The organism is Pedobacter sp. D749, assembly GCF_019317285.1.
Classification (GTDB): Bacteria; Bacteroidota; Bacteroidia; order Sphingobacteriales; family Sphingobacteriaceae; genus Pedobacter.
Genome location: NZ_CP079218.1, coordinates 3748635 through 3806305 on the forward strand (window position 1 = coordinate 3748635; position 57671 = coordinate 3806305).

45 protein-coding genes and 1 tRNA gene (2 of these 46 cut by a window edge) are annotated in these 57671 nt (G+C 39.2%); 24 read left to right on the forward strand and 22 right to left on the reverse strand.

Annotated features, from left to right (window positions below):
- The 12 genes from KYH19_RS15050 to KYH19_RS15105 all read right to left on the reverse strand — a co-directional run.
- Positions 1–480: the 5' end (the start) of a glycoside hydrolase family 9 protein gene (locus tag KYH19_RS15050; RefSeq protein ID WP_219075705.1), read on the reverse strand. Its footprint begins 1281 nt before the window's first position; only the first 480 of its 1761 coding nucleotides appear in the window; its start codon is at positions 478–480; its stop codon lies off the left edge, out of view.
- 13 nt (positions 481–493) lie between these two features.
- A complete protein-coding gene (locus KYH19_RS15055) occupies positions 494–1042 on the reverse strand; it encodes a carbohydrate binding domain-containing protein (RefSeq protein WP_219075706.1) in 549 nt (182 codons plus the stop codon).
- A 190-nt stretch (positions 1043–1232) separates the two neighbouring features.
- A complete protein-coding gene (locus tag KYH19_RS15060) occupies positions 1233–2345 on the reverse strand; it encodes an IPT/TIG domain-containing protein (protein ID WP_219075707.1) in 1113 nt (370 codons plus the stop codon).
- A gap of 6 nt (positions 2346–2351) precedes the next feature.
- The gene (locus KYH19_RS15065; RefSeq protein ID WP_219075708.1) at positions 2352–3929 is read right to left on the reverse strand and encodes a RagB/SusD family nutrient uptake outer membrane protein; all 1578 of its coding nucleotides are present in this window, start codon (positions 3927–3929) and stop codon (positions 2352–2354) included.
- Between the two features lie 23 nt (positions 3930–3952).
- Positions 3953–7426 (reverse strand): TonB-dependent receptor, encoded by a 3474-nt coding sequence (locus tag KYH19_RS15070; RefSeq protein WP_255562437.1) that lies wholly within the window; start codon positions 7424–7426, stop codon positions 3953–3955.
- A 202-nt stretch (positions 7427–7628) separates the two neighbouring features.
- Positions 7629–8792 carry a FecR family protein gene (locus KYH19_RS15075; protein WP_219075709.1) on the reverse strand — a complete coding sequence of 388 codons (1164 nt, stop codon included), beginning with the start codon at positions 8790–8792 and terminating at the stop codon, positions 7629–7631.
- 115 nt (positions 8793–8907) lie between these two features.
- Positions 8908–9492 (reverse strand): RNA polymerase sigma-70 factor, encoded by a 585-nt coding sequence (locus KYH19_RS15080; RefSeq protein WP_165902687.1) that lies wholly within the window; start codon positions 9490–9492, stop codon positions 8908–8910.
- A 439-nt stretch (positions 9493–9931) separates the two neighbouring features.
- Positions 9932–11104, reverse strand: coding sequence for a CehA/McbA family metallohydrolase (locus KYH19_RS15085; protein ID WP_219075710.1), 1173 nt, complete (start codon positions 11102–11104; stop codon positions 9932–9934).
- A gap of 503 nt (positions 11105–11607) precedes the next feature.
- A complete protein-coding gene (locus KYH19_RS15090; protein WP_219075711.1) occupies positions 11608–13011 on the reverse strand; it encodes an alkaline phosphatase in 1404 nt (467 codons plus the stop codon).
- Positions 13012–13019: 8 nt separating this feature from the next.
- Positions 13020–14084 (reverse strand): phosphatidylinositol-specific phospholipase C1-like protein, encoded by a 1065-nt coding sequence (locus tag KYH19_RS15095; RefSeq protein WP_219075712.1) that lies wholly within the window; start codon positions 14082–14084, stop codon positions 13020–13022.
- A gap of 10 nt (positions 14085–14094) precedes the next feature.
- Entirely contained in the window at positions 14095–15684 is a 1590-nt protein-coding gene (locus KYH19_RS15100) for a RagB/SusD family nutrient uptake outer membrane protein (protein WP_255562438.1), read from the reverse strand.
- 11 nt (positions 15685–15695) lie between these two features.
- Positions 15696–18683 carry a TonB-dependent receptor gene (locus KYH19_RS15105; protein WP_219075713.1) on the reverse strand — a complete coding sequence of 996 codons (2988 nt, stop codon included), beginning with the start codon at positions 18681–18683 and terminating at the stop codon, positions 15696–15698.
- 927 nt (positions 18684–19610) lie between these two features.
- Between KYH19_RS15105 and KYH19_RS15110 the strand changes: the two genes are divergently transcribed.
- The 7 genes from KYH19_RS15110 to KYH19_RS15140 all read left to right on the forward strand — a co-directional run bounded on the left by KYH19_RS15110 (position 19611) and on the right by KYH19_RS15140 (position 26445).
- A complete protein-coding gene (locus KYH19_RS15110) occupies positions 19611–20345 on the forward strand; it encodes an OB-fold nucleic acid binding domain-containing protein (protein WP_219075714.1) in 735 nt (244 codons plus the stop codon).
- Between the two features lie 19 nt (positions 20346–20364).
- On the forward strand, positions 20365–20910 hold the full coding sequence (locus tag KYH19_RS15115) for a hypothetical protein (RefSeq protein WP_219075715.1): 546 nt from the start codon (positions 20365–20367) through the stop codon (positions 20908–20910).
- 34 nt (positions 20911–20944) lie between these two features.
- Complete coding sequence (locus KYH19_RS15120; RefSeq protein ID WP_219075716.1) at positions 20945–21673, forward strand: hypothetical protein; 729 nt, start codon at positions 20945–20947, stop codon at positions 21671–21673.
- Positions 21670–22353: a response regulator transcription factor gene (locus KYH19_RS15125; protein WP_121283675.1), complete on the forward strand. Its 684-nt coding sequence runs from the start codon at positions 21670–21672 to the stop codon at positions 22351–22353. Before KYH19_RS15120 ends, KYH19_RS15125 begins: the two co-directional genes overlap by 4 nt.
- The gene (locus tag KYH19_RS15130) at positions 22354–23688 is read left to right on the forward strand and encodes a HAMP domain-containing sensor histidine kinase (protein ID WP_219075717.1); all 1335 of its coding nucleotides are present in this window, start codon (positions 22354–22356) and stop codon (positions 23686–23688) included.
- 163 nt (positions 23689–23851) lie between these two features.
- The gene (locus KYH19_RS15135) at positions 23852–25069 is read left to right on the forward strand and encodes an MFS transporter (protein ID WP_219075718.1); all 1218 of its coding nucleotides are present in this window, start codon (positions 23852–23854) and stop codon (positions 25067–25069) included.
- Positions 25070–25200: 131 nt separating this feature from the next.
- Positions 25201–26445 (forward strand): arsenic transporter, encoded by a 1245-nt coding sequence (locus tag KYH19_RS15140; RefSeq protein ID WP_219075719.1) that lies wholly within the window; start codon positions 25201–25203, stop codon positions 26443–26445.
- Positions 26446–26573: 128 nt separating this feature from the next.
- Here KYH19_RS15140 and KYH19_RS15145 read toward each other — a convergent pair whose 3' ends face one another.
- The 7 genes from KYH19_RS15145 to KYH19_RS15175 all read right to left on the reverse strand — a co-directional run bounded on the left by KYH19_RS15145 (position 26574) and on the right by KYH19_RS15175 (position 38368).
- Entirely contained in the window at positions 26574–27722 is a 1149-nt protein-coding gene (locus tag KYH19_RS15145) for an AhpC/TSA family protein (RefSeq protein WP_219075720.1), read from the reverse strand.
- 10 nt (positions 27723–27732) lie between these two features.
- A complete protein-coding gene (locus tag KYH19_RS15150) occupies positions 27733–29364 on the reverse strand; it encodes a S41 family peptidase (RefSeq protein ID WP_219075721.1) in 1632 nt (543 codons plus the stop codon).
- A gap of 4 nt (positions 29365–29368) precedes the next feature.
- A complete protein-coding gene (locus KYH19_RS15155; RefSeq protein ID WP_219075722.1) occupies positions 29369–31366 on the reverse strand; it encodes a TlpA disulfide reductase family protein in 1998 nt (665 codons plus the stop codon).
- Between the two features lie 11 nt (positions 31367–31377).
- The gene (locus KYH19_RS15160; protein WP_219075723.1) at positions 31378–32748 is read right to left on the reverse strand and encodes a RagB/SusD family nutrient uptake outer membrane protein; all 1371 of its coding nucleotides are present in this window, start codon (positions 32746–32748) and stop codon (positions 31378–31380) included.
- A 5-nt stretch (positions 32749–32753) separates the two neighbouring features.
- Positions 32754–36362: a SusC/RagA family TonB-linked outer membrane protein gene (locus KYH19_RS15165; protein WP_219075724.1), complete on the reverse strand. Its 3609-nt coding sequence runs from the start codon at positions 36360–36362 to the stop codon at positions 32754–32756.
- Positions 36363–36502: 140 nt separating this feature from the next.
- Positions 36503–37687: a FecR family protein gene (locus tag KYH19_RS15170; RefSeq protein ID WP_132400378.1), complete on the reverse strand. Its 1185-nt coding sequence runs from the start codon at positions 37685–37687 to the stop codon at positions 36503–36505.
- 102 nt (positions 37688–37789) lie between these two features.
- Positions 37790–38368 carry an RNA polymerase sigma factor gene (locus KYH19_RS15175; protein ID WP_219075725.1) on the reverse strand — a complete coding sequence of 193 codons (579 nt, stop codon included), beginning with the start codon at positions 38366–38368 and terminating at the stop codon, positions 37790–37792.
- Between the two features lie 380 nt (positions 38369–38748).
- On the opposite strand from KYH19_RS15175, the gene KYH19_RS15180 reads away from it, so the two are divergent.
- Positions 38749–39123, forward strand: coding sequence for a chorismate mutase (locus KYH19_RS15180; RefSeq protein ID WP_219075726.1), 375 nt, complete (start codon positions 38749–38751; stop codon positions 39121–39123).
- A 413-nt stretch (positions 39124–39536) separates the two neighbouring features.
- On the opposite strand, the gene KYH19_RS15185 is transcribed toward KYH19_RS15180, so the two are convergent.
- The 3 genes from KYH19_RS15185 to KYH19_RS15195 all read right to left on the reverse strand — a co-directional run bounded on the left by KYH19_RS15185 (position 39537) and on the right by KYH19_RS15195 (position 41186).
- Positions 39537–39610 (reverse strand) — tRNA-Arg (locus KYH19_RS15185).
- A 98-nt stretch (positions 39611–39708) separates the two neighbouring features.
- Complete coding sequence (locus tag KYH19_RS15190; protein ID WP_219075727.1) at positions 39709–40173, reverse strand: redoxin domain-containing protein; 465 nt, start codon at positions 40171–40173, stop codon at positions 39709–39711.
- A gap of 104 nt (positions 40174–40277) precedes the next feature.
- Entirely contained in the window at positions 40278–41186 is a 909-nt protein-coding gene (locus KYH19_RS15195) for an SDR family oxidoreductase (protein WP_219075728.1), read from the reverse strand.
- 161 nt (positions 41187–41347) lie between these two features.
- Between KYH19_RS15195 and atpD the strand changes: the two genes are divergently transcribed.
- The 16 genes from atpD to leuB all read left to right on the forward strand — a co-directional run.
- On the forward strand, positions 41348–42850 hold the full coding sequence (gene atpD / locus KYH19_RS15200) for a F0F1 ATP synthase subunit beta (RefSeq protein ID WP_116251722.1): 1503 nt from the start codon (positions 41348–41350) through the stop codon (positions 42848–42850).
- A gap of 85 nt (positions 42851–42935) precedes the next feature.
- Positions 42936–43181, forward strand: coding sequence for an ATP synthase F1 subunit epsilon (gene atpC / locus KYH19_RS15205; RefSeq protein WP_025145830.1), 246 nt, complete (start codon positions 42936–42938; stop codon positions 43179–43181).
- Positions 43182–44020: 839 nt separating this feature from the next.
- The gene (gene ilvE, locus KYH19_RS15210; RefSeq protein WP_132403745.1) at positions 44021–44911 is read left to right on the forward strand and encodes a branched-chain-amino-acid transaminase; all 891 of its coding nucleotides are present in this window, start codon (positions 44021–44023) and stop codon (positions 44909–44911) included.
- Between the two features lie 117 nt (positions 44912–45028).
- A complete protein-coding gene (locus KYH19_RS15215) occupies positions 45029–45607 on the forward strand; it encodes an O-methyltransferase (RefSeq protein ID WP_219075729.1) in 579 nt (192 codons plus the stop codon).
- Between the two features lie 233 nt (positions 45608–45840).
- The gene (gene ilvD / locus KYH19_RS15220) at positions 45841–47523 is read left to right on the forward strand and encodes a dihydroxy-acid dehydratase (RefSeq protein ID WP_219075730.1); all 1683 of its coding nucleotides are present in this window, start codon (positions 45841–45843) and stop codon (positions 47521–47523) included.
- 46 nt (positions 47524–47569) lie between these two features.
- Positions 47570–48160, forward strand: a complete 591-nt coding sequence (locus tag KYH19_RS15225; RefSeq protein WP_219075731.1) for an ORF6N domain-containing protein — start codon at positions 47570–47572, stop codon at positions 48158–48160.
- Positions 48161–48181: 21 nt separating this feature from the next.
- Positions 48182–49933 (forward strand): biosynthetic-type acetolactate synthase large subunit, encoded by a 1752-nt coding sequence (ilvB, locus tag KYH19_RS15230; protein WP_219075732.1) that lies wholly within the window; start codon positions 48182–48184, stop codon positions 49931–49933.
- A gap of 130 nt (positions 49934–50063) precedes the next feature.
- A complete protein-coding gene (gene ilvN / locus KYH19_RS15235; RefSeq protein ID WP_121283696.1) occupies positions 50064–50702 on the forward strand; it encodes an acetolactate synthase small subunit in 639 nt (212 codons plus the stop codon).
- 97 nt (positions 50703–50799) lie between these two features.
- Positions 50800–51198, forward strand: a complete 399-nt coding sequence (locus KYH19_RS15240) for a glyoxalase superfamily protein (RefSeq protein ID WP_219075733.1) — start codon at positions 50800–50802, stop codon at positions 51196–51198.
- Complete coding sequence (locus tag KYH19_RS15245) at positions 51195–51656, forward strand: DinB family protein (protein ID WP_219075734.1); 462 nt, start codon at positions 51195–51197, stop codon at positions 51654–51656. Before KYH19_RS15240 ends, KYH19_RS15245 begins: the two co-directional genes overlap by 4 nt.
- A gap of 123 nt (positions 51657–51779) precedes the next feature.
- Entirely contained in the window at positions 51780–53261 is a 1482-nt protein-coding gene (gene ilvC, locus KYH19_RS15250) for a ketol-acid reductoisomerase (RefSeq protein WP_219075735.1), read from the forward strand.
- A 60-nt stretch (positions 53262–53321) separates the two neighbouring features.
- Positions 53322–54728, forward strand: a complete 1407-nt coding sequence (leuC, locus tag KYH19_RS15255; RefSeq protein WP_219075736.1) for a 3-isopropylmalate dehydratase large subunit — start codon at positions 53322–53324, stop codon at positions 54726–54728.
- Between the two features lie 32 nt (positions 54729–54760).
- Positions 54761–55114, forward strand: coding sequence for an antibiotic biosynthesis monooxygenase (locus KYH19_RS15260; protein ID WP_219075737.1), 354 nt, complete (start codon positions 54761–54763; stop codon positions 55112–55114).
- Between the two features lie 120 nt (positions 55115–55234).
- Positions 55235–55819, forward strand: a complete 585-nt coding sequence (gene leuD / locus KYH19_RS15265) for a 3-isopropylmalate dehydratase small subunit (RefSeq protein WP_219075738.1) — start codon at positions 55235–55237, stop codon at positions 55817–55819.
- Positions 55819–57282 (forward strand): ATP-binding cassette domain-containing protein, encoded by a 1464-nt coding sequence (locus KYH19_RS15270; RefSeq protein ID WP_219075739.1) that lies wholly within the window; start codon positions 55819–55821, stop codon positions 57280–57282. The genes leuD and KYH19_RS15270 overlap by 1 nt, the downstream gene beginning before the upstream one ends.
- A gap of 141 nt (positions 57283–57423) precedes the next feature.
- A protein-coding gene (leuB, locus tag KYH19_RS15275) for a 3-isopropylmalate dehydrogenase (RefSeq protein WP_219075740.1) crosses the window boundary here: on the forward strand, positions 57424–57671 show its 5' portion. 844 nt of this gene lie beyond the right edge of the window; only the first 248 of its 1092 coding nucleotides appear in the window; its start codon is at positions 57424–57426; its stop codon lies beyond the right edge, outside the window.

The window sequence follows — 57671 nt, forward strand, 5'->3', positions numbered from 1 at the left end:
CGAGGGATGAATATAGACCGCCGTATCCGGATGCCCGGCAACACGATTCCACTTTCCGGCATAGCTCACATCCAATGCAGATGAGGCACGCTGATAATAAAATGCTTTTAATGCAGCCACAGCAAGATCGTGGTGCACACCATCTGCAATCTTAAAAACAGGAGAGTCAGAAACTCCGGGAATACGGATTATATATTGGCCAGGTTGATTGAGGGTACTAAAATCTGCTATTCTGGTTTTAATTTTAGAGTAGCCAGTCGCCTTTGGTTCAGATAACACACCTGTGTACACGGGTTTTCGGTCTGGCATAGATAACAATTCGAAACTATTCCCTGAAACTGCCTGGAGTACAACCGCACTTTTTTCCAGCTTCGGATAATAACCAGACTGGTTTAGAACAATCTCCGGGAGCCCTGTTTGTTGAGCAGTAGCCGCTGTTGTAACCAGCAATAACAATATTAAAAACCGCCTGTATACCATGCCATTTATCATACTACAAATATTTTTCAAACTCAGATTGCGTAATCGCTTTCAGACTTACCTCATCGATGAACATGGTGCCAGTGACATAACCCAGCGCGAACAACAATTTTATTTGCGTAACACCTGGCGGAATAATATATGCTTTTTCATATAACTTCCAATCCTGGTCGCCTGTAACTGAAGCAATATTGATTCCTTCCCCTATTTTAGCATCCTGTTTGTTAAGGGTTTCGAAAAGAAATAATGCCCCATTCCAGGATTTTGTTCCGGTACTTACTGCATCTACTTTAATCTTCGCGCTCATGAGTATATACTGGGTATTTTTAGGCAAAGAAACAACCTGATGCATACCGGTCCATTTAGAAGAGTCTGAAGAAAATATAGCACTACTCATTTTCCCAGAGCTATACATGTAAGGAGTTACCTTTGCCGAATAATCAACCCACCCATCTAACTCATTTTCGAAGCCACCATTAACCACCAGGTTTTTTTGTGCAAAAGCATGTGTACTGGCTACCAGCATCATTATGCCGACAACAATATATTTTATCACTTTCATTAATGTCTTTATTTTAATCATAAATCTAAAAAAGGCTGCATCATAAATACTGGATTGTCATCCTGAGCTTGTCGAAGGACCTGTTTTAAATATCTTACAAGGCGTTTCGACAGGCTCAACGTGACAAATCCGATTAGAATTACGTTCTATAATACAACCTCATTAAATTGAAATATTTCCTATAATTAAATTAGTAAACACCAATATCATCCAGGTAAATCGTTTCCGGTGCATTGGCACTCAATTCCTGAAACCCGATCCAACTTAGACTTGCAGGTTTGCCGGGATGACTGGCATTCTGGAAACGATCCAATGGAACCACATAATTTGTCCACTTGCCGGCATGCAGTACAACACTTACGTTACGGTTGTCAAAATCATCTAATGCAACCTTTACCACTTTACCTTCAGTACCCGCTGTGCCATAAATAGAAAACTTAACATAGGTTTTATCACTTAGGTCAACTGCATTATTACTGCCTACTGCATATCCTGCGTAATTTCCGGTATAGCTAAGTTTGATTGAATGGGTGCCACGTTTTACCATCTCCGTACTATTCACATCTGCGTTAGCACCTCCGAAATTGAAATCGTAACCAGCTGTTATTCCATCATCGTAAAATAAATGGCTAAATCCAAATGGCAGTAATATTGGAACCACAACGCCATCGTATGAAACGTATGGACCAGTACCTGTACCTCCCGGAGTAGTAACACTTACTGCACCCAGCGCACCCGTTGGAACAGTTACCTTAAGTTCAGTGCTACTTGAAGAGATTACCTTAGCTTCTGTTGTACCGAACTTAACGCTTGATACCTGATCAAAACGCAAGCCGGTAATGGTAATTACATCGCCGGGATTACCGGCAAACTGACTCAAATCACTAATCGCCGGAGCAGGTTGTTTAATGCTAAAATTAAAGGAAGTGGTACCGAAAGAATTGCTTAGTGTTAATTTTCCTGTTTGATTGATCCAGGTAGCGGTTGCTGGGATCGTCACCACAATGCTGTTATCACTAAAAAGAGCGGTATTAAGATCGGCTGAAGCCCCATTGAATTCTACTTTGTTGGTCGATTTCAAATTTACCCCTTCTATAACATAAGTAACACCAACATCGCCGGAAGTAACTGTTGAATCCAGCGGAGTAACTTTACTATCTCCCGGCCTTACTAACGTACGAATCCTTGTAATGCTTGGTGCGCCCTCTCCTTCTTTGTCTTTTTTGCACGAGGTTGCAAAGATCAGCATGCAGAAGACGCCAATCAGATAAAGGGCTATAGTATTTTTATATAACGTTTTCATAATAGCTTATTTAAAATTGTAAGGCACCGGAGCCAATAGTAATTTAGGATTTAGAATGGTTTCTGTTGTAGGATATGGCAAACGGAAATTTGCATCAGTTGGGGTATACTTTTGCCCCCAGATTACAACGGGTGTGGTATTGCTGTAAATTCCTCTTTCCTGATTGGCAATAATTGCAATTGCTTTAGGATGCGAGGTAACATTAAAACCATCTAACCGGCCCAAATCAAACCAATAATCAGCCTCAAATACAAATTCCATACGACGTTCCTGATAAATATCCTGGATAGTAATGGAGGTTTTAGGAATGAGTCCGGCTCTTTTTCTGATTTTGTTAAAAGGTATCAATGCCGCATCATCAGCAGTACGATCGGCACCTGCAAGAACTGCCTCTGCTTCGATTAACAATACATCAGCATAACGCATCAGGTAAGTATTATTGCCTGCCGAAAATGATGCACCTTTACCGCCATTATCTGCAGGTGTTCCTACTACATATTTTTTAATGAAAGCTGGCATGCCTTGAGCTACCGCTCCGGCAGGTAAAGTGTAGCCACCTTTGGCCTGGTTAATTTCAGGATAAACATCTCCCTGTGTCATTACCGTTGGCTTTTTCCTTAAATCGCCTGCCTCGAAAGCGGTAAGCAAATCGATAGAAGGCGTAACGCTTCCGTAACCGTCTCCTGTACCCGTAATTTCAGAGTTATATGCAAGAAAAGATTGTAGTGCATTACCATGGCCATACGAAGATCCACCCAACCATTGAATAGCGGCAATACTCTCTTCGTTATTATTATTGGCAGTCTTAAACAAGTCGGCGTAAGTTTTGCCGGAAATATCTATTCCATACAATTTAAATTCGCCACTGTTAATCACCTGTTCTGCTTTTATCCGGGCATTCGAATAATCACGCATGTATAAATAAACCTTAGATAATAATGCAGACGCTGATCCGCTGGATACTTTACCCTGAGAAACAGAACCTGTTCTGATCATTTTATCACAATTATCTTCAGCAAACTTGAGATCATTTATAATGAACTTATAAACATCAGTTACCGGATTGGTGTTAATCTGATAATTGCTTACATGATCCAGGCTATTTTCGATAATCGGCACATTTCCCCATGTTCTTACCAAATAAAAATAGGCTATAGCCCGCATAAATCTAGCTTCGCCAATTGCATTATTCACTATTGGTGCCGGCACACTGGCTGGTACTTTTGCTTTCAGGTTATTAATCAAGGCATTAGACTGGGCAACTACACTGTATAGAGAATTCCAGGCAGATGCCAATTGGGTATTATCTCCTGTTACAGAAAAATTTCCAAAATTGATAACATCCGGAGAATAAGTGTGTGCATTGCCACTTAATAATTCAGAAATACACCAGGAAGCTTTGGCATTCCAATCAAACCACGGAGAGTTGTACAAGGCAATGGTACTGGCCTGAACCTGTTCGGTGTTTTGATAAAAATTATCAGCACTAAGTGCATCTTGTGGAGGAATATTAAAAAAGTCTTTTTTACAGCCAGTGCTAACAATGGCCATAAAAATAAAGCTGTATATTAAATATGATTTCATTTTGTTTAAATAATTGTAGGTCACTAAAATTGTGCATTTATTCCAAAAGTGATGGTCCTGGCAATTGGATATCTTCCCAGGTCGATATTATTTAAAATGGCACTCTGATTCATCGCTCCGATTTCCGGATCGTAGCCCTTATATTTTGTAAATGTGTAAAGGTTTTGTACACTTGAGTAAACTTTTAAATTAGAGAATTTAAATTTTCTAATCCACGAAGCAGGTACCCTATAACCAAGACTCACGTTCTGGATGCGTAAAAAAGATCCACTTTCCACATAACGGTCAGATACAAACAGGTTGGGATTATCAATACCGATTTTAGGTGCAGGAATATTAGAATCCGGATTTTGTGGTGACCAGAAATTACTATATGCTGCATATTGGTTTTGATATACAGCCGCCAGGTTACCCATGGTATTGTTTAACAAATTCATAATTTTTGAACCGTAAGATCCGTTCAGGAATAAGGTAAAATCAAAAGCTTTATAACTAAAAGTATTGGTAATGCCATACGTGAATTTAGGATTTGGATTTCCGATCGCTGTACGGTCTTTCTCATTGATTACGCCATCGCCATTTACATCTTCATATTGCACATCGCCCAGCCATGTGCTACTACTGTTATTGGCAATAGTACGCCCGAATTGTACCGGAGCGGATTGAAGTTGCGCTGCTGTTTTAAATATTCCCTTTACTTTATAACCATAAAATTCACCTACAGATCCGCCCACTACTGTACGGGTAACCGGAGATTGCAGATAAGCATTGGTTACTGTTCCGAAGAGTTCGGTAAGGCCATTACCAAGCTCTTTAACCTCATTATTATAATGCGAAAGAACTACACTTGTATTCCACTTAAAATTTGTCTTATCAATATTGTGCGAGTTAATACTCAAATCAAAGCCTACGTTTTCAATCTTTCCAAGATTTACATACGGTGGGTTAATACCTCCTAAATAATCAGGACCACCGACTAAATAGGCAGGAAGGGTAAGCTGAAACAAGAAGTCTTTTGATGTTTTCTTATAAACATCTATACTCGTACTGATCTTACCGTTTAAAAAGCGCATATCCACTCCAGCATTGTATTGGATAGAGGTTTGCCATTTCAATAATTTGTTATCAATCCGTCCGGCTAGAAAACCAGTACCTAAACCTGTTTGTGAAGATCTTAACAAAGAACTGTATAAATAATTGGGAACATCCTGGTTGCCCACCTGTCCGTAACCCAAACGGATCTTAAGCCCACTTACGACCTTATTAATCCCCTGCATAAATGGTTCTTCAGACAATTTCCATGAAGCAGCAAATGATGGGAAATAACCTGACTGAGAACCTTCGGCAAACTTAGAAGTCTTGTCTCTCCTGATTGTAGAAGTAAGGTTATATCTCGAGTTATAGGTATAAATGGCACGCGCATAGATTGATTCCTGGCGTTGCGTACCAATATATTCATCATTGGTAGCCGTTATGGCCTGACCTAAATTCAACGATTGCACGTCGTTACTATAAAACCCCTGGCGCGTTCCCTCAATCCCTCTCCAGTTTGACTGTTGAACCTCGTAACCCAGAATTGCACTAATGTTATGCTTTTGACCAAAAGTCTGGTTATAATTAAAATATTCTTTCCAGATCAAAAAGGTACTTTGCTGATACCTTTCCTTCAAAGATGCAGTAGGATTAGTAAAACGGCCCCATGAATAGCTTGGCGTAAAAACATTATTATCGGAGAAATTAAAATCACCTCCAAGTTCTGATCTCAGCGATAATGATTTGATAAACTTAATTTCATTATAAATATTGGTATTAATGTTACTTCTGTTCAATTTATTTTTGATTTGCTGAGCCTGGGCCACCGGATTTAATGCAGCAGCGGCAGCAAGTGGGTCAAATACAGAAGGACCAGTATACGAACCATCAAGGTTAGTTACAGCTAAATCAGGAGCCTGCAGTAAAGCATTGTAAATAACCCCGTTATTATCACTGGTCACTACATTTTCTGCAGACCGGCTTCCGGTTAAGGTAATTCCAAGTTTAAACCATTCCTTCACCTGGGCATCAGCATTTATCCGAAGACTGTAGCGGCGAAAATCAGAACCGATAACTGTACCATCCTGTCCAAGGTATCCACCAGAAATGTAGTAGTTTAACCCTTCTTTACCGCCAGAAACAGCTACCTGATGACTCTGCTGTGGTGCAGTTGTAAATATTTCCTTTTGCCAGTTGGTACCCTCTCCCAATACTGAAGGATCTGCAAACTCAACTCTTCTTCCGGTACCGTAAATATCACCCAGTGAGTTTTGAAGTGCTGCATACTGGCGAAGATTCATTACATCCAGATACCTTGCCACACGCTGGAAACCGTAATAACCATCATAATTTATCGAAGAATTACCATTCCTACCCCTTTTAGTAGTGATGATAATTACCCCGTTCGAAGCCCGGTTTCCGTATATTGCTGTTGCAGATGCATCTTTTAGTACATCAATCGACTCAATGTCATTTGGATTAATCAATGACAACGGACTTACGGTAGTCTGCGAATTGGCATTAGAAGATGAAGCCTGTAAAGGAGATCTTCCGCTGGTACTCTGATTGCCTGCATCGCCTGAAATTGGCACACCATCTATCACATATAAAGGCTCATTACTACCGCTTAAAGAGGTTACTCCACGTACGCGTACAGATGTATTGCTACCGGGTGCACCAGAGTTTTGCGTAATGGTAAGTCCTGAAGCCCTGCCTTGCAGCATCTGATCGATACTGACTTGAGGCACATTGGCAATATCGGCAGCTTTTACAGACGAAATAGATCCATTAAGATCTGTACGTTTTTGATCTCCGTAACCAATTACCACTACATCAGAAAGTGATGTAGTCTGTGCCTTAAGTACCACATTCAGTACGCGATTATTGCCCGGACTAATCTCCCGGGGTTCCATCCCAACAAAAGAAAACACGAGGGTGGTTGATCCGGCAGGCAGCGAAATCTTGTATTTACCATTAATATCTGTCATGGTTGATTGTTTGGTACCCTTCACATTAACGGCTACCCCTGGAAGCGTTACTCCCTTTTCATCACTCACAGTACCAGAAACCTCTATATCCCGAACGGAGATAGTTGTAAATGGCGAATAGGTATTCTTTTTAAGAATAATTGTTTTTTTGATGATTTTGAAATCGAGGTTGGTATTTTTCAAAACTACGCCCATTACCTGCTCAATAGGCATGTCGGTTACGTTAAGGTTTATTTTATACTTATCGTCTATATCAGCACGTCTGAAAAGCAAGTGGTAACCACTCTGTTTTTCTATTTGCTTTAAGATGGAAATAATGTCAGAATTATTCTGTTTAAGCGTTAGATTCTGACTGAAGCTGCTAGCACTAACCTGCATAAGGGTAAGCGTAAAAAAAAGCACTACGAGTCTCATTGTTAACAAGATTTGGTAAGAATCACGGCGCAATACCTGCCTGATCCTAAAAAATAAATTCATATCTTTATGGAGTTTTGGTTAAATTATAATGTTGTCTAAATCGGATTGTAAGTAACCTTTACAATAACCGGATGTGCTGCGAACACTATCCGGTTTTTTCTTAAAAAGCACGGTTACGCCTTTACATTATACAGTGTTGTAGTAGTTTCTCATGTTTGAATGTTTATTTGGTTAAAATTTATTTTCTGCCGATTAAATCTCTTTAATCGATTATAGTTAGCACACGTCCGTTCAATTCATATTTTAATCCTGTGAATTGAAGCATATTTAACAACTCTGAAAGTTCTACATCTTTAGATATTGTTCCCGTATAAGATATTTTGGAAGGTGTTCCTCTAAATACAACCTGAATATCATACCATCGAACCAACTGCCTGGCAATTTCTTTGATCTCCATATCCTTAAAGATGAAAAGATCGTTTCTCCAGGCCATTACAGCTTCCAGATCGCAATTGTTATTCACGTTTATGCCAAAGGGATTTACCAGGGCTTGTTGTCCGGGCTTCAAAAGCTGTGAAAATTTACCAGATGATAAATGGATGCTGCCTTCAATTAACGTTGTTTTCTGCCCGGCCTCATCGTCATAAGCCATTACGTTAAAATGAGTACCCAGTACCCTAATTTCTGTTCCACCCGATTGTACCTTAAACGGTTGTTTGGGATTCTTAGCTACTTCGAAATATACTTCGCCTGTCATCTGTACAACCCTTTCAGCGCCAGTAAAAGCAGTTGGGAACCGTAAGCTTGATTTCGCGTTTAACCAAGCTTTACTTCCATCAGGCAAAACCACACTATATTTCCCACCAAGCGGCGTAGCAATCTTATTAAAGCTTATTTTTGAAGATGCAGATCCGGTATGCATTTTATAGCTGAGTTCGCCTTCAGCTGTTTTTACAACACTAACATTTTGCTGGTCGGCCAGTGCACCTATTTTGGCTTCTGTTAATACCACTGACGATCCATCGCCTAATGTCAGAACCGCCCTATTGCCACCTGGTTTTATATGAATGGATTGATGTAATTTTGCAGTTTGATTTTGCAGGTGCAGCTGCGAATTATATCTCCAGGTCAGCACCGCACCCAGAACCACCACAAGTGATGCTGCCGCCCAAAACACTGTGCTTATACGTATTGATTTTTTAGGAACTGATATGATCTTTTGCTGACTTTTAGCTTCGATATTGAACAAAATGCGTTCAAAAATTTTATCTTCCACGAACTTACGCTGGTCATCAGAAAGGCCTGCAAGATCTTCAGGTACCTCATCCATACTATCAAACCATTGATCTACTTCTTTTATCTCACTAACACTACAATCACCAGAAAGATATTTTTTAAGTAGGGAAACGGCTATTGATCTGCCCATGTTGATACGTAGTTATATTTGGTTCGTTAATAGTATAGTCGGATGACCTGCCCCTAGCCCCCAAAAAAAAATGAAAAAAATTTAAAATGCATCCCGGATGTACGGGCGACTGTATTTAACGGAGTAACCAGGCAAAACCAGAAGCAATCAAAATCACCTTATAATGTACCCTAAAGTGCTTTAACGCATTGGTAATATGATTTTCTACCGTCTTTTCAGACAACCCCAGTAATTCGGCAATTTCCTTATTAGATTTATGCTCCTTCCTGCTGAGTTCAAATACCTTTCTGCATTTTGCAGGTAACTTAGAAATCACTCCGTTAATTCCGTTTTCCAACTCTTTTATAAATATGGTTTCTTCAGTGGTATTCGTAGCCTCCTGATAACTAAATGAAAGCAGTTCGAGGTAATTGTTCCGGGTAGCCTCCTTAGCCAGATAATCAATAATTGAATAGCGGATAGCGGAATGGAGATAAGCCTTTAAAGACCCTTTGATATTTATTTTTTTCCGATTGATCCAGAATGTTGTGAAGAAATTCTGGATAATCTCTTCTGCAGCTTCTTTAGACCTTAATCTTTTATTGGTAATTAAATATAAATCATACCAATACTTAGTATAAATTTTCTTGAAAGCAACCACTTCGTTCTCCCTCAACATTACGATCAGTTCTTCATCAGTATGATTATGTTGGTTGCTCATAGCCAGTAAAATTATAAAAAAAATTGAATCCAAAACTACGAACATAAAGCCAGACCTGGCGATATATTAAAATGCTGATATTTATAGCATTTTGCTTTGATGATTCTAAAAATCTAATCTATAATTCTGATTATAAAAAAAATGGAGGCTGTGTTATAAATATAGAATTGCAATCCTGAGGGATAATTAATTGCTTAAAATGACAGATTTTTTAGCGAATTATAGGCTGAGAGGAATCGTCATTCCCAACTTGATTGGGAATCGTAATGCAAGCGCTTTAAGATTCCCGCCTGCGCGAGAACGACGGCCGTACTGATAGATTCTGCCCATGGTAGAGCTTGTCGAAGGACCTGTTTTAAATGCCTTAAAAGGCGTTTCGACAGGCTCAATGTGACAAATTCCAAGTGAATTACAATTTATGATACAGTCCTGGCTATAATTAAAATTTAGGATCAAAATTAAAGTAAATCGGATTGGATAGCGCCACCATTTTTTCGCTTAACCCGGCAGACTTTGGTACTTGTGGGTAATCAGTATTTTTACCTTCTACTGTAACACGGTAATAGGTGCGGCCCTTTAAATCTGGTGTATCGGTAAATTGAAAAGCAGGAACTTCACCGCTAACATGAAAGCTGTTCAGCTTTGCTCCATTCTTGATTACGGTAACAGTATATTGCTCTTTGGGTAATTTATTGCCAATCAATTGCACCTGAAACTTTATTGGTTTACCCTTTGAAATTGCATTATCGCCCATCATCATTTCAAACTTACCATTACATTTATAATCAGCATAAAACTCAACTCTTGGCGCGAAAGGATTGGAACTTACAGCAGCTTTTCCATGATCTAAAGCATCTATAATTGCGGTAAGGCTACGTTGTTTTGCAAAAACCCAGGTTGTTGGTGTACCTACATAATTAAATTCCGCCTGATATGTATTTGCACTAGGTTTTTCAGCTGTGGTAGGCACGCCATGATGGGTATCGCTTCCACCTCGGCCTGTCATCATCCTGCCCGAAGAAAGCATGTCATCCCAAATCATTATTGCGTTGGCATTCTTCGGCCAAACAGCCGAATTCCAAACCTCGATAGATTTAACCAAATCGTAAGAAAAGCCAAAATTATCTTTTCCACTAGGATGATTTGCCGACAAATGGATCCCTAATGATTTCTTCACTTTTTCAATATTGACGTCCCGGGCATCCCTGATATCATACAATCTCTTATGGTCATAGGGCTTATCAGAAAATACATTTCCATGCCCCCTGGTTGTTGTCCATTCGGCGCCATAAAGCAAAAGCAGCGAATCTGATTTAAATTCCGGATCGGCCCAGGTATGGTGCGCAACATCGCCATTAACATGATTATCATGGTCGGTTATGGCTAAATAATCCATACCAACTGACTTTGAAAAATTAATAATCTTCGCAATCGAATTGTTAGATGATTCTGTACTGTGCCTCGAATGCACATGCAAATCGCCCTTTAACCAAACTCCGGATCTGTTTATTATTGCCGGAGGATTAGCAGTTTCCTGTGCCTGGAGATAGCCAGCATTGAGTATTAAAATAAGGCAAATTAAAAAACGAAAATATTTTGATTGAATAGTCATAATCTGGTTTAAAGATAGAACTAAAAAAGAGGCTGTATCATAAATCAACTGGTTTTAGTTTTGCCACATTAAGCTGAGCCTGTGCTGAGTTTGCCGAAGCATCGAAACGCTTTAAACATTTTTTTAAAGTCCTTCGACAGGCTACCATTGACGTTATTTTACAAATTATTATTAATCAACGCTTAATTACTTTAGTATTTCGCCCAGCTATGCCATAGCACGATATCCCCGTTCTACTTAAATCCGGCCTAACAAATTTTTCGGGCTGCACTGTCCAAGCCAACCTACTAGCTTTTAAAGAAAAATTTTCAGCCGGCAGTTTTTGTTTCTTTTTGATGCCAAAAAGAAAGAGCCCTTCGGCGGCGGCGAGCCGAGGCAAGACCGCGCCGTAGGATAAGAGAAAATAATTATACGTCACTCATATTGATTTTAACAATAATTAACCCTCAGGATGACATTTCGCATTTAGGAGACAGCCTCCTGATTATTTGTTTGCCGTTTGATTAAGCTTTTACTAAAAATGCTTCAGGCATTTCTGCAGCTTTAAGCATGAAATTATGCAGCTCGTAATTTTTAACAAAAGGTTTTAAATTTTCAGATCCCGGACCAAACATCGTCAACTCCACATAATCTCCGGTATGGTTCATTCCCGCCCATTGTACATCAGTATATTTACCTAAAATTTTGCCGTACTCGTAAAACGGCAGGTTCGATTCGTTGTAAAGCTGTCCCGGAACAATATCCTTAAAGTGCACCAATAAAGATTTTACATCTTCTGATTTCATTTCAAAACCTTGATTTTCTTTTATCAAATCAATTATTTTCTGTTCGCTAAATGATTGATTAAGCTGCGCCAAAAGCCAGGTATTACTGCGTTTGAAGTTTTGAAGGCTATCGAACTTTTTGTTGGCTTCATCAGCATAAAATAAACCAGGGTTCGAATTCCCATGATCTGTGGTGATGATCACCAATGTTTCACCATCTTTTTCGGCAAATTCTATTGCTTTTCCAACAGCTTCATCAAAAGCAAGCTGATCGAAAATTAAACCGCTCAAATCGTTAGAATGTGCAGCCCAATCTACTTTACCACCTTCAACCTGTAATGCAAAACCATCTTTATGGTCTTTCATCAATTCGATTGCTTTCATGGTCATCTCTGCCAGTGTTGGCGTCGATTTTATGAGTTCCTGGTCGTGCAAACGGTCGACCTCGTAAGGCATGCCATCTTCTGCAAACAAGCCCAATACAGGTTTTGATTTATCCAGGGCTAACATTTCCGTTCTGTTTTCTGCAACTTTGTAGCCCTGCGTTAAATATTTCGGAATCAGGTTCCCACCTGCCCTTTTTTCCCCGAAATATTTATGCCCACCACCCATCATCACATCGAATTTCAGGCCTAAATACATTTCTGCAATAATATCCTGACCGCCGCGGTTATCAATATTTACACAAAAACCTGCAGGAGTTGCATGCGTAATCGGTACAGTGGTTACACAACCTACCTTTTTACCTTTTTCTTTAAACTTTTGAAGAATCGGCTGGGGTTTTTCCCCTTTCATGCCAACGTTTAGTGATCCGTTTCTAACACGCATGCCTCCACCCCATGATGAACTTGCCGCAGCAGAATCGGTAACCAAAGAACTCGCGGAAGCGGTATCCATCAGCGCTCTTACGGCCTTATTATCTCTATAAAGCCCCAGCCACTTGCTGCTTCTGCCAAATATGCGATTGGAATAGATATCAGCCATATTCAACGTTCCGATACTCATCCCATCACTCACCATCATAATGATGTTTTTCGCCTTTTTACGCCCAACTACCGGCGAAGCTATTACATCTTTCATACCCACAAAAGGCAAACCCAAACCGGTTAATAAGCCTCCTTTTAATAACGATCTTCTGTTCATATCTGTTCCTACTTTTTAAATAAAGGGTTCGCTCTAAAGTATTTTCCATCGGCAAAACTGATGGCATAATCTGATTTAAAATGCGTGCTCTTTTTGTAATAATCTGTTGTAATAATCTGAGCGCCAGATTTACAGGCAGCTTCGAAATCGCTCCAATCGTTTTTTCTGGCTTGCTTGGCATCCGAATCTGCCCTGGTTCTGATGAGGTAGCCTTTTTTTACCAATTCAGGAATTTGCTCATCTTTAGGATTATTTCGAATCATAAAGCCCGCCTCAGGCGTTCCCGGTTCTGCATTTGCAAATAATACACGGCCTTTAAGTGAAGGATGACCTTGAATGTAGGTAGCGCGTTTTCTGTCTTTTGCATCCAGAACGAAAAGGAATTTACCTTTTGCCTGGCTAAGTTTCGGCCAGTTCTTGGCCAGTACAGCCTCTTCCAAAGTTTTATACTTGCCTCTCACCTCATCCGGACTTAAAATATGCTCTTTCCCTAAATTTTGAATAATCACAGCATCCAGTTCATCAAAAGTTTTACTTGTAAAAACTTCAGGCTGCGTAAATCCTTTACGCTTTATCGAGTCATCTTTAGCTTCTAAAGTGATAAAAACCGGTGTGTGGTTTGGATTAGCATCTGACCATTTCTTTAATTGCTGTAATGCATCTACAAAAGTTAATGCCGACGACCTGAAATCTAAATCCGGAACATGAAACACCTTAAATCCGGGTTTATTCATTTCCCCGTCTTTATCGAATGCAGGTTGTCCCTTTACCTCTTCAAAACCTCTGGGATTGGCGTATTTACCACCTTTCTCATCAGCATAAACATCAATTTCGAGATTTCTTAAACCCATATCCAATTGCTCGGGCATAGGGATATGTTCATAATCCAGACTGTTGGCAGCTGCCGAATCCTGTAATTTTATAACGTTGAACAGCGCAGGATTAATGGCTTGCTTATAACTATTGTGCGAGCCGATAACCTGTATTTGATTGATTGGCAAATCATCCTTTTTAGTGATTAAAGCAATTGCGGGTAGCACCAGCAATAAACCAAAACAGGTAATCAGTCTCATATTTTTAATTTTAGTATCCAGGGTTCTGTTTTAAATTTGCATTCAGCTTCAGCTCATTTGCCGGGATCGGATAGATTCTTCTGGTAAGATCCTTATTCATTTTTAAAACATCATTTGGCAAAGGGTATTCTGTTTCAAATTGTCCGAAACGGATCAGATCGTTTCTTCTCCAGGCCTCCCAGCTAAATTCACGTGCGCGTTCATCAAGTAAAGTACTCAAAGTAACCGTTGTTGCGCTTTCTGCACCGGCACGGCTTCTTATTTTATTAATTAAAACTAAAGGCGTTTGTAACTCACTGTTAACGGTAGTTGCTGTTGCCCCTCTTAATATGGCTTCGGCTTTCATTAACATTACATCGGCAAGACGTAAAACCGGCATATCGTTTCCGTTTAACCTGGTGGCTTGAATGGCATTTGGATCTGGCCAGTATTTTACTGAACGGACACCTTTTGCCTGATCAGCAACCGTATTACCTAAATCCATTGGTTTGCCTGGTTTTAAAATAAGGTCAGGGGTAATCTCAATTTGCGTTGTTGTTCCTGCAACATAAACAGGTTTGGTTAAATCAGGTTTACGGTTGGCATCAGGTGCATATTGCTTACCAATTAACCAGAAGCTGTTGCGAATATCGTTTGTCAAATTGAAGCGGTTATAATATTCAGGTGTGGTACTCATCGAAATACTGAAACCAACATTTATTCCGTAAGACGCTGCTAAAGCAGGGTAAAAACCAAACCTTGTAATCTGATTACCAGGGATTTGCTGATCATAAGGAATTGCAAAAATGGTTTCGTTAATCTGCGGGCCGTTGTTTACATCGAAAATATCGCTATATTTTGCATCCAGACTATAATTGCTGTTTTTCAAAATGTTATCGGCCATGGTAACGGCGTCTGTATATCTTGGTTTACCGGTATAAACTTCAGCGTTTAAATACATTTTTTCTAATAAGGCATAAACCATTGCCTGTGTTGGTCTTCCATAAACCAAAACCCGGTTAGTGTTATCCTTTACCGGTAATTGAGCAACTACAGCTAAAAGTTCTTTTTCTATGAATTCGAATACTTTTTCACGGGTTTGATTTCCAGGAGGCGTACTCACCGGAAAGGTATCTATAATAGGTACATTTCCATATAAATCCATCATAAAGTAATAATACAAGGCCCTCATTGCTTTTATTTCAGCTATGCTTTTAGCTTTTGAAGCATCAGATGCAACTGATTCGGTCGTAAGATTAATTAAGCGGTTACAATTGTTAATACCGCCAAAGCCCCACTGCCAGATATCTCTAACATTTGGATGATCAATAGTCCAGGTATGGTAATGCAACTGGCGGTACTGGCCACCATCATCAAAATTTCCATCACGTGCAGGCAGGATAGCCGCATCGGTAGAAAGTTCCTGCATTCTCCAATAAGGCACGCCGTACTGTGATGATAAGTTAGAATACATGGTGCCAAAAAGTGCCGTATAATCTGCAGTGGTATAGGGAAAATTTTCCTTAACGTATTGCGATTCTACATCGACATCTAGCTTGCTGCATGATTCGAAAACCATTAAACAGGCAAGAATATTAAACAGGATGATAAACTTTTTCATTTTCTTATTTTTTAGAATGATGCACTTACACCAAAACTATAGGTTCTTGTTTTTGGATAATAATTGTTATTGTCTATGCCCGGCGTTACACCACCCATATTAATCTCAGGATCAATACCGCTATAGTTTGTAATTACGAAAAGATTATTCGCGGTAGCATAAAGTCTGATGGCTTTAATTGATTGTGTTTTTGGTCTAATGGTGTAACCGATTGTTGCATTGTCTAAGCGCAGGTAAGAACCACTTTCCACAAAACGATCAGAAATCAGGTATGCATTCGCATCGTTGAAAGATTCGCCTAATGTAAATCTTGGAATATTTTGCAGCTTGGCATCAGCCGGATTGTTTAATGATGCCATTGTTGCATTTAAGATTTTATTCCCCAATACCCCACGAACAAGGAAATTCAAATCCCAATTTTTATAGTTGAAGGTATTTGCCCAGCCGTAAATTAATTTTGGTTGTGCATCGCCTGCAATTTTAGCATCTGTTGTTAAGGGTTGTGTAGCAATGGTTTGTCCGGCGGCATTAACATAGGTACTTACACCAGCCGCATTTTTACCCGCATAATTCCATAAATTGAAGGTACCCAGTGCATAACCTGGCTGAATCAGCTGACTGTAATTTCCTGACTGGCCTTTGCCACCCAACTGAGCCGTTTGAATGAATGAGATCTTATAGAAATCATCTGATAAGGTTTCCACAACGTTTTTATTGTGAGCGATATTTGGAGAGGTTGTCCATTTGAAGTTATCTGTTTTAACCGCAATTGCGTTTAAAGAGAACTCTACACCTGTATTTTTGATTTTACCAACGTTTGCCGTAATAGTTGGCAGGAAAAACTGCGTGGTTGAAACCTGATAATCTCCATAAATTAAATCAGAAGTTTTCTTCACATAAAAATCAACTGAACCTGTAATTCTATCTTTAAATAAGCCGAAATCTAAACCAATATTGGTGGTTGCTGTACTTTCCCATTTCAAATCCGGATTTGGATTTCTTACCGGCCCAATTGCATTGCTGATATTGCCATTATTTAAGAACTTACTATTTCCGGCAGGCGTACCATAAATCAGTAGTGCAGAAAAGGCATCAAAACCTAAACTATTACCCGAAACTCCATAACCTGCACGTAGTTTTAAATCACTCACTACCGGAACAGCTTTCATAAAATCCTCGCCAATAATTCTCCATCCGGCAGATACCGCAGGGAATAAACCACGGCGATTATTTATCCCAATAGCAGAAGAACCATCCTGTCTTAAAGAGGCCTGTAATAAATATTTTTCGTTGTAATTGTATTGCGCCCTTCCATAATAGGAAATAAATCTTATGGTAGAAATAGGAGCGTTATTAAAAATTATCTGAGAAAGTGCGGTTGGATTGGAAAGAAATAGATTATTGTAGCTTAAATTATCATTTGAGAAATTTTGTGTGGTTACACCAAATCCATCGTTGGTTCTGTCTTCCTGCCATGAATAACCTGCAAGTAATTTCAAACTGTGTTTGCCAAAGGTTTTATCGTAATTGAAATACCCTTCCAATACCTCACTTTTGTTTAAAATATCAATTTTCTGTGCTTGTCCGTTAACGCCTCTGGCTAATCCCGATTGGCTGTTCAGGTAAGTGCTGTAATTATTCTGATCCCTTTGCGAAGAAGCACTGGCTGTGAACTTCAGGCCATCAAGAATATTCACCTGCGCCATTCCATTAATCAATGTTTTATTATTCAGGTTGTTGATAACATTATTATCTACAATTGATAAAGGATTTCTCGTTCCGCTTCCGGTACGGTTATAGTTTTCTTTGTAAGTACCATCAGTGTTAAAAGGACTAACCGTTGGTAAATAGAACAGCATATTTGGTAATGCCTGAGATTGATAAATATCCGAGCTTTTTGAATTGCTATTGGTAACCGTTAAGCCAAGTTTTAACCTGTCGTTAAAAAATTTCTGGTTGATATATGCCCTTACAATAGTTCGTTTTAAAGAAGTATTTTTTAATATTCCTTTATTATCCAGGTAGTTTACGCTTGCTCCGTAATCTGATGCCTGACCAGAACCGCCGAAAGAAACATTATGATTCTGTGAAAAACCTGTTCTCTCCAATAACGATTGCCAATTTGTATCAGAACCATCGTCATCAATCGGGTTTAAAGTCTGTTTATTATCGGCGAGGTACTGCCTTAACTCCGGCGCGGATAGCATATCATATTTCTTGGAAACCTTTTCTACCGCAGCATAACCATTGTATGAAAGGCGTGCCTGTCCATTTTTAGATCTTTTTGTGGTCACCATAATTACACCATTTGATGCCCGCGAACCATAAATTGCCGTTGAGGATGCATCCTTTAAGATATCTATACTTTCAATATCGGCAGGGGCCAATAAATCAATTGATGCTCCCGGAACACCATCGATAACATAAAAAGGCTCTTGTGCTGCACCTTCTCTAAATGAAGAAGGTCCACGAAGGGTAATTGATGGCTTAGCATTTGGATCGCCACTTTTGGTTACATTTAAACCGGCAACCTTTCCTTGAAGTAACTGGGCGGGATTTACCATTACGCCCTGATTAAACTCTTCAGACTTAATGGAGGTTACTGAACCGGTTACATCTTTTTTATTCGCTGTACCATAACCGATTACCACAACATCTTTCAATGTCTGATTGTCTGGCATAAGCGTTACGTTAATCCGCATTTGATTGTCAACAGGCACTTCCTTTGATATGCTACCCAACATGGAAAAAACTAAAACGTTTGATGATTTTACCGATATAGTATAGTTTCCATCAGGATTTGTAGAAGTTCCGCCTGTTGAACCTTTTATTCTTACTGTTACACCAGGAATCGGCTGGTTTGTTTCATCAACAACTCTACCGCTGATGCTCCGGGTATTTTGCGCCATTACGTTTATGGAGAAAAGCATTAGCATAATTAATAAACCCTGCAGCCTGCGTACTTCAGTAAAGTAAATCAGTTTGTAAATTTTTTTCATGAATGATATTTTATAGTTTGTTTGCATTAGCCAGAACGGCAACTCATTTGGCCAAAACCCAATGACTAATTTGCTACAAAGATGAGCTTGGTTGGTTAGGAATTTATGATGTAAAAAATACTGAATTGTTAAATTCAGGAAGGAAAAGCATTGGAATGTTAAGAAAACAGCCATCAAACTTCATGTTAAACTTTTTAATTTAACATGAAGTTTAACAATCATTTGCAAAACAAAATATTGAGGTCATTTTGATTAAGATTATTCGTGTTGTCAGATGTTTCCATCTGACAACGATACAGTTCTTCCGAAGTTTGGGTTCCTAAAGAACTTAACGTTTTGGGTCTACTATTAAGCCCTGAAATAAATTACCTTCGGTGAGCTCGCTTAAGGCTCGGTTTACTCATAGTTTTCCGCTTCGCTACAGCTACAATTGACGTTATTTAACAAATCGTTATTAATCAGAATTTTAATTGCTTTCGTATTTCCACCCAGCTAGGCCATAGCACGGTATCCCCGTTCTACTTAAATCCGGCCTAACAAATTTTTCGGGCTGCACTGTTTTAGCCGTACAACTGGCTTCAAAAGAAAACGGCGAAGCCCTCATGAATGCAGTTGAAAGTTATAAACAACAAATGAATAAATTTTCAGCCGGCATTTTTTGTTACTTTTTGATGCCAAAAAGAAAGAGCCCTTCGGCGGCGGCGAGCCGAGGCAAGACCGCGCCTTAGGGCAAAAGAAATCAATTAAACGTCACTCATATTGATTTTTATAAAATAAGTTACCCCTCAGGACAACGATCGCATTTTAAAACTGTGAGGATAATCAAACAATCAAATGAATTAAATTTAATTCGCTTTTCATACCCTCTTCAGATCGCAAGCGTAGTTTTGAATCATAAAATTATTGAAAATCAAAAAAAGAGAGCATATGAAAAGTCAAATCAAAAAAACAGCAATAACTGCTTGTTTCGCGCTGATGAGTATAGTAACACTAGCGCAGGTACGCCCAAATGATACCCCTCCTGCACCACCGGCCGGAGGCCCTGGAGAAATGCTTCCTCGCCCTGAACGAAACAGAGGCGGTTTGGAAGGCGGTGCTTTAAAAGTTTTAACTTCGCTGAACGGAAAGGTTATTGCCTACCAAACGAATGACAGGTATATCTATAATAGTTTCACCTTGCAAAATGGCAATCAGGTAATCACGGTCAGATTTCCTGAACAACTAGGTAAACAATTGATGAGTGTAGCAGCTAAGGGTAAATCGGTAACTGTAAAAGGCTTTACAGATAATGGACCAGATGGTGTAAATGTATTCCAAATGGCAAGTTTGCTGGTTGATGGAACGCAAATAGTAGATACCCCGCCAACTGTACCTATTGTTCCGGTTAATGCACAGCCTGGAACCTTTACAGGAAAAATCAGTGATTTTAAGCGTGACCAGGGAGGTGCAATCCGCGGGCTTAATCTCGATAATAAGATCCAGATAGATTTACCTCCACCTGCAATTGAACAGTTACAGTCTTTACTAAAAGCTGGAGATAAAGTAAAGGTAACCGGCATTAAAGACACACCACCATCAGGTGTAGCGTTAGAAAGCGGTGCCCCAACCATCATTCACCCGGAAACCATTGAGATCAATGGACAGACTTATTTGTTGAGATAATCTGGTTAGATCCTTTCGTGTGGACACATCTTTAGGTTTGGGTTTTTTATACGTTTTGCTAGCTTGCTTTAATAAATTTACAGGTTTTACCGAAGAACGCCGTCAATCCCAAGGGCAGGAGAATCAAAAAAACAGGAGTAGTTCATTACAATTTGCACAAACAAACCTGAAACGCAGTGGTTTTGTGTTCGTAATCACTGAATTAAAACTCAAAATAGCATTGAATACAAAACAAAGTGCCGCTGTTTTTTTGATGTGCGTGAGATTGTGTAAAAGGCCCATTGCTGGATTGACAAGCGCTTTGGGTACTTTGGCGCTCCAAAGTACCATGCCACCGCGGCATAGAGCGGAAAAAATCAACATTTATTTCCAAAGTATAGTTTTTAAGATATCAAAGCTTTCTATCAGCATGACGATCGACCTAGGCAACGACGCTAAAAACAAATGTAAACTAAAAGATATGTGTCCACACGATAGGGTTAGATTGGGAGAGCTACTTCGCTCTCCCAATCTTAAATTAATTGTTGACGCGTATGAACTAATTGGCTGCTTCGCTGTTAACTGATAAAATATAATGGTATTTTGCAGATTGTATGAAAATGGAGCAAGATAATGACGTAGAGCCATTAACGATGAAAAATTACCGCCCCCTGCTGGTCGTGATCATTATTTTACTATTGGTTATTATCTGGTTATTAATAAAACCTCCTGTGCCTTTATTACCGAAAGCTCCAATACAACTTGACAGGCCACCGATGGAACGCCTGCAAAAACAACGGATAATTACCGGAATCGTTACCAGATATAAAAACAATCCTCATTTAGATATCAATGCATTGGAACTGAAAACCGAAAAGGCTGGTTCAATCACTATTGATTTTCGACCACATACAGCAGCATGGGTAACCAGGATTGGTACCATTGGAGAATTGGTTACGGTAACTTATGGTTTAAACCCGAGCGATGAAGTAGTTGGTTACCAATTAATAGCCATTAAGAATAATAGAACGGGCATTAGTCAGACTCTCGGGGATTTACCCCCGCCTCCGGATGTTCCAAATCAGCAAACAGAAAAATTTAAACTGGAGAAACCTGTTTTGATCACAGATCAATATGGTGGTATTGTGGCCCTGAGAAAGAATAACCTTTTATTTCACTTTAAGCCGGGGCTGGTAGATGATATCGCACACCTCATCAAAGAAAGCGACATATTTCATCTTGTAGCGGTGAGGCGTCAGGATGACCAGGGCTTTATTAATATAAATCATGATAAAGTATACATTGTGCTTAGCATTACGATAGATAACAAAACATTCCTGGTAAGATGAAAATATTATTAATAGAAGATGAGTTAAAGTTAGCAGGATTTATTGCTGACGCCCTTACGCAGGCCGGTCACATCTGTGATCAGGTTGCCGATGGTAATAAAGGCTTGGAAACGGCTATGGTTGGCAATTATGATCTTATCTTATTGGATATGATGTTACCCACACTTAATGGGTTGGAAGTTTTAAAAAACCTGCGCAGTTTTAATAACCAAACGCAGGTGATTATAATAAGTGCATTAAACGATACAGAGCACGTGATAAACGGGCTTGACCATGGCGCTATTGATTACCTTAAAAAGCCATTTGAGCTTGATGAATTGTTAGCCAGGGTACGTTCTGTACAACGCCGGTCTTTAGCACAGGGTTCCCTCAAATTACAGGTTTCGGATCTCAAGGTAGACCTGCTGACAAGAGAAGTTAGCCGGGCTGGTAAACCAGTGATACTGAGTAATCGTGAATTTGCCTTACTGGAGTTCCTGCTCGCCAATCAGAACAACGTAGTAACAAAATCACAGATTCTCGAAAAAGTATGGGACATAAACTTCGATCCCGGCAGCAATGTAATAGAAGTACACCTTTACCAGCTTCGAAAAAAAATGGATAGAGGTTATGATGAAGAATTGATCCACACGGTTGTTGGGCGGGGTTATGTACTGAAAGGCGACGTAAAACAAGGCTAAATGACAGGAAAGCTTCAGTTCGGTATCAAATTAAAAATAACGGCAGCATTCAGCCTGATCTTTATTTTGTTGAGTTTCTCCTTCAACCTCTACTGTTACCGGAAGATCAGGATGCTGATGATATCCGATAATGATGCCTATTTAATAGCCAGGGCCCAAACACTTTTGGATAAAACCGAAGTATTACCGGCAATTATTCCTTTGCCTGATAACAATACCTCAATTCGGGTATTATACCATTCAGCAGGAAAGCCCATAACAGTTTTTCAGTCGCCGGGGATCATTAAAAATATCCGCACACCTACAAAGACGGGCGTAACCGATACCCTGGGAATGAGGGTTGCCTACGTAATCAGCAGTAATGAAGATAACCCCGCCGAATTGATGCTCGTACGCAGTGCAGACCAATTAAATAATAATTTACAATACCTGCTCTTACTGCTTTTTGCCTGTAGCCTGTTGAGTGTTTTGCTTGCAGGTTTGATCGCCTATATTTTATCGTTTTATTTATTACAGCCGGTGCAACGTATCATTAAAGCCGCAAAGCTTATCAATGCGCATAAACTCAGGGATGTAATTCCGGTTAAGAAAACGAATGATGAATTGCAGGAATTAACGGAAACCATAAATATGATGTTAGTGAGGATCGATGAATCGTTACAGCAGCAGCAAAACTTTTTTGCCTCGGCCTCACATGAATTAAAGACACCGCTGGCCATTATGCGCGCCGAAATAGAAGTCCAGCTATCTAAGCCGGTATTGGCGCCGGAGCTATCAAACCTGATGAAAAGTCAGCTTGCTGAAATTAACAGGCTGCAACAGGTGGTACAGGAATTCTTACTGGTAAGTCAGTTAAAAAGTAGTGGTATTACCTTACATAAGCAACAAATTGATCTTTCATTGGTTATACTCCGGTTATTTCACAGGTTCCAACCATTTCTGCAACAAAAAGGATTAAACTCAACGATTGACTTTGATAAAGATGCAGAGACATTTTTGATAACTGCCGATGATGATAAACTGAATATCTTACTGATGAACCTCATAGAAAATGCAGTTAAATATGCTGCTCCAGATACCACCATCCACTGTTCTGTTCAGCGATCCACATTGAAAGATCATATCGCCATAAGCTTTAAAAATACGATTAACGAAGAAAGTTTCCCCACTGAAAATCTCCAAAATGCCTTCCATAGAGAGGCTATAGACTCAAACGGTGCAGGCATTGGCCTTTGGCTGGTTAAAGAGATCACGCAATTACATCATGGAAATTTCCACATGGAAAGCAGCAACTTTTCATTTGAAGCAATAGTAGACTTGCCAATCAGCGCATAGCGGTCAGTATTGATCTAAAACGTCATCTCGCACCACTTTTTAATATGAAGAAAAATTAATCCCATCAAAAAATAGCATAACAATCTGATTTACAATTAATTAATATAAATTATTCCTATTAAGTGTTTAAACATAATAATGCTCAAGATGTTAAGGAAATTATATGAGCAAACAAGTAGCAACAGGTGTAACAGATAAGAGGGTAATCTGGCCATTACAATCTCTTAATTTTTTCATGGCTGACCTCCAGGCTGGAATCGGGCCATTTTTAGGAATATTCCTTTTAGCACATGGCTGGAAAAGCGGACTGATTGGTTCAGTCATGACCATTGGCGGAGTTGCCGGAATGATCATGACTATTCCGGCTGGTGCATTAATCGATGCCACCAAAAGGAAGCGATTTTATGTAGTTATATCAGCGATCTTCACCATATTGGCCTCGGCGATAATCTTATTCACCCAGGAGTTTTGGCTGGTTAGCATTTCGCAGGTGGCAACAGCTATTGCCGGATCGGCTATCGGTCCGGCTATAATCGGAATCACACTGGGCATAGTCAAGCAAAAAGGCTTTAACAAGCAAAACGGGTATAACCAGGCATTTAATCATGCAGGCAATGTGGTCGGTTCTGCGCTTTCTGGTTACCTGGGTTATAAATTCGGCATAACTGCAATATTTCTTCTGGCTGCTTTTTTTGGCGTACTATCCATTATTTCAGTGTTATTGATTCCGGCCAAATCCATTGACGATCATGTGGCAAGAGGCATGAAAGAGGGGGATAAAAATGAGAAAGCGAGTGGATTTAAAGTATTATTTCAGTGTAAATCATTATTAGTACTTGCAGGTGCATTGGCATTTTTTCATTTGGGGAACGGCGCTATGCTGCCACTTTATGGCCTTGCCGCTGCCGCTAATGGCCAGGGTAATGCTTCCATGTTTGTGGCCATGACGATTATTATCGCGCAACTGGTCATGATCGGCACCTCATTATTAGCCATGAAGATGGCAGATAAAAAAGGCTACTGGTTGGTATTATTCATCTCTTTCCTATCGTTACCTATCCGTGGTTTATTTGCCGCTTATATGCACAGTCACATAGGAATCTATCCCGTACAAATTTTAGACGGAATTGGAGCCGGCCTGCAAAGTGTTGCAGTTCCCGGATTGGTTGCTCATATATTGAATGGCACGGGACGCGTAAATATCGGACAGGGTGCTGTGATGACAGTACAGGGACTAGGTGCTTCATTTAGCCCGGCAATTGGAGGCTGGATAGCTCAGGGAATAGGTTATAGTACTACTTTTATGATCCTTGGTGCGTTCGCCATCGGTTCCATCCTGTTGTGGATCATATTTGCAAAAACAATCAAGGATGCTTGCTAATCTATATTAATTCTCATTAGAATAATATAGTAATAAATGACTCGGCACCTAGCCAAAAAAAATGGAATTATAGATACGCACCTGGCCCTAACCGTAATGCAAAACCAATATCTTTAGCGCTATAAAAAAATATGACTAACATCTTAATCTGGATCATTTCCTTCCTGGCAATAGCAGGTGTGATCATCAGGCCTTTTAAAGTTACAGAAGCGGTGTATGCCATAAGTGGCGCTGCCTTATTATTATTATTTCAGCTGATTAGCCCCTCTGATGCCTTTTATGGGGTAGCAAAAGGTTTAGATGTTTATTTATTCCTGACGGGCATGATGTTGTTGGCAGAAACAGCCCGGGAGGAAAAACTGTTCGATTGGCTGGCTGCTCATGCCACTTTAAGGGCTAATGGATCTTCAGGAAAGTTGTTTTTGCTGATCTACCTTGTTGGTGTTATTGTAACCACATTTCTTTCCAATGATGCGACAGCAGTTGTGCTAACGCCAGCCGTGGCCGCTGCAGTTAAAGCAGCTAAAGTAGAAAAACCACTGCCTTATTTATTGATCTGTGCTTTTATTGCTAATGCAGCTTCTTTTATGCTTCCCATTTCAAATCCTGCAAATCTGGTCATTTATGGCAAACACATGCCATCCTTAATGCATTGGCTAAGTTTGTTCCTTATCCCCTCTATATGCGCCATTACCGTTACTTATTTTATGCTCCGATTTTCTCAGCGCGACTGTTTTAAACAGAAAATCAGAACTGACATTAGTTTGCCTGAATTAAGCCCTGGCGGTAAAACAGCTTTAATTGGAATCTGTGGAACAGCAGCTGTTTTACTGGCTGCTTCGGCCTGGAATATTCAACTTGGATTGCCTACATTGATCACCGGCATCACCACCAGCGCAATTGTATTGGCCAGAGCAAGAAAAAACCCGGTCAATGTTATTAAGGGGATATCCTGGGCAGTACTTCCGTTGGTGGCAGGTTTATTTGTAGTAGTAGAAGCCTTAAATAAAACCGGGATGACCCAACATTTAAGTGCAATGTTAAATGATGCGATAGCACGATCTGAGACGGCAGCTGTGTGGATTAGTGGTACCGTGACCGCCGTAGCCTGCAATTTAATGAATAATTTGCCGGCCGGTTTAATTGCAGGAAATGTGCTGCAAAGTACACATACACCAGATATGGTTAAAAGCGCGGTACTGATTGGCATAGACCTCGGCCCCAACCTCTCCATAACAGGCTCATTGGCTACTATACTATGGCTGGTGGCTTTAAGACGGGAGGGGCAAGCAGTAAGTGCCTGGACATTTTTAAAATTAGGAAGCGTAATCATGACTGCAGCGTTGATAGTTGCCATACTATCCTTATGGATTTGATCTGGTTAGGTATCTTGCTACGGCATTACTAATCCTGTAGTCAATTGATATGCCCACAGTAAATGATACAAAAAATGCAGGCGACATCCATCAACCTGCATTAGTCATCATTAACCTATCAAGATGTTTTACTTAGCGCGTCCGTCAAATATTTCTTTGATTTTCGCTTCTAAGGCTGCACCTCTAAGCTCTTTAGCGATAATTTTACCGCTTGGATCGATTAAAAAATTCATTGGGATAGCTTTAACATCATATTTAGCCGCGGCATCGTTTTCCCATCCTTTTAAATCTGCAACCTGTTTCCAGGTCAGTTTATCGTCAGCGATGGCTTTAAGCCATTTTGCTTTATCAGCAGCCTTATCCATTGATACGCCTAAGATTTCGAATCCTTTTGATTTATATTGTTCATAAACCTTCACAAGGTTTGGATTTTCTCTCCGGCATGGTGCACACCATGATGCCCAGAAGTCGACCAGCACATATTTACCTTTGTAATCAGAAAGTTTAACCATTTTACCGTCTACATCAGGTTGAGAGAAATCCTGCGCGTCTACGCCTTCCTGTGTTTTTTTAAAGTGAGCAATACGCTCAGCTACTTGCTTTCCAAAAAAAGAAGACTTCAGTTCAGGAGAAATATTGGCGAAGATTTTTTCCATCTCTATGGCATCGAAACCCGGACCTAAGGTTGAATTAAGCGCCATCAAGGCCATATACTTATTCGGATTTTGCTTCACATAATTAATTTTGGCATCAAAAATCTCTTTCTCTATCACTTTCGCTCTTTTTTCCAGATCCATGATATAGGTTTTATCCTGTTTTTTAGCTTCTGGCTGATCAGCAAATTCTTTTTCCAGACCTTTCAGTTTTCCATAAATAGGAGCTAAAAGGGCATCCACTCTGTTGCTTTCATCAGTTAAAGTAGAACCTTTGATTGTAGCGGTTTTAATGGAATCTTTTCCGGTAATGGTGATATTCTCGTTTCCTAGAATGATTGCCATGCCATCAATTTTAATGCGTCGTCCGGGTGTATCGATGGATTTGTCGTGTTTCAGGCGAAGCGTAGCCTCCATTGGTGAAGGAACTGAACCTTTAAATGTGAAAGCCCCGTTAACCAGTTCTACTGAATCTAGTTTTTCCTTCCCTTCCAGTTTAGTTAAGAGAAAGGCTTTTGCAGGTTTGCCCAGTTTGCCGATCTGGCCTTTGATCACATAGCCTGTTTGTGCAGAGGCAACAAAAGCACTTATCACTAATGTTGCTGCCAATAATGTTTTTTTCATGGTTTATAGATTATTTTTTCGTGATTTTGGTTGGAGCGGTTGTATTTTTAGAAGGTTTACCTTCCAGGAATTGATTATAATTTTTTTGGTTATTCAGGATATCCAATGCTGTACTAAAAGCGGTACTCGCTTCATTTCGAACGCGAAGTGCATAACCTTTACCTAAATAGAGCATATCGGCCATTTCTGCCTTTAATTCTACAGCAATAGTTTTTCTCGCTACCTTATCCGTTACCGGTGGCAGTTTAAGACCCTGCTTAATCGCGCTGGTCATGATCTGATCAATCATTTGCTCATCTATGTTGAAGGAATGATCAAAAGCATCAAAGTCCGCATATTTATCGGTTAAGTTTTTTCGGTTTTGTTGTACATAATTGAAAGCCGCCTGGGTTACCCGTCCGCTGTTCATCAATTTATTTAACCATGCGCTGTACAGTGCCGTATCGATTGGTATGAACTTATCTGGCATAATCCCACCACCACCATAAACCGTTCTTTTATTCAGGAGGGTGGTATGTTTTAAAGAATCCGGAAAGTTCACATGTCCTCCTTCTGTAAGTTCACCAGAAGCCATACGCCGGTTAAAATCTTCAAAGTAATCCGTTTTACCTTTTGCATAGGGTTTCTGAATCGATCTGCCAGATGGCGTGTAGTAACGTGCTGCTGTCAATTTGATTACTGAACCATCGCTCAATTCAAGGCCTTTTTGCATGATGCCTTTACCAAAACTTCTTCTGCCAATGACCACAGCCCTGTCCCAATCCTGTAGAGCACCTGTTAATATTTCGCTTGACGAAGCCGTTGACTCATCAATCAAGACCACCAGATCGCCTGTCATAAACTGACCAAAACCACCAGTCATATAATTATCTTTTACACCGGAGTTGGTTACCGAATAGAAAACCAGTTTCTCCTTCGGAAGGAATTCGTCAGCTACGCCGATAGCAGCTTCAACAAGTCCGCCTCCATTAGATTGTAAATCCAGGATTAATTTGGTCATGCCTAAAGCCTTTAATTTCTTTAATGCTGCATCCATTTCCCTTCTGGTTGACTGGCTGAAAATAGCTAACGAAATGTAGCCTACATTTTTGCTTACCATGTAACTGGTATTGATGGAAAGATCAGCGATCAGTTCCCTCATCACATTAAATTCGAGCGGTGCGGTTTGCGACTTCCGCATAATGCCTAACTTAACGGCCTTCCCTTTTTCGCCCCGCAGCAGTCGCATCACATCCTGGTTTCTTAAACCTTTACCAAAAATAGAGGCTCCGTCAACCGTACTAATCCGGTCGCCTACCTGCAAACCTGCTCTTGCTGCCGGCCCATCAGGATTAATACCCGTTATAAAGGTACTATCAGCCACCATCGCAAATGAGATCCCGATACCGGCAAAACTACCAGTCATTTGCTCATTCATGGCTTCAATTTCTTCGCGGCTAATGTAACTTGAATGCGGATCGAGGCTGCTTAACATCGCTTTAATGGCCGCATCAACAACCTGCTCATCATTTACCGGATCTACATAATTATCCTGAATAAGTTTAAGTGCATCCTGCAATTTTATTTTCGGATTCATTTGTGCATGGGCATTATAGCTAATCAATAGCACAAGTATGCTCCATAATATTTTCGCTCTCTTCATTTTATTATTTCTCTGCTCTTAATATTTCAATCGCGGTAGATAATTCATCGCTTAACTGACTCGGACTACCGGAATATCCTTCTGAGCTGTAGCGCACTACGCCATTTTTAACTATGATTTTGCGTGGAATAGATGACTGTTTAAACAGTGGTAAAAGGCTCTTAAATACCTGATCTTGCGCCCCTGTTGAACTAATAGCATCATGCAAAAGGTTGAAACGAAAGCCCTGACTTTTTACGTAGTTCACAGATTTAGCTTTGTAATCGCCAGCTTGCATCGTGCCGATCATGTAAATGCCAATTTGTGGGTCTTTAGCATAGTGGTCAACCAGAAGTTGCATCCCAGGGAAAGCTTCAATGCATGGTCTGCACCAGGTTGCCCAGAAGTCGATGACCACAATCTGGTCGGCCCAATCTTTAGAATTAACCATTTTGCCGTCGGCATTTTCTAAACTAAATGGCGTGAGCGGATAATTAACCATGTTCGACATTACATGTGCCCTCATTTCATTTTTCTTGTCAGATGGCGTTAAACCAGCAAGATACTGCTCATAGCCTTTTTCCTGGCCTTGGTGTTCGCTTTTATATACTTCCTTTAATTTGGCAAACATTTCAGGAGTAACCGCATTGGCTGCTACGCTGTTTTCAAGAAAGGGTTTAATGGCCTGGTCATCTTTCAGTTCGCTCAATACACGAAGATGCATGGCATTCATATCGGCGTTACCATAAGTGCCCTCTTTAGATAGGTACTGAAAAAAGTTTTTTGCTGCGGCGAAATCTTTTTGGTTGACGGCTAACGCAACATGAGTAAATAAACGATCATCCATTTGCTTATCGGCGTTTCCCTGTGCTTTTACCGCATCCCTACCGAAGTCAGTTAGATAAGACTGATCATGCTGGCGTTCCAAAAGGTAAGGAATAATCTTTTTGCTTAACTCATAAAGTAATTTATAATCGGCTTTACCTGACATGGACATTTGATTTCGCGTTATATTCCAGCGGTAGATTTCGTTGGCAGTTTTAAAATCAATATCCTTAAAGAGTCCTAAAAATTTTTCATTTTGCCCGTCTTCAAAATACTGTGTTGCCAAATTTCTGTATATTGTATAGTAAACAAATCCCTGGCTGTCCGGTGATTTATTCCATTCCATATATGGAAAAGCCTTCAGAAAATCTTCAGCACCTGTTTCGAAATCCTTTCCGTATTTTCCCTCTGTATATTTTCTGAAGGCTAAAAACCTGGCTGTGCTGCTTTTAGGATAATCTTTGAAAATAATTGATTCTACTGTAGCTGAACCACTTTTATTTTTTAACTTTTCGTAATAGCGTTGTGCCTGCGCCAAAAACTGCTCATCAAGTTTTTCATTTTTCAGCTCGCTCTTTAACAGGTTATCAGCCATTACGCTGAACTCAGGAGCAGGCATGGTGAGCTGCTTAAGGTCAAGATAATTGAACAAAAGTGTTCTTGGTATACGCTTAGAAAGCTTTTCTTCCTTTTGCAGCAAAGAATCTATCGTCTTTTGATCTTTGGAAGGACTAACAAAGCTGTTCATTGTCCAATCGCCGGTTGCACCTGCTTTGAAACTGGCCTCTGCCAGGTAGCTACCCGGAACTATTTTTCCCTTAGTATCCACAACCTGGTGATAATAACCTTTACCATTCTGATTGTCGATCGCTTCAGGATTCTGAAGGTCATCACCCTGATAAAATTTTAAAGCGATTAATACCGCATGATCCGGAAGCTGATAACTCCCAGTCCACATGTCGTTCTTTTTCGCTAACTGAACCGGAACAGTGCTCCATTTGCTACCGCTGTATACTGCCGCGAGTGCTTTAGGCCCGTCACTAAATTCGAGATCGCCACCTTTAGGCTGGTATTGAAAGCTGATTTTCTGGTTTTGCTTTAATATTTCGGGCTGCCAGGTTACCGTTTGTGCAGCTAACTGCTGCCCGAAAAACGGGCAAAGCAGTAGCATACATTTTCTAAAAAAATGTTTTTTCATGGATTGATTTTTTATCTAGGATTTTGTTGCAATTCGGGGTTCAAAAGAATGTATTTATCTCCAATAGGATATAAGTAAAGGTTGCTGTTGGGTTGTAAAGTATAATTAACACCTTTGAAACTGCGATTTTTTGTTACGGCGAAATCGTTGTCAAGATTCAGACGTTTCTGGTCAAACCAGCGCATACCTGTTCCAAAAAACTCCCGTCTTTTCTCTTCAACAACTATACGCAGTGCATCACTGGCACTTGCCGCTGTTAACGGAACATAATTGGCCGTTGTAAAGCGCTTAATTCTCAAATTATTGACCAAACTCATCGCATCTGCAGTTTTTCCGCCCCTGGCCAGACATTCTGCTTTAATTAGCATCATCTCAGGCACAGTAGGTCCGTTACTGAGAACAAACTCATTGATCATGTATTTGGTAGATGCCCTTCCCGTAAAAGAAGCGCTAAACTGGCGTGGAAACCGACTCCCCAAATCTGAGAATAACTTGTAGCGTAAATCTGTTGTTCCCAAAGAAGTCAATAAATCACTACTTAGGGAAGTAGCAGGGTAAGCAACATTTGCGATTTTAGAAAAAATAATTTCCGGATTTAATAGTCTAACTGGAATAGTTCCAGACGCATTTTCGTAGGTTTTTAAGTCGAGTAAGCCACTTTGCAAGGCCAGGGCGCTATCCGCATATAAGGCTGCATTGCTAAAATCGCGCATATTTAAATAGGTCTTGGCGAATATGGCATAGCCTGATACTTTCGCCGGGCGTACATTATACTCTGCAACCGAAGGCAAACGACTTATTGATGTTCTTAAATCACCTAATATCTGTTTATAAACATCCTCAACAGATGCTCTGTTGAGTTTAGTAAATAAATTTGGTGTGGTTAGCAGTGGAACGCCCAGGTCTGTTGATGCAGTGGCCGCATTATATTGCTTGCCGTACATATTCACCAGCACCAGATAAGTATAAGCCCGGTGTACCAAAGCCTCTGCATAAATCCGCTGCTTCTCCGCTTCCGTTCCATTCTGAGAAGTCAGAACGCCGTCCAAAACCTGGTTGCATACATAAATAGTTTTATATAGTTTATCCCAATCGGCGTCGCTTTGGCTATCGGAGGTATATTTTGGCGCCCAGGTGTACACATTGCCCAAAATATCCCCAAGTGTATTTTGCCTGGTCGCATCAGTGATCTCTATGTCATCACCTGACAAAATCGGATAAGAATAAGTTCCTTCCAGAACAGCATTATTGTTCATGGTATTCCTAAAGTCCGAAGTATATTTTAGTGTCCTGGTTGAAAGCGGATCAATCTCCACATATTTTCTGCAGCTTGCCAAAGTAATTGCTAAGGCAAACAATATAATTGAATATCTATTTTTCATGTTGATTATAGCGTTGCGTTAATTCCAAAAACATAACTTGGCGTAGGTGTTGTACTACCAAAATTCCCTGTATTGATAAATTCAGGATCGATACCGTCCTTGTTTGCGCGCCAAACAATTCCCAGGTTTCGCACGTTTGCCGATAGTGACAAAGATTTCACAAAGTTGCGGGGCAGGAAGCGCTGCGGAACGATATAAGAAAGAGAAACCTGTTGTAAGCGGATGTTATCTGCATTTCGAACCAATGCATCTGAAAAACGGTAGCGGTTAATGCTGTTAAAGTTCACGCCTGTTATCCCGGGGATAACATCGGGATTTGCTTCATCACCTGGTTTTCTCCAGCGATTAGCCAGTTCTCCCTGTCTGCCTAAAACGCCATTATAGGCAAAATCTGTACTTGTTGGATAATTGGTTACGGCATTTTTTAAGAAAACATGGCCAAAATAACCTACAAATCTTACACCTAACTCTAACTGACCATAGCTGAAGTTGTGATTGAAACCTGCCGTATAAGGTGCATACCGTCTGCCCGCATAAACTAAATCATCTTTCGTAAATGCATTGGTAAGGTTGGTTGTATTGCTGATGATGTTGTTATTGCGATCATAGATCTGAGATTGCCCTTTGTTGTCAAGCCCTGCAAAACGATAAACATAGGTCGCCCCCAAAGGCATGCCCTCAATCGTTGCCGGTGTTCCTGCTATACTACTTGCGTTATTGGCAAATCGTTGATCATTAACCTTATTGGTATTATAACCAAAATTCAATATGGATTTCCAACTGAACTTTCCAGCCCTGATAATTTCACCGTTTAAAGTAAATTCATAACCACCGCCACTTAACGTTCCACTATTGAAAGAGAGACTCGACCATCCGTAAGTTGGGTTGAAGGCAAAGGGTGCTAAAATACCTCTTGTTCTTTTGCCATACACATCAAAGGTTCCATTTAATCTGCCTTTAAAAAATCCAAAATCAATTCCCAGGTTGACCATTTTTGTGGTTTCCCAACCCAGATCAGAATTAGCCGGATTATCGATATTGGCTATCGGCTGGCTGGTTCTGGGATCACTCCCTGTTATGCTTATCAGCGGCACATTTGTACCAGCCTGAGGCGCTACACCAGCTGTACCTAAAGTTGCACGAAAGCTAAGTGTATTCAGCCATTCTGTATGCTGTAAAAATTCTTCTTTGTTTGCATTCCACCTCAAACCAACCGACCAAAACGGTATGGCTCTTTTGCGCCTGTCAAGCCCCAATGCCGTGGCATCGTCAAACCTTAAACTACCAGTAACAAAATATTTTTCCTGATAGCTGTATGAGGCGTTACCGTAATAAGATAAATACCTTCTACGAGCACTAGGCAGGCCACTTAAATTCACACCAAAGGATTGAGTATAGCCATACATGGTTGGGTACTGTTGGGTAGGGTTAATGGTTGCAATTGTACGGGTGTCCGCATCAAATCCATATCTGGTTTCAGAAGTATTTTCTGAGAAAGTTTCCCGGAGTTCAGTTCCGGCAATAATATTAAACTGATGCTTACCACCAATATTAAAGTCAGAATTTAACTGACCTCTGATTGTATTTTCTGATGACGTACTACCATAGGTAATGTAGCGCCCGCCGTAATTAACCGTATTTGATGCGCGACCATTGTTATTAAGTACAGTATAGGTATTTACGAGTATCCTGCCTGCATAACTATTTAAATCGTCAAGTGTGTACAAGCTACCAAACTGGCGTTGATTGATTATCGAAACGTCTGCATTTAACCATTTAGCAATCTTTCCGTTAAGTCCGGCACTCAATCTTAATACATTATTTTTTGTAATTGAATTTGAATAATTTAACTCATCTAATGTATTGTAAGTAAATGGCAAATAACCCTGGCCAACCATTTTATTTGCTAAAGCATCGGGAATGATAATATTTCTGCCGATACTATTACCATTTGCATCCTGCAATAAATCATAAGGGCGTAATGCTGTAGTGCTTACTGATAGCGCATTTGTCGCAGCTGCATTGTATTGCGATTTAGAGTACTGATAATTAATTAAAGTCCTCAGGGTTATTTTTTTGTTAAAAAGATCGGTTGAGGTATTCGCATTTACAAAAGCATTTTCACCATAATTGCTTTTAAAAACCGGTACATCTTTAGTATAGTTTCCTGATATGTAGTAGGTACTCGATTCCGATCCCCCTGAATAAGAAAGATTGTACTGATGGTTAACTGCATTTTGCAATAATTTATCTTCAATCTGTTTCATACCATCTCTTGATGCAATTTCGGCCAATGCGGCATCGCGCTGTGCCACAGTCGCTGTACCCCGTTTAACCCTGAACATCCATTCCGTTGCTTCACTATTGTTGGGGGTGTAGATGGCATTGCTTGGATCTACAGAAGCAGGGTCTACAAGTAGCCCTTTATCTACCATCTCTTGCTCTAAATCAATGTATTGCGCGCTGGTCATCCAATGTAAATCGGCAATGGATGGATTTTTTGAAATACCGAAAACATAACCAACGTTCAATGAAGGGGCAATTTTTTTTCCTTTCTTAGTTTCAATTACAATTACACCATTTGCTGCTCTTGAACCCCATATAGATGAAGCTGAAGCATCTTTAAGGAAAGTAATCTGCTCAATATCTGCCATATTGATGTTGCTGATAATTGAATTACCAAAAGTATTGCCGGCCACCTGTTTGGTTAGGGTTGCGAGATCACTGGAATTCATTAAAGGAAATCCGTCCACTACAATAAGCGGGAGGCCACTACCACCTGCATAATTATTTACGCCGCGAATCTGAACGGCGTTGCCTTTGATATCGAACTTCACGCCCGCTACCTGCCCTTCCAGTCGTTCCAGAATGTTTACAGCGGGATTAGCAGCAAGTTCTTTACCGGTGATAACCGCATAAGCACCTGCGGCACGCTCCTTGCTTATTTTCTGATATCCGTTTGAAACCACGGATACTTCTTCCAGGGCAGCTGTAGACTGTCTGAGTGTGATATAATAAGTAATCGTTTTCCGGTCAACGAAAATCTCCTCGCCCCTAAAGCCCAGATAACTGATTTGCAGAACATAACCATTGGCAGGCACATCATTAATTACTAAGTCTCCGTTTTTGTCGGTAGTGTACATCTTATTGATTGTTTTGTTGTACACATTGGCTCCTGGAAGCGGCCTGCCTGAAGAATCCCTTACCGAAACCTTTACATCAATGGCCTTTACAATATCAACCAGCTTATCAGTTACACTTTTTTCTTTAATTACAATAGTTTTACCATCCAGCGAAAAAGAAAGGGCCTGGTTATTTAATGATTTTTGAATAGCCTCGAATACACTAACCTGATTTACATTGATGGAAACAGGTTTAGCATCCAGAATAATATTGAGGTCATAAATAATGTCGTAACCACTCTGTTTACGTATCTCTTTCAGCACGCGTTCCAATGGCGCATTTTTTTCAACAATGGAAACTTTTTGTGCCATTGTTGATGCACTGATTTGCATCAACGTTAAAAGAAGAATCGCAGCAGTTAGTCGCATAACGAGTAGCAGTTTTCGGAACTGCCGGTTAAGCAATCCGAGTGAAGTAAAATTTTTATACATTTGTTTGTTTGGTTATTGCATTCGGCCCGGGCTTCGAAATCAGGACCTTATGCGATTATTAGTTGATTAATTATTGTCGACTACCAATTATCCAGGGGTGCCGCCAAGCACTTCTGGTTTTTTTTGGAATCGTTTTTAATTTATTTAGAAACGATTACCCTCCTTCCTTCAAGTTTAAAGTGTACTTTTCCTGTTAACTGAATATGGTTGAGCACTTCTGAAATATTTGTGCCTCTCGACATCCAACCGCCCAGCATTAAATTTTCTGGTGCAGTTCCTTCATAAACTATTTCTACATCATACCATCGAGCTACCTTTCTCATAGCGCTGCGTAAATCTTCTCTAAATACAAACGCTCCATTTTTCCAGGCAACTGCCATTTCAGTATCTGCCTCTTGTACCTGTATGTTTTGATTACTCAGCCTTGCCAGTTGACCCGGTTTGAGCAATGTAGTTTTATTATCATTTAAAGCAACGCTTACGCTTCCTTTAAGTAAAGTAGTTTTAATAAAAGGCTCATCCGCATAGGCATTGATATTGAAATGCGTTCCCAACACCTGCACCTTTTCTGATTGAGCATTGTTTTTAATCACTGATACCGAGAAAGGCACTCTCCCTTTAGTTCCCTCTATATGCGCAACTTCAAAATATCCTTCGCCAGTTAAGATTACGTTTCTTCCACTTGCCGCAAAAGCTGTCGGATATTTCAAAGATGATCCTGAATTTAACCAAACTTTTGACCCATCAGGCAAGATAATAGTATATTGTCCGCCAATAGGTGTAGTAATGGTATTAAACCCAACACTTTTACCTTTTGTATTTAAAGCCTTGTAAACCAAAGTTCCCTCTGAGGATTTTGTAATTTCAATTCCAGCTTCGGTTGCAATTTTTCCAACAGCATCCTTATTTAAATCAATTACCCTACCATTAGATAGAGTTAATATTGCCTTATCAGTACCAGCAGGCAGGTCATATTTTTTTGCAATAACAAACCGATCATGAGTGGTACTGTTATTCTTAAGCATCAGGTAACCTATTCCAGCGATCAATAATATGCTTGCGGCAATTCCTATTGAAATTATTCTTTTATATGAACGGTTTAACTTTTGAACCTTAGGCAATTCCGGTGCTGTTTGTGAAACATCGGAAAGAATTTTGGCCCAGATTTTGGCTTGTAACTTTTCATATTCTATTGGTGGTGGATCAACAGATTTATTTTCTTCAGCTTTTAACAAATACCAGGTTTCAAGCCGGGCATTTTGTTTTGCTGTAAGTTTATTATCAAGATAGTCTCTGATAAATCCACTTATAGTTTGTTTGTTCATGTTTATTACAGGTAGTATATATAGTATGACAGCTAGCTCAAGGCAATGTTGTATCCAATATTAAAAAAAAGTTACTTTTTTATTAATTTATTGAAAATAGCGCTATAATGAGATAAAGAAAGAGGGTAAATGACTACCAAATTTGGTCCGCAATGTAGAAATAGCTTTGTTCATTTGCGTTTTAACAGTAAGCTCAGAAATATCCATAATGCCCGCAATTTCTTTATAGGAAAGATTTTGTTTTCGTTTTAGCTCGAAAACCTCGCGCATTCGTGGAGGCAGTTTTTCAATTTCCTCTTCAATTAGTTTGGTTAAAATGCGTTCTCTAATGAGATGATCGGTGATTTCCTGCGCCTGATCCAAAAATTGACCTAGATCGGTTAAATAAGCATGATGCACTTGATTTTTACTAAAAAAATTCAAAATTGCATTTCTGGTGGAAACATAAAGATATGCCCCAATTGAAGTATCAGCTGGCAATTGAGGTGCTTTCTGCCATAACTTCGTAAATACCTCCTGAACTACATCTTCACTCTCGTTCCCTTCTTTGAGCATCCGCAGAGCATGTTTGTACAATAATGGCCAGTATCTGTTATAAATTTCTGAAAAAGCCCTGTTATCCCGATCTATTAATAGCGAGAGTAACTTGTCGTCATCATACGTAGCATAGTCCTGGTCCATTGATGAGTAAAAATAGAACTAATTTATTGTAAACAGAAATGGGTAAAAGCACACCAATAACAATATGATAATGATTAGGATATAATCTTTGTTTCTAATTGAATATTGCTCAGCATGAATAGTTCAATTTGCTCAACGTTAATTATTCGCCTTATCCATTGAAATATTTAATAGAGCCTAGATCTTTTAATCTGGAAATAAATAATGTACTGAGGAATATACTATTGATATAGGCGGCTTCACAAATGAAAATCATTGTTAACATTAAATCATTGTAAACCCATTCTTTATTTAATATTAAAATACATCATTAATCAGCTTTCTATAAATAATAATGAAACTTTTAATATCAATTACGTTTCAATTGACGTTAATGGGTTATGAAACTTCAAAAATTTTTACTCGTTACCTTACTCATCATTGGTAGCGACCGCCTGTTTGCACAATCAACTTCTCCATCCTCTACCATGAACCCATTGGAAAGTAATAGAAAGAAAATAGATTCCTTAGATCAGCAACTCATTGAATTATTGGGGCAGCGCGAACTTGTAGTGAAAGAAATAGGAATTTATAAAGCAAAGAACCACATCCCGCCCCTACAGGCCGCACGTTTTCAGCAGGTGCTGGATAAAAATATAGCAGCGGGTAAAAAGCATGATTTATCGCCGGATTTTGTAACTGAAGTTTTCAATGCTATTCACAAAGAAAGTTTAAGAAAAGAAGAGGAAATAAAATCAGGCCATTCCGGACAATAACTCATTCAGCTTCATGATATTCAATAAAATGATTTTATTGAATATCATGGTTTGTTCCTCAGTAAATCCCGGTTAATCCATCCTACATTCAGACACTACCGCAGATGGTTTAACGCTTACAAAGAGCAAAATTGATGTATGGGGAACCGCTGTTCTTAGGTCTGGAAATACTTCTAATGAGATTCAATATCCTAAATCGACGAATGGAGCTTCTTCCAGACGTTAAGTACAATAAATTGGACACCCTGGAAAGAGAGAGTTATAGATCTGTTCGACTCAAAGCTCTACTATGAAATGTCATTTATCCAACACCTGTAACACTAAATTTTTAATTATTTAATCAATTGAAAATGAGTTGTTTATAAAACAAATATAGACAAAAAAAGGGAGAATTGAAAAATTCTCCCTTTTAGTGCACTTGTAGGGATTCGAACCCCAAACCTTCTCATCCGTAGTGAGATGCTCTATCCAATTGAGCTACAAATGCGTTTCCGTATCGTTAACGGACTGCAAAGGTATAATTTGATATTTTAATTTCCAATTAAATTTTAAAAAATCTTAAAATAATTCTTTGCAGAATTTGCTTTATGCTGCTAACACATCATTAATTGCTTTAAAATCAGGCAAATCCTTTGCATTTCCCAAAACTTCAGCATAAGCAATTTTTCCTTCTTCATCGATCACAAAAGCTGCTCTTTTAGAAACACCTCTTAATCCGAAGACAAATTCATCGTAAAACGCACCATACGCTGCCGATACTTCTTTGTTAAAATCAGACAATAATGGAAACTGGTAACTTTGTACTTCTTTAAATTTAGCCAAAGAGAAAGGAGAATCAACAGATATGCCAATTACCTGTGCATCTATTCCTTCATAATAACTGAAATTATCGCGCATGGTACACAACTGCTCGGTACACGTTCCGGTAAAAGCCATTGGAAAAAAGTGAATAATTACTTTTTTGCCTTTAAAGCCTGAAAGAGAAATCTCTGTTAAATCAGAACTGTATAATTTAAAATCAGGGGCGATATCGCCAACTTGTAATGCCATTTGTACTTTTTTTTTATAGGTTAAATATATTTAATTCGTTCTGTTGTTCATTAGACATTTGTTCATTCGTGTTACATTAGCCTAATGAACCAATGACAAATGAACTAATTTGCTTTATCCATTTGCTGCTCCAAAATTAACAATCCTTCTTCAAAAGAATGCGGATTGTATCCTAAATCTTTAATGGCCTTATCCAGCACAAATCCTGTTTTTACAGGCCTTTTAGCAGCTTGGTTTAAACTTGCCGAACTTATTTCATTAATAAACGAGTCATCCAGCTTCCAATAGCCGGCAACTTTCCGCACTAAATCGGCAATGCTCATATAATCTTTACCCGATATGTGGTAAATCCCCTTAGCATCTTTTTCAACAGCCAGCAGGCAGGCCTCTGCCAGATCTTCGGCCAAGGTCGGCATGCGCCATTGGTCATTCACCACATTTATGGGTGATGCTTTTTCTAATACTCCCTTAGCCCAAAGCACAATATTACTCCGGCTCATATCATTACTAATACCATACACTAATATTGTTCTTAAAATAGCGCAATTTGCATTAGATTTTTTGATCAGTTCTTCAGCCAGCACCTTAGATTTACCATAATAACTGACCGGATTTACAGCATCTTCCTCTTTATAAGGCCCGTCTAGTCCATCAAAAACAAAATCGGTGCTCAAATGAATCAACTGGATATTTTTTTCCTCACACATAGATAACAAGGTTCCAACTGCATCAACATTTAACCGATGGCAAAGCTCCTTATTTGCCTCACAGGTATCTACATTAGTCATTGCAGCAGTATGTATAACCGCGTCAGGACGATATTTTTCAATAACCTCTTTCACCTGTTCAGGCTTTAAGATATCCATTTCTGCATACTCATATCCTTCTTTAACAGGATAACGGTTTACACCTACCGATGTAGCTATCAGATTTACCCGTCCCTCAAGCAACACTTTTTCTGTAATTTTTTGTCCCAAAAGACCATTGCTACCGGTTGTTAAAATGGTTTTCATATCCCCTATTTAGACCTCTAAATTATCTATTAAAGTCATCTTAAAAAATTTTATAATATATATTTAAAATTCAGCAAGAATAACTTAACTTTGCCAACCGAATTGGAGCCCCTATAAACAGCTTTAATTCATTGACTGTAATAAATTTACTCACAACAGATATGCCTAACTTAGGAAAAATAGCACAAATTATCGGCCCAGTGGTTGACGTTAGCTTTGCTGATGATGCCCATCTACCTAAAATTTTTGATGCGTTAGAGATAACGAAAGAAAATGGACAAAAAATTGTTTTAGAAGTTCAACAGCACTTAGGTGAAGACCGTGTACGTGCAATTTCAATGGACTCTACAGATGGTTTAGTTCGTGGAATGAAGGTTCTTGATACTGGTTCAGCAATTAAGATGCCAGTAGGCGATCAAATTAAAGGTCGTTTATTTAATGTAGTTGGTGAAGCGATTGACGGTATTACAGCTGTTGATAAAACTGATGGTCGTCCTATCCACGCTACTCCTCCTAAGTTCGAAGATTTATCTACTGAAACTGAAGTACTTTTTACAGGTATCAAAGTAATCGATTTATTAGAGCCTTATGCTAAAGGCGGTAAAATCGGTTTGTTCGGTGGTGCTGGTGTAGGTAAAACAGTATTGATTATGGAGTTGGTTAACAACATCGCGAAAGCTTATGCTGGTTTATCAGTATTCGCAGGTGTTGGTGAGCGTACTCGTGAGGGTAACGATTTACTTCGTGAGTTTATCGAATCAGGTGTAATCAACTATGGTGACGAATTCTTACACTCAATGGAAAAAGGTGGATGGGATTTGAAAGCTGTTGATACTGAAAAATTAAAAGAATCTAAAGCAACATTGGTTTTCGGACAAATGAACGAGCCTCCTGGTGCACGTGCGCGTGTAGCATTATCAGGATTAACTGTTGCAGAATATTTCCGTGATGGTGATGGCGAAGGCGCTGGAAAAGATATCCTTTTCTTCGTTGATAATATCTTCCGTTTTACACAGGCAGGTTCAGAGGTATCGGCTCTACTAGGTCGTATGCCATCAGCTGTAGGTTACCAACCAACATTGGCAACTGAAATGGGTTTAATGCAGGAACGTATTACTTCAACAAAACGTGGATCAATTACATCAGTACAAGCGGTATATGTACCTGCGGATGATTTAACTGACCCGGCTCCCGCAACAACTTTTGCCCACTTAGATGCAACTACAGTACTTTCGCGTAAAATTGCCGAGTTAGGTATTTACCCTGCAGTAGATCCATTGGATTCTACTTCACGTATCCTTTCTCCAGCTGTTTTAGGTGATGAGCACTATAACACTGCACAACGTGTTAAAGAAACTTTACAACGTTACAAAGAATTACAAGATATCATCGCGATCTTAGGTATGGACGAATTATCTGAAGAAGATAAATTAGTCGTATCAAGAGCACGTCGTGTTCAGCGTTTCTTATCTCAACCTTTCCACGTAGCTGAGCAATTTACAGGCTTAAAAGGCGTATTGGTTGACATTAAAGATACCATCAAAGGATTTAACATGATCATGGATGGTGAAGTTGATGAGTACCCTGAAGCTGCATTTAACTTGGTTGGTAGCATTGAAGATGCAATCGAAAAAGGTAAAAAATTATTAGCAGAAGCGAACTAGTATCGAGATTTGAGTATTAAGTATCAAGACTGAAATACAATCTTGATACTTGATACTAAGTACCAGATACTCCAATCTAAAAAGAATGAATTTAGAAATATTAACTCCAGATAAAAAAGTTTTCGAAGGTGAAGTAACAGCAGTTACGGTTCCTGGTACTTTAGGTTCTTTTCAGATTTTAAAAGACCATGCCGCCATTATATCTACTTTAGAAGATGGAGAAGTTATTATAAAAGCAAATAAAGCTGATGAGCAACGCTTTTTTATTAAAGGCGGCGTTGTTGAGGCCATCCACAACAAAATTGTTGTTTTAGCTGAAGGTATCGCTTAAGCAAAATAATTAACTCATTTAGAAAGCCTTCTGATTTTAAATCAGGAGGCTTTTTGTTTAACTTAGTATTTCAAACCAATCATAACCAGAATTAAAGTTTAAAAAATATTTAGAGATTGTTTAAAATCGATCCGTCACCCTGAACTGTAGCGAAGCGGAAAGCCACGAAGTAAACCGAGCCTTAAGCGAGCTCACCGAAAGTAATTTATTTCAGGGTCTATGTTAAACACTAATTTTTCTTTACATTTTCTCACAAAAAACCTGCTCAAATTTTCAATTTTTAGCGCATGTCTGGGCATTTTAGGCAGAAAAACAGAATATTTATAATGCAAGCATAACAAACAGACCGTATACCGTTTTGATATATGGTCTACAGCTATCGGCATTAAATAACTAATTCAATCCTCGTTAAAAATATTATTCTGATTTTTAACAATAACACAGAATAATATTCCTATTTAACTTTTTTCTGATTTCTCTTGCATATTAATGAACCAAAAACTAAATTGGTTTTTATAAACAATGAGATAATAATGGTAATTCAGCACAACATATTTTCTACCTCTACTACTGCAAAAGCAGCTAGTAATGTAGCGTTGTTACTTGTCATTTTACTTAACCTCCTACTCCTAAACATTTTATGGAGTAAGAAAATGGGCAGCTTTTAAATAGATTTAAAAAAACTAAATATACCTAAAGCGTCCCGATACAAACGGGACGCTTTTTTTAAATAACAAAACAGAGTATTATCAACCGTTCACGCAAATAGTCAAAATGGAAATGCTTATTTATCATGGCAAGCTCCATCTGATGGTTAAAAGAACAATAAGAATAAACAGATGAAATACTATAATTCTAATACGATTATTTACCTTGACGGACAGTTTGAAAAGGCTGTAAATAGCAGCACTGACCTTTACGGACAGTCGCTACACTACGGCTATGCTGCTTTCGAGGGTATTAGAGCCTATAAAACGCATAACGGTAACCGCATTTTCAAAGCTGCTGCCCATTTCGACCGCTTAGAGCGTTCTTGCCAGTTGGCAAACATTCCTTTCCCATGGGATAAACAGGAATTAATTGCTGCAACCTATAAATTACTTCAGTTAAACAAACTGAAGGATGCTTATATCCGCCCCTTGGTATTTTGCCACCCAAACATGAAATTAAACGAGCCAAGCGGAGTCTCGATCTTAATATGTGCATGGGAATGGGATGCTTATTCAGGTAACAAATTGTTAAAATTAACCGTTTCTGATTACGAAAGGCCAAACCCGAAATCGACTCCAATGGAAGCGAAATTGAGTGGAAACTATGTCAATTCTATTTTGGCAACTACAGCAGCAAACATTAAAGGTTACGATGAAGCTTTACTTTTAGATATGCATGGCTTTGTTGCAGAAGCCTCCGGAGCAAATATCTTTCTGGAAAAAGATGGAAAATTATATACCCCATCTGTAGGGAACATTTTACCAGGCATTACACGTGCAACTGTAAAGGAACTATGTAATGTTTTGGATATAGAATGTACCGAGAAAAAACTAACCATAGAAGATCTTAAAAATGCAGACAGTGCTTTCTTATGTGGAACAGCAACGGAGATAGCTGGCATTGCCTCTATTGATGATATTGTTTATCGTCCATTATGGCGGGAATCTATTGGTTATACCATACAGCGTGCCTATAAAAATCTGGTACTGGAAAAAGTGAATTATGAAGTAATCATTTAAAATGGGTTGATAGTCTATAGTAAAATGGCTCATAGCAGATTAGCATACATGCTATTAACCAAAAAACCATGAACTATAAGCTAAAAGAAATTGAAATAACAACGAGCAATTAAAGAAATGACTGAAGAAATCAATCAAAATTATCCAAAAACCTACCAGCAGATAAATTCGGCTACCAAGGCATTGGGTTTTGATATGGCATCAGACGTATTGACCTGCTCTTTGCTTAAAACACTTGCTGCAACAAAACCTTCAGGCAAATTTCTGGAGCTTGGTACCGGAACTGGTTTATCGACCTCGTGGATATTGGATGGCCTGGATGAACACAGTACTTTGACTTCGATCGATAATGATGCTAAATTTTTAGCGATTACGAAAGATTTTCTTAGCGGAGATGAACGCTTAACATTGGTTGAAACTGACGGAGCTGAGTGGATTGAAAAGAATAAAAACAAAAAATTCGATTACATATTTGCTGATACTTGGCATGGAAAATATTTGCTTTTAGACGAAGCAATTGCCATGCTCAACAAAGGTGGTTTTTATATAATCGATGATATGTTACCTCAACAAAATTGGCCTGAAGGTCATCATGATAAAGCGATTAAATTGGTTAAAGATTTAGAATCGCGTGATGATTTGCATTTAACCAAGCAGGTTTGGGCTACAGGAATTGTAATTGGAGTAAAAAAATAGAGAGATACGTTAAAATAGTTCTTTGCATTTATAATAAGTTAGTATGTTTGTTAATCATGAATTTAAGCACAAACATTATTAGCAACCTAATTATTGTCATTTCTCAAAAGAGAGGTGGAAATCGTTGCGTATAATATAAAATATACCCTATCGAAACCGCCCCCAAAAAGAGGCGGTTTTTTTTTGCCTCAAAAATATTATAACTAACAGAACCAGAATATACATTTTAAACAATGAGCGAATTAAACAAGTACAGTAAAACATTTACACAAGATCCAACACAACCGGCTGCACAGGCAATGCTTTACGGAATCGGTTTAACCGATGCTGATATGGCTAAAGCACAGGTCGGTATTGCAAGTATGGGCTACGATGGTAACACCTGCAACATGCACTTAAACGACCTTGCAAAAGACGTCAAAGTTGGGGTCTGGAAAAATGATTTAGTCGGCTTGGTTTTTAACACTATTGGGGTAAGTGATGGGATGAGCAACGGTACAGATGGTATGCGTTACTCATTGGTTAGCCGTGACGTAATTGCTGATAGTATCGAAACCATTTGCGGCGGACAATATTATGATGGCATTATCTCCATCCCTGGCTGTGATAAAAATATGCCGGGCGCCATCATGGCCATGGCACGTTTAGACCGTCCTTCGATTATGGTTTATGGTGGTACAATTGCTCCAGGCCATTATAAAGGAGAAGAATTGAATATTGTTTCGGCATTCGAGGCATTAGGCCAAAAAATCTGTGGTAACCTTTCAGAAGAAGATTATCAGGGCATTATTAAACACACTTGTCCTGGTGCCGGGGCATGTGGTGGTATGTATACCGCAAACACCATGGCATCAGCAATTGAAGCCTTGGGTATGAGTTTACCTTATTCATCTTCAAATCCAGCCATAAGCCCGGAGAAAAAACAAGAATGTTTAGATGCCGGTAAATACATTAAGATTTTACTGGAGAAAGATATTAAACCATCAGATATCATGACGCGAAAAGCATTCGAAAATGCAATCCGTTCCATCATTATATTAGGTGGTAGTACCAATGCTGTTTTGCACTTTATCGCTATGGGTAAAGCCATTGGCATAGAAATTACGCAAGATGATTTTCAGAAAATGAGTGATGTAACTCCGGTACTTGCCGATTTTAAACCTAGCGGAAAATATTTAATGCAGGATTTACACCAATATGGTGGTATCCCTGCTGTACTAAAATATTTATTAAATGAAGGCTTGTTGCATGGCGATTGCTTAACCGTAACCGGAAAAACGATGGCTGAGAATTTAGCTGATGTGAAATCGATTATGGATTATGATCAGAAAATTGTTCAAAAATTAAGCGAACCTATAAAAGCAACAGGTCACTTACAGATTCTCTACGGAAACCTTGCCGAAAAGGGTTCAGTAGCCAAAATCAGTGGAAAAGAAGGCGAAAAATTTGAAGGCCCTGCACGTGTATTTGATGGTGAGCATGATTTGATCGCCGGAATTTCGAGTGGCCGTGTTCAACCTGGCGATGTTATCGTAATTAAGAACTCAGGTCCGGTAGGTGCACCTGGTATGCCAGAGATGTTAAAACCAACTTCAGCTATTATTGGTGCAGGTTTAGGTAAATCGGTTGCTCTAATTACCGATGGTCGCTTCTCCGGTGGCACACACGGTTTTGTGGTTGGTCACATTACACCTGAATCTTACAAAGGTGGTTTAATCGGTTTGGTTGAAGATGAAGATCGAATCTTAATTGATGCCGTAAACAACATCATCAGTTTACAGGTGAGCGAAGAAGTAATTGCCGAGCGCAGAAAAAACTACGTTCAGCCAGCATTAAAAGTAACAAAAGGTATTTTATATAAATATGCTAAAACAGTTTCAGACGCAGCAAGTGGTTGCGTAACTGACGAATATTAAAATCAAAAATCATCCCTGGATTAGTTGATTACTAAAAAAACAGATTATGCAAATAATTAAAAGTATTCAGAATAGGATTTATGAGATCCGGGGAGAAAGAGTAATGCTCGATTTTGATTTGGCATCACTTTACGAAGTCGAAACTAGAGTATTAAACCAAGCAGTAAAACGAAATATAAAGCGTTTTCCTGAAGATTTTATGTTTCAGTTAACTTCTGCTGAGTTTGGGGAGATAAGACTTCAGATTGACGCAAGTAATCAAGGTACATCATCACAAATTGTGATGACAGGCAGCCCCAACTTGAAGTCACAAATTGTGACTTCAAGTTGGGGAGGTACCCGAAAATTGCCTTATGCCTTTACAGAGCAAGGTATCGCCATGTTAAGTGGTGTTGTAAACAGCGATAAAGCCATAAACATGAACATTGCCATTATGAGAGCCTTTGTTGATGTTCGGAAAATTTTACTGAAACAAAGTAACCTTAATGAACAGCTAACAGAAATTAAAGAACGGATTGGTGAACATGATGTTCAGCTCAACGAGCTTTATGATGCAATGGAAAATTTAATAGACGAGAAAATTGCTCAATTAAAATGGAACGACAGACAAAGAATTGGGTTTAAAATTAAAGAATAGTAGAACCGCAAAAACATAACTATGGAAACTGCACAAGATACAATACAACAAACCGAGGCAAAAGCAGAAACCTCAAAAACCTTATTCAAAGGAACAGGCTCGCAAGTTTTGTTGAATGGATTAATTGAAGAAGGTGTTACCACCATTTTCGGTTATCCTGGAGGAGCTATCATGCCTATTTATGATGCTCTTTATGATTATGCCGATAAATTAGAACATATCTTAGTCCGCCATGAGCAAGGCGGTATCCATGCAGCTCAGGGTTTTGCCAGAGCAAGTGGCAAGGTTGGGGTTTGTTTCGCAACCAGCGGACCGGGCGCAACCAACCTGGTTACTGGTTTAGCAGATGCGCAAATAGACAGTACCCCATTGGTTTGTATTACCGGGCAGGTTTTCGCTCATCTATTGGGAACGGATGCTTTCCAGGAAACGGATGTGATCAATATTACCACTCCGGTTACCAAATGGAACTATCAGGTTACCGATGCAAAAGAAATTCAGGAAGTGTTAGCCAAAGCTTTTTACATTGCTAAAAGTGGCAGACCTGGTCCTGTTTTAATCGACATTACCAAAAATGCGCAGTTACAATTGGAAGAATTTCCTGAATATGTAAAATGCAATCACATCCGCAGTTACCGCCCGAAACCAAAAGTTAGGGTTGAATATATCGAACAAGCAGCCGAATTAATTAACTCCGCAAAAAAACCTTTCATCCTTTTTGGACAAGGTGTTATTTTGGGTAAAGCTGAAGAAGAATTCAAAGCTTTTATCAATAAATCAGGAATTCCTGCTGCATGGACCATTATGGGCGAAGGTGCTATCCCAACTTCACACCCCCTAAACGTAGGTATGTTGGGCATGCACGGCAATTACGGACCAAACGTGTTAACGAACGAATGTGATGTGCTAATTGCAATTGGTATGCGTTTCGACGACCGCGTAACTGGCCGTTTAGATAAATATGCCAAACAAGCCAAAGTAGTCCATTTGGATATCGACCCTGCTGAAATCGATAAAAATGTTAAAGCTGAAGTTGGTGTTTGGGGGGATTGTAAAGAAACTTTGCCACTATTAACCAATCTGGTTAACGAAAATAAACACGAAGATTGGTTGGCGAAGTTTAGAGATTATAATCAACAGGAAATAGACCAAGTCATTACTCCAGAGCTTTATCCAACAAGTGATGAAATGACCATGGGCGAAGTATTGCGCAACATAAACGAAATTTGCGGTGGCGATGCTGTTATCGTTACCGATGTTGGTCAGCACCAAATGGTAGCTTGTCGCTATGCTAAATTCAACAATACACGCAGCAACATTACTTCTGGTGGCTTAGGAACAATGGGTTTTGGTTTACCGGCAGCAATTGGCGCTAAATATGGGGCTCCTGACAAAACTGTTATTGCCATTATTGGTGATGGTGGTTTCCAGATGACACCTCAGGAACTTGGTACCATTATGCAGTTTGGTGCAGCCATAAAAATTCTGATTCTGAACAACCGCTTTTTGGGTATGGTTCGCCAATGGCAACAATTATTTCATGATAAACGTTATTCTTTTGTTAATATCACCAGCCCTGACTTTGTTGCTTTAGCAAAATCGTATTATATCGAAGCAAGCAAAGTTGATGAACGTACAAACTTAAGACAGGCATTAGAAACCATGATCAACCATGATGGCTCTTACCTATTAGAAGTAATGGTTGGTAGAGAAAACAACGTTTTCCCTATGGTTCCTCAAGGAATGAGTGTAAGCGAAATCAGATTGAAATAAGCATAAAGGTAAAAGCTAGCGTAATCGTCATCTCGACTGTAGCGTAGCGAAACGGAGAGATCTTTCTTTAACAACATTTAAAGATTTTTCCATAAGGTCGAAATGACGAATAGGTAAATAAGAAATTATCATGAGTACTGAAAATACAATAGAGCACAAAATAGATAAGGCCGATTTAGACGGAAAACAGGAATATACCATTACGGTTTATGCTGAAAACCGCATTGGTTTATTAAACAGGATTGCGATTATTTTCTCGAAAAGAAAAATCAATATCGAAAGTTTAAATAGTTCTGCATCGGAAATTGAAGGAATACACCGTTTCAATATCGTTATCCAGGAAGGTTACGAAGTAGTGAGAAAGCTGGCCCGCCAAATAGAAAAGCAGATCGAGGTATTAAAAGTTTACTTTAATACCAACGACGAAATTATCTGGCAAGAACTGGCACTTTACAAGGTTTCGACAGATGAAATTGCAGAAAAAGTAACTGTAGAGCGTTTATTACGTCAATACGGGGCAAGTGCAGTAGTAATCCGTAAAGATTATACTGTTTTTGCAGTAACAGGCCACCGTGAAGAAACTGATGCTTTGGTAAAAGCCTTGGAACCTTACGAATTAATTGAATTTGTGAGATCTGCAAGAGTGGCCATTATTAAAGATAGCGCCGGTTTCCACGAAAAACTTAAAGAATTTGAAGCTTTCGAACCAGGGGAAGAGTTGGTAGAAAATGAATTTTTAGAAAAAGGAGAAAAGATTTTCACGATGTAGTATAAAGGTAGAGGGTAGAAAGGTGGAAGGTAAAAAGCATCATGCTTAATGATCAATAGAAAACCTTGGTGCCCTTTGCGGTTAAAACAACTTTAATATGAAATGCAATAAAACCATACCGATTTTAAGAATATTCGATTACGATAAAGCAATCGAGTTTTATGTAAACTGGCTTGGATTTAAAATAGACTGGGAATACCCCTTGGAAAAGAATTCCCCGGTTTATATCCAGGTTTCATTGAACGGTCTTGAACTTCATTTAAGCGAACACCATGGAGATAGTGCCCCTGGTGCGCACGTTTATGTTGACTGTGTAGGTTTAAAGGAATTCCATAAAGAAATAACAGCAAAGAATTACAAATATAATAGACCAGGCTTAGAGGAAACTTTTCATGGAACCTGGGCAGTAACCGTAAACGACCCGTTCTTTAACCAGATTACTTTTAACGAAGAGCGAAACGAAGCTGAAAATACAAAGATTAAAGAAAAAATATGAACGAAGTATTTGATTTCATAATAAACTCACGTAAGGCATTTATTAAGTTAATAGATGCCTTAACAATCGAAGAATTGAATAAAATTCCCGATGGTTATAACAATAACATCATCTGGAACTTTGGCCATATTGTAGTGAGTACGCAAACGCTTTGTTATGTTCGTACAGGTGTATTACAAGATGCTGCTTCGGTAAAATTTAACGAGTATTATAAAAAAGATACGAAGCCAGCTTACACCGTAACAGAAGAAGAAGTAGCAGAATTGAAAGCCATCGCACTGGAGAGCATTGAAAAAATAAAAGAAGATTATGCAAATGGAAAATTTTCAAGCATCGCTCCTTTTACAACTGCAACTTATGGCGTGCAATTGAACAGCATAGAAGAGGTATTGATTACAACCATTGGTCATGATAACGTGCATTGCGGTTACGCATCGGCGCTGAAAAAGTATATGTAAAATGGAAGATATCAGATGGAAAATGGATAAAAAATCTGTGTAATCAAACCATCTGTGTAATCAACCCGAAGGAAAAAAAGAATATATAACCCGATAATTAAATAGAAATTAATAATAAAAACAATGGCAAATTATTTTAACACATTACCTCTTAGAGAAAAATTAAACCAATTAGGTGTTTGCGATTTCATGGACAGTTCTGAATTTTTAGATGGAGTTAGCGCATTAAAAGGAAAAAAACTGGTAATTGTTGGTTGTGGCGCACAAGGCTTAAACCAAGGTTTAAATTTAAGAGATAGTGGTTTAGATGTAAGCTACACTTTACGTAAGGAAGCAATTGAAGGCAAACGCGATTCGTGGAAAAATGCAACTGAAAATAATTTCACCGTTGGCACTTATGAAGAACTGATTCCAAATGCAGATGTCGTAATTAACCTTACTCCAGATAAACAACACACTGCTGTTGTAAATGCAATTATGCCTTTAATGAAAGAAGGTGCCACTTTGTTATATTCCCACGGTTTCAATATCGTTGAAGAAGGTATGCAGATCCGTAAAGATTTAACCGTAATTATGGTTGCACCTAAATGCCCGGGTAGTGAGGTTAGAGCGGAATATGTTCGTGGTTTTGGTGTTCCTACTTTAATTGCTGTTCACCCTGAAAACGACCCTCAAGGTAAAGGATTAGCACAGGCAAAAGCCTATTGCGCAGGTACAGGCGGTCACAGAGCTGGTGTATTAAAATCATCTTTCGTAGCTGAGGTAAAATCAGATTTAATGGGAGAGCAAACCATCCTTTGTGGTTTATTGCAAACAGGCTCTATCTTATCATTTGATAAAATGGTTGAAAAAGGAATCGATGCAGGTTATGCCTCTAAATTGGTTCAATACGGTGTTGAGGTAATTACTGAAGCTTTAAAGCAAGGTGGTATTACTGCCATGATGGACAGATTAAGTAACGTTGCTAAAATCAAAGCTTTCGAAATTTCGGAAGAATTGAAAGACATTATGCGCCCTTTGTTCCAAAAACACCAGGATGATATTATGAGTGGCGAATTTAGCCGTACCATGATGGAAGATTGGGCAAATGGTGATAAAAACTTGTTAAAATGGAGAGCTGAAACAGGCGAAACTGCTTTTGAAAAAACACCTGCTGGTGATGTTAAAATCGGTGAGCAGGAATATTTTGATAACTATACTTTAATGGTTGCTTTTGTTCGCGCTGGAGTTGAATTGGCTTTCGAAACCATGGTACAAGCTGGTATCAAACCAGAATCTGCTTACTACGAATCGTTACACGAAACACCACTTATCGCAAATACTATTGCTCGTAAGAAATTGTTCGAAATGAATCGCGTAATTTCTGATACTGCCGAATACGGTTGTTATCTGTTCGATCAGGCTTGTAAACCACTTTTAGGTGATTTCATGAAAAAAGTAGATACCGATTTAGTTGGTAAAAACTTTAACGAAGGTAAAGATGGTGCGGTTGACAACAGAAAATTAATTGATGTTAACGAAGCTATCCGTTCACACGAAGTAGAACAGATTGGTGCAACGTTGCGTAAAGCAATGACTGCAATGAAGGCGATTAAAACAGCATAGTAAACTTACAAACCTCGCAGGTTTTAAAAACCTGAGAGGTTTAAATAATTATATAAAAAGATGTCAAAAACATTAGTAGAAAAAATTTGGGATGCTCACGTTGTAAAAAGTGAAGAAGGATTTCCTGATATTTTATACATTGATACACACTTAATACACGAGGTGACCTCTCCGCAGGCATTTGATGGCTTGCGCAAAAGAGGTTTACCTGTTTTTCGTCCAAAGCAGACTGTAGCAACTGCCGATCATAATGTACCTACCTTAAATCAGTTATTACCAATCAAAGAAGAGCTTTCGCGCTATCAGGTTGATATGCTGACTAAAAACTGTGCAGAATTTGGTGTAGAACTTTATGGATTAGGCCATCCTTTTCAGGGTATTGTACACGTTATCGGCCCGGAGTTAGGCATTACCTTACCAGGTAAAACGATGGTTTGCGGCGATAGCCATACCTCTACGCATGGTGCTTTTGGTGCCATTGCATTTGGTATTGGTACTTCGCAGGTAGAGCAGGTTTTTGCAACGCAATGTTTATTGCTGTCGAAACCTAAAACCATGAAAATTGAGGTAAACGGCGAACTTGGACAAGGTGTTGGTGCAAAAGACATTATCTTATACATTATTGCCAAAATCTCTGCAGCGGGCGGTACAGGTTATTTTATTGAATATGCTGGGTCGGCAATTGAGGCTTTAAGTATGGAAGCCCGTATGACCATCTGTAATATGAGTATCGAAATGGGTGCACGTGGTGGATTAATTGCACCAGACCAAACCACTTTCGATTACATTAAAGGAAGAGAGTTTGCTCCTGCCGGCGAAGAATGGGATAAAGCTTTAGCTTATTGGAAAACATTATATAGCGATGCTGATGCCAAATTCGATAGCGTGTTAACTTTCGATGCTGCAGATATTGCCCCAATGATTACCTATGGTACTAACCCTGGAATGGGAATGGGCATTCAGGAACATATTCCGGCAACTGGCGCACAACCAGAAAAAGAAAAACTTTCGTACCAGAAAGCGTTAGATTATATGGGCTTTGACGATGATTCATCATTGATCGGGAAACCGGTTGATTATGTGTTTATCGGAAGTTGTACCAACTCCCGCATTGAAGATTTGCGCGAAGTTGCCGATTTTGTTAAAGATAAACGCAAAGCCGATAATGTTACCGTTTGGATTGTTCCAGGATCGAAGCAGGTAGAACAGCAGGCCAAAAACGAAGGTTTGGATAAAATTTTCGAAGCCGCTGGTTTCCAGTTACGTGAACCAGGTTGCAGTGCGTGTTTAGGAATGAACGAAGATAAAATCCCGGCAGGCAAATATTGTGTATCTACATCAAACAGAAACTTTGAAGGTAGACAAGGACAAAATGCTCGCACCTTATTGGCTAGCCCGCTTACCGCAGCAGCAGCAGCAGTAACCGGAAAAATTACTGATGTGAGGGATTTTTTGGAGAAAGCTTAACCCCTAAATCCCCTAGAGGGGACTTTAACAAGATGAATAATAATACTACCAGCACTCAATCAAAAGCCCCTTTAAGGGGGTTGGGGGTTCTAGAAGTTGCCATGTTAAATGTAAAAGCCGGATTATCGGCTGATTTTGAAAAAGCTTTTAGCGAAGCACAAAAAATCATTTCTTCGATGGAAGGTTACATTTCGCATCAGCTTCAAAAATGTGTAGAAGTAGAAAATAAATATATCCTGCTGGTAAACTGGAAAACAATGGAGGCACATACCGAAGGTTTCAGAGGATCGGCAGAATACCAGGATTGGAAAAAGTTATTACATCACTTTTATGATCCTTTTCCAACAGTTGAACACTTTGAGATGGTAGAGGGTTGTAAGGCTTAAGGTGGAGGGTAAAAACATGGAGCATAAAACTAACACTATTAAGCAAAGGCTTAAAGAATAAAGATAAAAAGTGCAATACAAGTCTCGCTACTTGATACTCCTTACTTGATACTAATTGATATGAAAAAATTCACAAAATTAACATCGGCAGTAGTGCCTTTAAATATAGAGAACATAGATACCGACCAGATTATTCCTGCAAGGTTTCTAAAAGCGACAACCCGCGAAGGTTTCGGCGAGAACTTGTTTCGTGATTGGCGTTATGAAAACGATAACCAGCCGAAAGCTGATTTCGTGATGAATAACCCAACTTACAGTGGTCAGGTATTAGTTGCCGGAAAAAACTTTGGTTGTGGCAGCAGTCGTGAGCATGCCGCCTGGGCCATTCAGGATGCAGGTTTTGATGCGGTAATCAGCAGTTTCTTTGCAGATATCTTTAAAGGCAATGCATTGAACAACGGTTTACTACCCATTCAGGTAAGTGACGAGTTCTTGGCACAGATATTCAAAGCGGTTGACAACAATCCTAAATCAGCCTTGGAAGTTGATTTAGAGAACCAAACGGTAACGATTATAGAAACTGGCGCTCAGGAATCATTTGAGATCAACCCTTACAAAAAATCATGCCTGATAAACGGTTATGATGATATCGATTTCATTTTAAACCAGAAACAATTAATTAAAGAATTCGAGCAAGCGAGATAATGTTTAAACCATTCGTTCACATACAGGACTTAAATTTAAGTTACCATAACAAAGTGGTGCTAAAGGATTTGTATTGGGAAATGAATGTTTGCGAAAGTTATGTAATTGGTGGTAAAAGCGGAACAGGAAAAACATCATTGGCAAAAGCAATTGCAGGCTTAGTTCCAACTCAAGGAAGTATCGAAATTGATTTTGATCCGCTGAGTGACCTTCCAAAAGAAGTACTTTACGTAGAAAGCTGGTATCAGTTTAAAAATTTAGAAGGTGTTGCCAATTTTTATTACCAGCAACGTTATACCAGTCAGCAGGCTAAAGAAACCTTAACCGTTCATGCCGAACTGGTTGGTTATGGTAAAGAAAAAGGACTTCATTTTGATCAGGTTGAACCGATTTTAGAAGCTTTGGGCTTTGCAACATTTGCCAGTTCACAACTGATCGAATTATCCAGCGGCGAACATAAAAAATTGCAATTGGTTAAAGCCTTATGGTTAAAACCACAGTTATTGATTATCGACCAGCCGTACACAGGCTTGGATGCTGCTTCACGCAGTAACCTGAACATTTTATTAGATCGGGTTGCCGAAGAAGGTGTTCAATTGATCTTGATCTGTAATGACACTGAGCTACCAGGCTGTATTGATTCTTTCGCCGAAATAAGAGATGGCCAATTAGTTAAAGTAGATGCTTTAGAAAGTTCAGCTACCGAAATCCATTTAAGAGAAATTCCGGATTTCTTAAAAGAATCTCCTGTTTACAATTCTGATGATATTGTAAAAATGGTTAATGTAAACATTAGCTATGGTGAAAAACAGGTTTTAAAAAATATCAACTGGGAAGTTAAGGCCGGAGAAAAATGGCTTTTACAAGGACATAACGGTTCAGGAAAATCGACATTACTGAGTTTAGTGAATGGTGATCATCCACAATCTTATGCCAACGAGCTCTATTTATTTGGCAACAGGCGTGGAAGTGGCGAAAGTATTTGGGATATTAAACAACATATTGGTTTAATCTCGCCCGAATTTCACTGGTATTTCGACCCTACCGCTACCGTTTGGCAAAGTATCGCCTCTGGTTTTTATGATACCGTAGGTTTGTTCCAACAATTGCCCTATACCAAAAGCACACAGGTTGATGAACTGGTTGCATACTTTGGACTTACCGAAAATAAAAATGAATTATTAACCGCGCTTCCACTCGGTAAACAGCGGTTAGTGTTGTTAGCACGGACAATTATAAAAAATCCGGAATTATTAATTCTGGATGAACCTTGCCAGGGTTTAGACCAACAGCAAACGAAACATTTTAACCAATTGGTTGATGAATTATGCAGCAACGGGATGACCTTAATTTATGTTGGCCATTTTGAATCGCAGCTGCCAACCTGCATAGAAAAAAGAATATTGTTAGAAAAAGGCGAGGTAAAAGTCGTCGAAAGTTTAAACACAGAAATATTAAGCTGATGCAAAATTAACTACAGATAAAAAGGATGAACACAGATAAAATCTAATGATTCGTGAAGCCACGAAGCTTAGCAGAAATAAATCTGTATTTATCGGTAAAAATCTGTGGTAAAAACGGCAGCAGCAAAAGAGGAGTCAATAATGAAGAAGAACATTTTAGTAATACCTGGAGACGGTATCGGACCCGAAGTAACCACTTGGGGAAAAACAGCATTAGAAAAAATTGCTGAAATTTTTGGCCACGAATTTACGTTTGACGAAGCTTTAATGGGCCATGCGGCTATTGAAGTTACTGGCGAGCCTTTGCCGGATGAAACTTTAGAAAAAGCAAGAAAAAGCGATGCAATCCTTTTCGGAGCCATTGGTCACGCCAAATATGATAATGACCC

Coding starts and splice junctions, on each gene's coding strand:
- KYH19_RS15055 (WP_219075706.1), bottom strand. CDS start 1,042: ATGAAAGTGATAAAATATATTGTTGTCGGCATAATGATGCTGGTAGCC.
- KYH19_RS15060 (WP_219075707.1), bottom strand. CDS start 2,345: ATGAAAACGTTATATAAAAATACTATAGCCCTTTATCTGATTGGCGTC.
- KYH19_RS15065 (WP_219075708.1), bottom strand. CDS start 3,929: ATGAAATCATATTTAATATACAGCTTTATTTTTATGGCCATTGTTAGC.
- KYH19_RS15070 (WP_255562437.1), bottom strand. CDS start 7,426: ATGAATTTATTTTTTAGGATCAGGCAGGTATTGCGCCGTGATTCTTAC.
- KYH19_RS15075 (WP_219075709.1), bottom strand. CDS start 8,792: ATGGGCAGATCAATAGCCGTTTCCCTACTTAAAAAATATCTTTCTGGT.
- KYH19_RS15080 (WP_165902687.1), bottom strand. CDS start 9,492: ATGAGCAACCAACATAATCATACTGATGAAGAACTGATCGTAATGTTG.
- KYH19_RS15085 (WP_219075710.1), bottom strand. CDS start 11,104: ATGACTATTCAATCAAAATATTTTCGTTTTTTAATTTGCCTTATTTTA.
- KYH19_RS15090 (WP_219075711.1), bottom strand. CDS start 13,011: ATGAACAGAAGATCGTTATTAAAAGGAGGCTTATTAACCGGTTTGGGT.
- KYH19_RS15095 (WP_219075712.1), bottom strand. CDS start 14,084: ATGAGACTGATTACCTGTTTTGGTTTATTGCTGGTGCTACCCGCAATT.
- KYH19_RS15100 (WP_255562438.1), bottom strand. CDS start 15,684: ATGAAAAAGTTTATCATCCTGTTTAATATTCTTGCCTGTTTAATGGTT.
- KYH19_RS15105 (WP_219075713.1), bottom strand. CDS start 18,683: ATGAAAAAAATTTACAAACTGATTTACTTTACTGAAGTACGCAGGCTG.
- KYH19_RS15110 (WP_219075714.1), top strand. CDS start 19,611: ATGAAAAGTCAAATCAAAAAAACAGCAATAACTGCTTGTTTCGCGCTG.
- KYH19_RS15120 (WP_219075716.1), top strand. CDS start 20,945: ATGGAGCAAGATAATGACGTAGAGCCATTAACGATGAAAAATTACCGC.
- KYH19_RS15125 (WP_121283675.1), top strand. CDS start 21,670: ATGAAAATATTATTAATAGAAGATGAGTTAAAGTTAGCAGGATTTATT.
- KYH19_RS15130 (WP_219075717.1), top strand. CDS start 22,354: ATGACAGGAAAGCTTCAGTTCGGTATCAAATTAAAAATAACGGCAGCA.
- KYH19_RS15135 (WP_219075718.1), top strand. CDS start 23,852: ATGAGCAAACAAGTAGCAACAGGTGTAACAGATAAGAGGGTAATCTGG.
- KYH19_RS15140 (WP_219075719.1), top strand. CDS start 25,201: ATGACTAACATCTTAATCTGGATCATTTCCTTCCTGGCAATAGCAGGT.
- KYH19_RS15145 (WP_219075720.1), bottom strand. CDS start 27,722: ATGAAAAAAACATTATTGGCAGCAACATTAGTGATAAGTGCTTTTGTT.
- KYH19_RS15150 (WP_219075721.1), bottom strand. CDS start 29,364: ATGAAGAGAGCGAAAATATTATGGAGCATACTTGTGCTATTGATTAGC.
- KYH19_RS15155 (WP_219075722.1), bottom strand. CDS start 31,366: ATGAAAAAACATTTTTTTAGAAAATGTATGCTACTGCTTTGCCCGTTT.
- KYH19_RS15160 (WP_219075723.1), bottom strand. CDS start 32,748: ATGAAAAATAGATATTCAATTATATTGTTTGCCTTAGCAATTACTTTG.
- KYH19_RS15165 (WP_219075724.1), bottom strand. CDS start 36,362: ATGTATAAAAATTTTACTTCACTCGGATTGCTTAACCGGCAGTTCCGA.
- KYH19_RS15170 (WP_132400378.1), bottom strand. CDS start 37,687: ATGAACAAACAAACTATAAGTGGATTTATCAGAGACTATCTTGATAAT.
- KYH19_RS15175 (WP_219075725.1), bottom strand. CDS start 38,368: ATGGACCAGGACTATGCTACGTATGATGACGACAAGTTACTCTCGCTA.
- KYH19_RS15180 (WP_219075726.1), top strand. CDS start 38,749: ATGAAACTTCAAAAATTTTTACTCGTTACCTTACTCATCATTGGTAGC.
- KYH19_RS15190 (WP_219075727.1), bottom strand. CDS start 40,173: ATGGCATTACAAGTTGGCGATATCGCCCCTGATTTTAAATTATACAGT.
- KYH19_RS15195 (WP_219075728.1), bottom strand. CDS start 41,186: ATGAAAACCATTTTAACAACCGGTAGCAATGGTCTTTTGGGACAAAAA.
- atpD (WP_116251722.1), top strand. CDS start 41,348: ATGCCTAACTTAGGAAAAATAGCACAAATTATCGGCCCAGTGGTTGAC.
- atpC (WP_025145830.1), top strand. CDS start 42,936: ATGAATTTAGAAATATTAACTCCAGATAAAAAAGTTTTCGAAGGTGAA.
- ilvE (WP_132403745.1), top strand. CDS start 44,021: ATGAAATACTATAATTCTAATACGATTATTTACCTTGACGGACAGTTT.
- KYH19_RS15215 (WP_219075729.1), top strand. CDS start 45,029: ATGACTGAAGAAATCAATCAAAATTATCCAAAAACCTACCAGCAGATA.
- ilvD (WP_219075730.1), top strand. CDS start 45,841: ATGAGCGAATTAAACAAGTACAGTAAAACATTTACACAAGATCCAACA.
- KYH19_RS15225 (WP_219075731.1), top strand. CDS start 47,570: ATGCAAATAATTAAAAGTATTCAGAATAGGATTTATGAGATCCGGGGA.
- ilvB (WP_219075732.1), top strand. CDS start 48,182: ATGGAAACTGCACAAGATACAATACAACAAACCGAGGCAAAAGCAGAA.
- ilvN (WP_121283696.1), top strand. CDS start 50,064: ATGAGTACTGAAAATACAATAGAGCACAAAATAGATAAGGCCGATTTA.
- KYH19_RS15240 (WP_219075733.1), top strand. CDS start 50,800: ATGAAATGCAATAAAACCATACCGATTTTAAGAATATTCGATTACGAT.
- KYH19_RS15245 (WP_219075734.1), top strand. CDS start 51,195: ATGAACGAAGTATTTGATTTCATAATAAACTCACGTAAGGCATTTATT.
- ilvC (WP_219075735.1), top strand. CDS start 51,780: ATGGCAAATTATTTTAACACATTACCTCTTAGAGAAAAATTAAACCAA.
- leuC (WP_219075736.1), top strand. CDS start 53,322: ATGTCAAAAACATTAGTAGAAAAAATTTGGGATGCTCACGTTGTAAAA.
- KYH19_RS15260 (WP_219075737.1), top strand. CDS start 54,761: ATGAATAATAATACTACCAGCACTCAATCAAAAGCCCCTTTAAGGGGG.
- leuD (WP_219075738.1), top strand. CDS start 55,235: ATGAAAAAATTCACAAAATTAACATCGGCAGTAGTGCCTTTAAATATA.
- KYH19_RS15270 (WP_219075739.1), top strand. CDS start 55,819: ATGTTTAAACCATTCGTTCACATACAGGACTTAAATTTAAGTTACCAT.